The sequence below is a fragment of the Streptomyces musisoli genome (assembly GCF_016741855.1).
Lineage (GTDB): Bacteria > Actinomycetota > Actinomycetes > Streptomycetales > Streptomycetaceae > Streptomyces > Streptomyces musisoli.
The window spans coordinates 57,067-101,041 of the sequence record NZ_JAERRH010000021.1 but is presented as its reverse complement, the minus strand read 5'-3'; the positions used below and the strand labels follow the sequence as shown (position 1 = coordinate 101,041).

The window sequence follows — 43,975 nt, the reverse complement described above, 5'->3', positions numbered from 1 at the left end:
CGGCTGGACGGCTGATCGCGCTCGGCACCGAAGGCGCCACCCACCTGCCCCCATCCGGAACACTCCCGGGAGTTCAACCGGGCGCCGGGGGATTTCCTGGCGCGGCTGGACGGCTGATCGTAGGCTCGGTCCCGTGAACCGGCACCGCGGACGCAGGCTCGGCGCCTGGTGCGCCGGACTGCTGCTCGCCGGGGTGAGCGTGGTCGTCGGCTGCCGGGCCGCCGACACCGACGGCATCACCCCCGTGCCCCAGTTCCTCGCCTTCCTGCCCTGGCTGCTCGCACCCGCCGGCTTCGCCCTGCTGTGCGCGCTGCTCGCCCGCTGGTGGCCGGGGGTGGTGTGGGCCGTCGCCGTCCTCGGCCTGCTCGCCTGGTACCTGGAGCCGTACGGCGGCACCGGCGAGCCCGACGGCCCGCCCCTCGCCGCGCTCCGCGTGCTGACCTCGAACGTCGAGTTCGGCCGCGGCACCCCCGCCCTGCTCCGGGTGGTGCGGGACCGGCATCCGGACGTGGTCTTCGTCCAGGAGTGCGAGCCGGGGTGCCGGGCCCTGCTGGAACGCGAGGCCGCGGACGCCTACCCGTACCGCCGGGCCGTCACGGCGGACGGCTCCAAGGGCTCCCTCATCCTCAGCCGCTTCCCGCTGACCCCGGCCGCGGGTGTCGCCGGCACCATGGGCATGCCCGGTGCGGTGGCCGACGTCCGCGGCCACCCCGTGCGCCTCCAGCTGGCCCACCCCATGCCGCCGCTGCCGGACCAGGTCGGCCTGTGGCGCCGCGAACTCGGCCGGCTCCGTGCCTTCGCCGCCGCCGGACCCGACACCCCGACCGTCCTGGCCGGCGACTTCAACGCCTCCCAGGACCACGCGGCCTTCCGGCACATCCTCGACACCGGCCTGTCCGACGCCGCCCGCCTCGCCGGCCACGACCGCACGCCGAGCTGGCCCGCCCGCACCGCCTCCGTCACCGGCGCCCAGATCGACCACGTCCTGGTCTCCCCGGACTTCACCGTCACCGGCGCCCGCTTCCTGCGCCTGTCCGGCACCGACCACCGCGCCCTCCTGACCGACCTCATGCTGCACGGGCGGAAGTGACGGCGGGCACCGGCACCGCGGGAAAGTACCCCGCCGACACACACCACGGAAAAGGGCCCCGGCAACGGACACCACGGGAAAGGGCCCCGGCGGCGGACCGGCCCCCACCTCGGGCCGACCATCTCAAACCGGCCATAATGGGCGCATGCTCCGAGAGTTCCCCATCGGCCTCACCCCGCCCGACTGGCTGGTCCGGAACCTCAAGCCCCAACAGGCACCCGTCAACCGGTCCGCCATGGCCCGCGCCTCCGTCGCCATGGCCCTGCCCCTGGCGATCGGCCTCGCCGCCGGCCGCCCGTCCTACGGCGCCCTCGCCTCCATGGGCGCCCTGTCCGGTGTCATCGGCGACACCGCCGACGCCTACCGCATGCGCATCCTCAACATCGCCGTCCCCCAGCTGTTCGGCGCGATCGGCGTGACCCTGGGCACGCTGGTGTACGGCCACGGCTGGTACGCGGTGGCCGCGGTCACCGGCGTCGCCCTGATCTCCGGCATGATCTCGACGATCGGCGCGGTGGCCTCGGTCTCGGGCCTGCTCCTGCTCCTCAACTGCGTGGTGGGCGCGGGCCTCCCGCTGCCGTCCCCCTGGTGGCTGGCCCCCGTTCTGATGACCGGCGGCGGCCTGCTGGTCCTCCTGCTGGCCCTGCTGTCCTGGCCGCTGCGCGCGGGCGTCCCCGAGCGGACGGCGGTCGCGGCCGCCTACCGCACGGTCGCCGACCTGCTCGCCACCGCCGGCACGGACCGCACCGGGGAGTACGAGGAGGCCCGGCGCACCGTCACCCAGTCCCTGAACCAGGCGTACGACCTGATCCTGGCCCGGCGCGCCCGCCACCACGGCCGCAGCCCCGAACTCACCAGGATGCTGGCCCGGTTGAACGCCATCACCCCGGTGATCGAGGCGGCGCCCGCGGCCCACCTGGCGGCCCGGCCGCTCCCGCCCGAGGTCCCCGAGGCGCTCCGCCGGCTGGCTCGCGCCGTGGAGACGGACGACGCGTCCCCGCCGCCCCTCCGCCTCCCCGTGCCCACCACGGAGACGGCCCGGGCGGTGGACCACGCCCTGCGCCACACGGCCGAGGTCGTCACCGCGCCCGACGTGGACCCCCGGGGCATCGACGACCGCCTGGGCCGGCCGGCCGCGCTCGGCATCCGCACGGCCCGCGCCGCACGCAACGTAGTCCTGTCCGCCAACTCCTGGCGCTACGGCGTACGGCTCGCGGTCTGCATCGGCATCGCCCAGTCCCTGGTCTCCCTCGTCCCCGTGGCCCGCTCCTACTGGGTCGCGCTGACCGTCACCTTCATCCTCAAGCCGGACTTCGGGTCGGTCTTCTCCCGCGCCCTCCTGCGCGCCCTGGGCACGGTGGCCGGTCTGGTGGTGGCGGCCGTGGTCCTGGCCGAGGTCCCGCTGGGCTGGTGGGACGTCCCGGTGCTCTTCCTCCTGGCCCCGCTCGTCCCGGCCCTCACCCCGCGGGGCTACGGCTTCCAGACGGCGGCCATCACCCCGGTGATCCTCCTCCTCTCCGACATCCTCAACCACCAGGGCACGGCGCTGCTGCTGCCGCGGCTGAACGACTCACTCCTGGGCTGCGCGATCGTGCTGACCGCCGGGTACCTCCTGTGGCCGGAGAGCTGGCACACCCGCGTCGGCGACCGGCTGGCCGACGCGGTGGCCGACACGGCGGCCTACGTCGAGGCGGCGTTCGGCGCCGGCACCGACCCGTCCGCCCGGGCCCGCATGCGCCGCCGCCTCTACCGCGACCTGTCCGTCATCCGGACGGAATTCCAGCGGGCCCTGACCGAGCCGCCGCCGACCGGCCGGCGCGCCGCCGCGTGGTGGCCGCTGGTCGTCGCGGTGGAACGCATCGTGGACGCCACGACGGCGGCCCGCGTCCGCGTCCGCCACGGGGCGCCGGCCCCCTCCGCCGGCGAGATCGGCCAGGTCACCCTCCAGCTCCGCGAGCTGTCCGAGGGCGTCCGCACTTCACAGACCCTGATCGCCGTCCGCACCGACCTCACCGGCCCGGCGGGCAGCGTCCTGGAACCACTGCGCCAGGAGGTCGCGGCGGCCCGCGCCATCACGTCCCCGCACTGACGGACACCAGCGGCCCGCGCCACACCGTGCACCCACACCGGCCGGTCCCGGCGGCCCACGCGATCACGTCCCCGCACCGACAGGCGACGGCGGCCGCACCACGTCGTTCTCCCCCACCGGCCGGTCGCGGCGGCCCTTGCGATCACGTACCCGTACTGACGCGGTGCCGTGACCCGGGGCCGCTAACCTTACGTGTCCGTCCTGGCCAGCGATTGACGGGTTACAACCTCACGCGAAGGGTTGCGCACATGGGCATTCTCACTCTCCTGCGAAACGCATTCGGCCGCTCACGCAAGTCACGAGCCACCGAGGCGGAGGGTGCGGATCTGACCCCCGCGCAGACCCCGCCGACGGCCGCCGCACAGACCCCGCCCACGACTGAGCCGACGGCCCCGTCCGTCCCCGAGCCCCGCCAGTCCTCCGCGGAGGAAAGCGAACTGGACGAGCACGAACTGGTGGCAGCGGCCTTCGACAACGTCAAGGTCCCCCACCAGCCGGAGCAGCCGGAGAACAAGGCCGAGAAGGCCGAAGAGCCGACCCCTGCGACACCGGAGCCCGCGGCCCAGGCCGAGCCCGAGGCCGAGGAGCGGGGCGAGCCTGAGGCCAAGACCGAGGAAGCGCCTGCGACGGAGCCCACGGCCGAGGAAACCACTCCCGCCAAGCCGAAGGCGGAGCAGACCGACCCGGAACCGGAACCGGAGACGAGCGCAACCGAGGACAGCCGTCAGCCGGCGCCGGCCGAGGACGAGCCGGAGCCCGAGCAGAAACAGACCACGCCCGCAACGACGCCGGAGCCGGAGCGGATCACGCCTGCCGGGCCCGGTACGGCCACGGAACCGGAGCCGGTCACCGCTGAGGCGGAAGACAAGGCGACCGAAACGCAGACGGATGCTGCGGCGGCCCCGGAAGCCGAAGCAACGACCGAACCGGAGCCGAAGGCCGAGGCCAAGGCGACGACTGAGCCGGAAGCCGAAACCGAGACGGTGACCGAACCGGAGCCGGAGCCGGAGGCCGAGCCGAAGGCCGAGGCCAAGACGACGACCGAGCCGGAAGCCGAGACGGTGACTGAGCCGGAGCCGGAGACGCCCACCGAGCCGAAGCCCCAGGCCGAAGCGACGGCTGAGCCGGAGCCGACGGCTGAGCCGGCGGCAGGGCCGGTCGGTGCGAAGGCGACCGCGGAAGCGGAAGCTGTCGCGGAGGCGGAGGCTGTCGTTGCAGCGGAGGCCGTCGTTGTGGAGACGGCCGAGCCGGGAGCGGTGACCGATCCCGGTCCGGACACGGAGCGCGAAGCGGAAGCCGAAGCGGCTGACGAAGCAGAAGCGGAAGCCGAAGCGGCTGACGAAGCAGAAGCAGCAGCCGAAGCGGCTGGCGAAGCAGAAGCCGAAGCCCATGCGGCTGGCGAAGCAGAAGCCGAAACGGCTGGCGAAGTGGAAGCCGAGGTTGCGGGCGAAGCGGCAGCGGAGTCGACGGTCGACGAGACGTCCGCCGACCCGCAGGCCGCCTACGGCGAGGACGCCCCACAGGGGCCACCCGCACTCGACGACGAGACCCGCACGGGTGGTGCGGGTGGGAACACGGACGCCGAAGGCGAAGCCGAGGCGGAGGCACCCGAAGGCGAAGCCGAGGCACCCGGCGAGGCTCCGCAGGACAACGCACCGCAGCCCACCCCCCTCAAGCCCGCCACCTCACTCGCCAAGCTCAAGTCCCGCACCCCCGCCCTCACCACCGCCTACAAGGCCGCCACGACCGCCCTCGGCAAAACCGACCTCACCGGCACCCGAGCGAAGCTCTACCTCGTGCTGGACCGCTCCGCGAGCATGCGCCCGTACTACAAGGACGGCTCCGCCCAGGCCCTCGCCGACCAGACCCTCGCTCTCGCCGCCCACCTCGACCCCGAGGCCACGGTCCACGTCGTCTTCTTCTCCACGGAGATCGACGGCACCACCGACCTCACCCTCACTCCCGACCACGAAACCAAGATCGACGACGTGCACGCCGGTCTCGGCCGCATGGGCCGTACCAGCTACCACGCCGCCGTGGAAGCCGTACTCGGCCACTACGACAAGCACCACGCGGCCACCACGGACCCCCGCACCCCCGCCCTCGTGGTCTTCCAGACGGACGGCGCCCCGGACGCCAAGACCCCCGCGACCCAGGCCCTCACCGCGGCGGCGGAATCCCACCCCGGCGTCTTCTTCTCCTTCGTCGCCTTCGGTGACCACGACAACAAGGCCTTCGACTACCTCCGCAAGCTGAAGACCGCCAACACGTCCTTCTTCCACGCGGGCCCCACCCCCCGCGAGCTGACGGACACCGAGCTGTACGAGGGCGTCCTCACCGACTGGCGCCCGTGAGCCCCCGGCGCACCCGCGCCCGGCCCCCGCACAGTCACCCTCGGTGACCCCCTGGCCGCCCCTTCCCACCCTGCAAAACGGGAAGCGGGCGGCCCACCCGTGTCGGCTACGATTTCAAGGTTCGAAACCGCAGAAAACGCAGCGACCTGGGAGCAGCCACGATGGCTCGACACCTCATCACCAGCGCCCTTCCGTACATCAACGGGATCAAGCACCTGGGCAACATGGTGGGGTCCATGCTCCCGGCGGACGTGTACTCCCGGTACCTCCGCCAGCGCGGTCACGACGTCCTCTACATCTGCGCGACGGACGAGCACGGCACCCCCGCCGAGCTGGCCGCCAAGGAGCAGGGGCTGCCCGTGGCGGAGTTCTGCGCGCAGGCGCACGACGCCCAGAAGGCGGTCTACGACGGCTTCGCACTCGCGTTCGACTACTTCGGCCGCAGCTCCAGCCCGGAGAACGTCGAGATCACCCAGCACTTCGCCCGCCGGCTGAACGAGAACGGCTTCATCGAGGAGCGGGCGATCCGCCAGGTGTACTCGCCCGCCGACGGCCGCTTCCTGCCGGACCGCTATGTCGAGGGCACCTGCCCGCACTGCGGCTACGACAAGGCCCGCGGCGACCAGTGCGAGAACTGCACGCGCGTGCTGGACCCGACCGACCTGATCAACCCGCGCTCGGCGATCTCCGGCTCCACGGACCTGGAGGTCCGCGAGACCAAGCACCTCTTCCTGCTCCAGTCCAAGCTCCAGCACGAGGTCGAGGCGTGGGTCGCCCGGCACGAGGACGACTGGCCGCAGCTCGCCTCCTCCATCGCCCGCAAGTGGCTGAACGAGGGCCTGCACGACCGGGCGATCACCCGCGACCTGGACTGGGGCGTCCCGGTCCCGGCGGACACCTGGCCGGAGCTGGCCGCCGAGGGCAAGGTCTTCTACGTCTGGTTCGACGCCCCGATCGAGTACATCGGCGCGACGAAGGAGTGGGCCGACCAGGACCCGGCCAACCGCGACTGGAAGTCCTGGTGGTACGAGGCGGACGACACCGTCCGCTACACCGAGTTCATGGCCAAGGACAACGTCCCCTTCCACACCGTGATGTTCCCGGCCACCGAGCTGGGCGTGCGCGAGCCGTGGAAGAAGGTCGACTACGTCAAGGCGTTCAACTGGCTGACGTACTACGGCGGCAAGTTCTCCACCTCGCAGAAGCGGGGCGTCTTCACCGACCAGGCCCTGGCCATCCTGCCCGCCGACTACTGGCGCTACTTCCTGATCGCCAACGCCCCCGAGTCGGACGACTCGTCCTTCACCTGGGAGCACTTCACCGCCACGGTGAACAAGGACCTGGCCGACACCCTCGGCAACTTCGTCAACCGCGTGCTGTCCTTCAGCAAGAAGCGCTTCGGCGAGGAGGTCCCGGCCGGCGGTGAGCCCGGCGAGGCGGAGGCGAAGCTCGGCGAGGAGATCGCGGCGCTCCTCGCGGAGTACGAGTCGCACATGGAGGCCCTCCAGTTCCGCAAGGCCGCCGCGGCCCTGCGCGCCCTGTGGTCGGCCGGCAACTCCTACCTGGAGGAGAAGGCCCCCTGGCTGGAGATCAAGACGAACAAGGAGGGCGCGGCCCTCACCCTGCGTACGGCGATGAACCTCATCCACCTGTACGCGGTGGTCTCCGAGCCGTTCATCCCGGCGACGGCCAAGGTCATGCGCGAGGCGTTCGCCCTGCCGCAGGACACCGCCACCTGGGTCACCGCCGAGGAGGCGAAGGCCCTGGCCTCCGTCCCGTCCGGCACTCCGTTCACGGTCCCGCCGGTCCTGTTCGCCAAGCTGACGGACGAGGACCTGGAGACGTACAAGGAGCGCTTCGGCGGCGAAGAGGGCTGACCCGTCTTCTGAGCCCTACGCCAGTGCCCCGCGCCCGGTGAAACCAGGTGCGGGGTACGTCAGTCGAGGGGCCGGTTGCCGGACGCGTACGCAACGAAGCCCGCCCACGCCTCCGGCGTGAGGGCCAGGAGGGGGCTGGTGTCCCGGTACTTGGAGTCGCGGACGTGGATGGTGCCGGGGGTGGTGGCGACCTCGACGCAGGAGTCGCCTTCGTTGCCGTCGCTGTAGCTGCTCTTGAACCACACCGGTTCGGAGGCGTCCCCGGCGGAGGCCTTACGGATCATGTTTCTCCCAGCAGTTGTTCGATGAAGGCCAGCGACTCCCCCGGCGGGAGGGCCTGCGCCCGGATGGTGCCATAGCGCAGCTCAAGGATGCGGAGGTGCCTCGGGTCCGAGATCGGCCGCCCGTTGAACGCACCATCTGACCGTCCCACGGCCGTTCCGTCCTCGAACTTCAGCATCTCGATCTTGCCGTCCAGGCCCGGGTGGATCTCCCGGTGTGTCGGCATCACCTGGAGAGCGACGTTACGCAACCGCCCCACCTCCAACAGACGTTCGAGCTGCTGCCGCCACGCCATTGTGCCCCCGAGCGGTCGCCGGAGCGGCGCCTCTTCCAGGACGAAGCTGATTGCAGGGGCGGGGTCCCGATCGAAGATCGACTGCCGAGCCATGCGAGCGGCCACCATCCGCTCGACCTCCTCCTCCGAGTACGGAGGTTGCCTTGACTCGAAAGCTGCCCTGGCGTGCTCAGGTGTCTGCAACAGCCCGCTGATGCTGTGGCACACGTACACCCCGATCTCGACCGCCCGCGCCTCCATCTGGGCCAGGTCCCGCACCTTCTTCGGGTACCGGACCTTCGCCACATCGTCCTTCATAGCGGCGAGCAACCCACCCGCCCCCAACACCTCATCCGCCCTGTCCAGATACTCCGGCCGGGGAATCCGCTTCCCGCTCTCGATCTTGTAGACGAGATCCTCGCCGTACCCCACGGCCTTACCGAAGTCACCGGCCCGCATGCCCACGGCCTCACGCCGCAGCTTCAACTGCCGCCCCACGGTGGTGACCACCGCCACGCCCCACTCGTCGTCCGGGTCCACCTCCCACCCCGGCTCGTCAGCCTCGGTCCTGAGCCGCCGCACCTCGCCGTCCACCGTCATGCGCGCCCCTCCGTCGTACCGCCTCGCACCAGCCACGCCTCACCCGCGCACGGCTCCGGCAGTCCGGCCAACAACCGGAAAGTCACCGCACGCAAGCGCAGCGTCACTCTTCACGGTAGGCGCACCGGCCACGCTGAGTGACAAGAACCGGAAACTCGACGGTATGGGCCGTCACCGGAGCCTGAACCCCCACTCCCCGGTCCGGCCTGCGCTCCCTATGCACCACCCACTGGGGAGAAAGCACCCGACCAAGCCCCACCCCCTCCCTCCCACCGGGCAAACTCACTCCCGCGAGTGAATATGCCCGACTGGGCTGGATCTGGGCCCGGTTGGCTGCCCTACGCTCAGCGCCAGCAGCACACGACAACCCCAGACATGCGACGGCCCTCGCCGGGACTGGCATCCCAGTGCGAGGGCCTGACCACCGAGGAAGAGAGCACTTCCCGATGGATACCAAAAACACTAGCGCGCCCCCGCGCGCCCAGTCCCGGGTCCCGGGCAAAAACCACCCCTCCGGGCAGCCGACCGCCGGCGTCACCCACGACCACGTCCGCCACACCGAGAACTTCACGGTGATCGGCAACGACCTGACCCAGCACCCGGAGTTGTCCCTGCTCGCCATCGGACTGGCCTGCTACATCCAGTCCGTGCGGCCCGGCACCGCCGTCGACATCAAGACGCTCGCCGCCCGCTTTCCCGAGGGCCCGACCCGTATCGCCGCCGCCCTGCGCGAACTCGAAGCGCACGGCTACCTGCGCCGCACCCGCGAGCGCACCCCGACCGGCCGGATCGTCACCCACACGGTCTCCTGCAACAGGCCCGGCCACCGCGCCGCCGCCCGCGAGACGACCACCCGCAGGGCCGCCCGACGCACCGCCCCCGACGAGCCCGCGACACGCAAACGCCTCCCCACCGTCCCCCAGCCGTCGTACCCCGCGCCCGCCCTCCTCCGGACAGCCGTCGACGTCCTCGCCGGCCTGCGCCGCCACGACCCCCGCCTGATCCTCTCCGCGACCGACGCCGAACATCTCGCCCCCGGCGTCGCCGCCTGGCTGGAGCGGGACCTCACCCCTTCCGCCGTACGCCACGCGCTGACCGCGAACCTGCCGAACGAACCCCTGATCCGTCCGGCAGCCCTCCTCGCCCACCGCCTGACCGCGCAACTCCCGCCTGCGCCCCCGTTCCGCACGCCTGCCCAGCCACCGGCCGTCCGCCACCCGCTGCAGAACTGCGACGGCTGCGACCACGCCTTCCGCTCACCGGCCCCAGGGCTCTGCCCTGCCTGCTCCACCCGCTACGCCCAGGCGGAGAGCGATCCGGAGCATGAAGATCCGGAGGGGTTCTGAGCCCGGCAGATTGCGGGGCCGGCCGGAGGAAATTCTCCGGCCGGCCCGGTCAGGCGAGGTACCCGAGGACGAGGGCCCCGGCCACCGGTGCCGCGTAGACGAGCGGGAAGGGGATGTGCGAGTACCACCGCGCCCGCGCCACGGTGATCGCGGCGCCGAGGAAGTAGAGCACCAGCCCGCACCCGGCCAGCACCCCGATCACCGGCACGAACAGGCCGGCCACCAGTCCCAGGGCACCGGCGGCCTTGGCCAGCCCCAGCGGGGTCCACCACGACTTCGGCACCCGGTAGTCCTCGAGTGCCTGCACGATCCACTGCGCCCGCATCAGCAGCACGGTTCCGGAGAAACCGGCCATGAGCGCGGCGAGCAGGGTGACGATGATCTGGGCGGTACGCATGAGAGGCTCCCGTCGGGGTGTGCTCCGTGCTTCGGACACCTCCTTGAACCCCGACGTCGCGCATGTGTGACAGGAAGCCGGAAAAATCTTCCCGTGGACATCCCCGAACCCCATCGCCGGCTCCTCGCGGACGCCCTCCCGGCGGGCGGCCCGTACGGTCTGGTCCTGGCCGGCGGCTATGCCCTCCAGGCCCACGGCCTGCTCCTGCGTCCGCACGCCGACCTCGATCTCGCCACCGAGAGCGCCGAGAGCATGGAACACATCGCCGGCGCCCTCGCCGCGACGCTGGAGGCACGAGGGCGGCGCGTCCGGGCCGGGGACGTCGGCACGCTCACCGCGCGGCTGACGGTCACCGACCCGGCGAGCGGCGAGGCCAGTGCCCTCACGCTGCACAAGGAGGTCTTCTGGCAGTCGCCGGAGCTGACCGCGTACGGCCCGGCCCTCTCCCTGGAGGACGCCGTCGGTACGAAGATCCGGGCCCTGTACGACCGGGGCGCGGCCGTCGATCTCATCGACGCCCGGGCCGCCGCGGCCCGGTTCTCCCTGCCGGACCTGGAGGAACTGGGCCGCCGCCACGCCCACGACCCGTTCGACCTGCCCACCCTTCAGTCCCGGCTGACGGGCACGGACTTCTACTCCGACCGGGACTTCGTCCGGTACGGGCTGAGCGAGCAGGAGGTCACCGCCCTGCGCGCCTGGGCCCAGCACTGGTCCGACGACATCGCCGAGCGGCTTCTGGAGGACGGCGCGTCCCCGGACACCGACGTCGACGAGCAGGAACAGGACGACTGACCTGCGCCGTCAGGGGCGACGACGGTGGCGCCGCCGGCCACGATCACGGCACGACGGGTCGGCTCACGGTCTTCGCCGCCGGATGCACGAGTGGTGTCGGTCATGGGCCGGGACCGTAGGGACGCAAGCTGTCACCCGGCCCGGAGACGGCTGTGCGCGCCGATCGTCCAGAGCGAATCAGGACAGATCGGCGCGCACAGGCGGAGCTGCCGCCTACTTCGGCTGCGGCTTGCGGATGCTCAGGTGCAGCTCGCGCAGCCGCGCCTCCTCCAGCTCGGTCGGCGCGCCCATCATCAGGTCCTGGGCGTTGCCGTTGAGCGGGAAGGCGATCGTCTCGCGGATGTTGGGCTCGTCCGCGAGGAGCATGACGATGCGGTCCACACCCGGGGCGATGCCGCCGTGCGGCGGGGCGCCGAAGCGGAAGGCGCGCAGCATGCCGGCGAACTTCTCCTCGACGGTCTCCCGGTCGTAGCCCGCGATCTCGAACGCCTTGAGCATGATGTCCGGCTCGTGGTTCCGGATCGCGCCGGAGGACAGCTCGACGCCGTTGCAGACGATGTCGTACTGCCAGCCCAGGATGTCCAGCGGGTCCTGGGTCTCCAGGGCCTCAAGACCGCCCTGCGGCATGGAGAAGGGGTTGTGCGAGAAGTCGATCGCGCCGGTCTCCTCGTCCTTCTCGTACATCGGGAAGTCGACGATCCAGCAGAAGCGGAAGACGTTCTCCTCGAAGTGGCCGGCCCGCTTGGCGGCCTCGACGCGCACCGCGCCCATGATCTTGGAGACCTCGTCGAACTCGCCCGCGCCGAAGAAGACGGCGTGGCCGGCGGCCAGCGAGAGGCGCTTGGTCAGCTCGGCGACGTTCTCCTCGGTGAGGAACTTCGCGATCGGGCCGGACAGCGTGCCGTCCTCGCCGACGCGGACCCAGGCCAGGCCCTTGGCGCCCAGCGACACGGCGAAGTCACCGAGCTGGTCGAAGAACTTGCGCGGCTGGTCCTGGACCGCCGGGACCGGCAGCGCGCGCACGTGCTTGCCGGCGAACGCCTTGAACTCCGAGCCCTCGAAGACGTCGGTGATGTCCACCAGTTCCAGCTGGGCGCGCAGGTCCGGCTTGTCGGAGCCGTACTTGAGCATCGCCTCGCGGAACGGGATCCGCGGGAACGGGGACGTCACATGGCGGCCGTTGCCGAACTCCTCGAACAGCTCGGTCATCAGCTGCTCGATCGGCTGGAAGACGTCCTCCTGCTCGACGAAGCTCATCTCGACGTCGAGCTGGTAGAACTCGCCGGGCGAGCGGTCGGCGCGGGCGTCCTCGTCGCGGAAGCAGGGCGCGATCTGGAAGTAGCGGTCGAAGCCGGAGATCATCAGCAGCTGCTTGAACTGCTGCGGGGCCTGCGGCAGGGCGTAGAACTTGCCCGGGTTCAGCCGGGAGGGCACCACGAAGTCGCGGGCGCCCTCGGGCGAGGTGGCGGACAGGATCGGCGTCGCCATCTCGTTGAAGCCCAGCGCCGTCATCTTGTGCCGGATCGCCGAGATGACCGCAGTGCGCAGCATGATGTTGCGGTGCATGCGCTCGCGGCGCAGGTCCAGGAAGCGGTACTCCAGACGCCGCTCCTCGTTCACCCCGTCCTCGGCGTTGATCGTGAAGGGCAGGGGCTGCGCCGAACCGAGCAGCTCGACCTCGGCGACCTCGACCTCGATCTCGCCGGTGGGCAGGTCGGGGTTCACGTTCTCGGTTCCACGTGAAACAACGCGGCCGTCGATACGGACCGTGGACTCCTTGGAGATCTTGTCCAGGGCCTCGTACGCGGGCGTGCCGGGGCGGGCGACCAGCTGCGTGATGCCGTAGTGGTCGCGCAGATCGATGAAGAGGATGCCGCCCAGGTCGCGCCGATTGTGCAGCCAGCCACTCAGCCGGACGTCGGTGCCGACGTCAGAGGCGCGGAGCTGGCCGCAGGTGTGGGACCTGTACCGATGCATCGTCGTTCATCGTCCTTCGTGGTGGGGTTTCACCCTGCCGGCTCTGCGGACCGGCGGGAACGGGCACGGGGCCCGGACCCATCAAGGGTACCGGCCGGGCCAAGCTCGGCTCCCCACCATTTCCGTGGCCGGGCCCGGGCGTCGGAGATACCTACAACAGTGGCACCGACCCCATCAGATCTACTTACAGTGGCACTCACCTATCTGATCTTCATAAAGTGGGGCAATGCGCACAGGCGAGCCGCTGCCGTCCGTAGAGGACGTCCTCGGCGCCCTCGCGACCGGGCTGTGGCACTGGGACACCGCCACCGGGCTGGTCAGCGTGGACGCGGAGGCGGCGCGGCTGCTCGGTCTGCCCGCGGAACCGGCCACCCTCACGGAGTCCCGGACACGGGCCCGGCTGCATCCGGTCGACTGGAACGAGATCACCGGCGTGGTGCGGCTCGCGGTCGCCGAGAACACCCTCGCCGAGGTGCGCATCCGGGTCATGGACGGCGACGGCAGCATCCTGCGCGTCGTCCGCAGCCGGTCGAAGCCGTCCTACGACCCCGAGCGGCAGACCTACGAGCTGATCGGCACCCTCCAGGAGGTCACCGAGCCCACCCCGGGCACGGCGGCCGCGCGCAGCGCCGTCACCGGGGACTGGCGGCGCTCCCGGGAGGCGTTCCTGCTGGACGCGGGCCGCGCGCTCGCGGAGGCACGGTCCACGGCCGAGGTGCTGCGGGTGGTGGGCGGCCTGTCGATGCCGGGCTTCTCCCCCGACGGGCTCGTGGTGTTCGGGGTGGAGGGCGACCGGCTGACGATCACCGGCCAGCACGGACACCAGCCCGGCGACATGAACCCCTTCTCCCACATGCCGCTGGCCACCGACTATCCGGCCGCCGAGGTCGTCCGCACCGGCCGGGCCGTCTACCTGTCCTCCCCGCAGGAGTACAAGGACCGCTACCCGGTCACCTGGCCGCTCGCCCGGGTCTTCGGCCGCAGCTCCTGGGCGTTCCTGCCGCTGACCGTCGCCGGGCGCACGATGGGCACCTGGATGGCCGCCTTCACCTACCCGGTGGCCTTCACCCCCGACGAGCGCGCGGTCCTGACCACGGTCGCCCGGATGCTCGCCCAGGCACTGTCCCGGGCCGGTGCCGCCGAGTCCGAGCGAGAGCTGACGGAGGGCCTCCAGCGCTCCATGCTGCCGTCGCTGGGCCCCGAGATCCCCGGCATGCGGGTGGCCGCCCGGTACATCCCGACCGGCGGCGGACTCCAGGTCGGTGGCGACTGGTACGACATGATCCCGCTGCCCTCCGGTCGCTTCGCGCTGGTCATCGGGGACGTCCAGGGCCATGACGTCCGCGCGGCCGGGCTCATGGGCCAGCTGCGGATCGCGCTGCGCGCCTACGCCGCCGAGGGGCACCGCCCGGACGCCGTCCTGACCCGCGCCTCCCGGTTCCTGCACGGGGTCACGCACGCCACCGGCGACGACCCCCTGACCGACCTGCGCTTCGCGACCTGCCTGTACGCGGAGGCCGACCCGGCGACCGGCATGCTGGAGATCGCCCGCGCCGGGCACCCGGATCCGGTGATCCGGATGGCCGACGGCACGGTGATGATGCGGCCGACGACGGGCGGGCTGCCGCTGGGCATCGACCCGGACCCCGACTACCCGACGACCCGGTTCACCCTCGAACCCGGCGAGACGCTGATGCTGTGCACCGACGGCCTGATCGAGACCGGCGGGCACGACATGGAGAGCGGCTGGCGCAGGCTGCGCGCGATCCTGGAGGACCACCAGGGTGACCCGGAGACGCTGGCCGACGCGCTGGTGCAGGCGGTGCACGGGCCGTCCTCGCACCACACCACCGGCCCGCTGGCCGACCGCCGCGAGGACGACATCGCGCTGCTGCTGCTGTGCCGGCCGGGTGACGGCCGCGACTGCGGCTGCGGCGGCGCCGCCGCGGCGGTACGGCGCCCCGTGCGGCGCACCCTGCTGTCGGTGGCGCAGGACGAGCCGGACCGGATCGCCGAGGCCCGCCGGCACCTGCGCGAGCTGCTGCACGACTGGAACTCGGCCGAGCAGGTGGACTCGGCGGTGCTGCTGGTCTCCGAGATGGTCACCAACGTGCTGGTGCACACCGACGCCGACGCGCTGCTGCTCGCCGAGGTCACCGGCGAGGAGGCCGGGCGCCGGCTGCGGGTGGAGGTCTTCGACACCGGCGACGACCTGCCGCACAAGCGCCGCCCCGGCGAGCTGGCCTCCTCCGGCCGCGGCCTGATGCTGATCGGACTCCTCGCCGACACGTGGGGGGTGGACCCGCGGGGCGAGGGCAAGAGCATCTGGTTCGACCTCTGCGAACCGACGGACGCGCCGGAGGATGCGCAGCCGGTGCGGGACGGCGGATAGCCGGGCCGGGCGCGCGTTTCACAGGCGGCCAGGCGGTGCCGGGAGGGCGTCTCAGGCGGCACCGGGCGCGGCGGGCGACTCAGGCGGGCGGGCCGGGCCGGCAGGTGGTGGCAGACGGCGGGCAGGCAGTGCCGGGCGGGCGTTTCAAGGGGCGCGTGGGGTGTCGGGGGGCGCGTCGGCGGGCGGCTCGGCCGTTCCTCCGTACCGGCCCCGCAGCTCCGCTCCGACGCCGAAGGCCGCCGCGGTCAGCGGGACCGCGAGGAGCATGCCGAGGATGCCCGCGACGGAGGCGCCCGCGGTGATCGTCACCATCACCACGGCCGGGTGCATCTGCACGGTCCGGCTCTGGATCACCGGTTGCAGCACATGCCCCTCCAGCACCTGCACCGCGAGCACCACGCCGAGCGCCCACAGCGCGATCACGAAGCCCCGGTCGGCGAGCGCGACCAGCACGGCCACCGCCCCGGAGATGAAGGCGCCGAGGTAGGGGATGTAGGCGCCGACCAGGACGAGCGCGCCGAGCCCCACCGCGCCGGGCACCCGCAGGATCAGCAGGCCGACGGTGATGCACAGGGCGTCGATGAAGGCGATGAAGGTCGTCCCGCGCATGAACCCCTCCATCGCGGCGAAGGCCCGCCGGGCGATGGCCTCCAGCATGTCGGCGGTGCCGCCGGGCGCGAGGGAGCGCAGGGCCGCCAGGGCCCGATGGGAGTCGCGCAGGAAGAAGAAGACGAGCAGCAGCGCGAGCACGGCCATGGCGATGCCCTCGGCGACGACACTGACGCCGCTGATCACGTTGGACGCGGCCGTCGCGCCGAACTTGCCCAGCAGCTCGCGCGCTTTGCCGGCGAGGTCGTCCAGCCCGGTCCCGGCGGCCCCGAAGTGCCGCGCGATGCTCTGGGCGGCGCTCCGCAGCGAGGAGACGATCTGTCCTCCGGAGCCGACGAGCGCGGAGACGACGATGTAGAGGGCACCGCCGACGACGGCCACGACGGCGACACAGGTGAGCCCGGCCGCCAGCGACGGCCGCACCCCCACCCGCACCAGCCACCGGTACAGCGGGCCGAGCAGCGCGGTGCCGAGCAGGGCGAGCAGCACCGGCGTGACGGCCGTACGGAACTCCCCGCACAGCAGCACCCCGACCCAGCCCACCCCCGCGACGAGCAGCAGCACGACGCACCAGGCGGCGAGCCGGCGGACGGGTTCGGGCAACAGACGCACGAGCCCAGCCGATCACGACCGCCACCGGCTGTCCTGCGGCGCGAGGCCGGGCGGGTGAGGACCGGCCGCCGGCCGTCCGCGCGAGGCGACGCTGGTGGGGCGACGCTGGTAGGGCCCGGCTGCCGGTCGGCGGCAAGATGCGGTACGGGTGGGGCGCCGGCGGACGTACGGTCGGGTCATGGAGACAACCGCACAGGACCCGACGGTTCCGCCCGAGCCGGGGACCGTCGCCTACCGGCCGGCGCGCCCCGAGGACGGCGCGGCCATCGCGGCGCTCGACGGGTCGTTCACGACGGACTCGGTGTTCGAGGTGACCGCGACGCAGGAGGGTTTCCGCATCCGCGAGACCCCGGTACGACCGCCCCTCCACAAGGTCTTCCCCGCCGGGGACGACGAGGCGGACGGCGACGGCGACTTCGGCGGCTCCGGGCCGAGCCGCACGGTGGTCGCCGTCGACGGGGACGAGCTGTGCGGGTTCGTGACGGCCTCCTTCGAACCGTGGAACGCGCGTCTGACCGTCCGTGACATCGAGGTCGCGCCGGCGTGGCGGAACAAGGGAGTGGGGCGCGCCCTGATGAGTCACGCCGTCAACTTCGCGAAGGAGCACCGGGCGGAACACGTCTGGCTTGAGGTCAGCAACGTCAACGCGCCCGCCGTCCACGCCTACCTCCGGATGGGCTTCGCCTTCTGCGGGCTGGACACCTCGCTCTACGACGGCACGGAGTCCGCCGGCGAGCGGGCGCTCTTCATGGCCCGGCCGGTTCCCTGACCGGCCGGGCGCCGAAGGTCAGAGCCCGCCTTCCGTCATCCCGTGCACCGCCGGGATGCTGCCGAGGCGGCCCTTCTGGAAGTCCTCGAAGGCCTGCATCAGCTCTTCCTTGGTGTTCATGACGAACGGGCCGTAGTGGGCCATCGGCTCACGGATGGGCTGTCCGCCGAGGAGCACGACCTCCAGGTCCGGGGTGTGCGAGTCCTGCTTCTCGTCCGCGCGGACGGTCAGCGAGGACCCGGCACCGAAGACGGCGGTCTGGCCCGTGTGGACCGGGCGGCGGTCCGTACCGACGCTGCCGCGGCCCGCGAGGACGTACGCCAGGCCGTTGAAGTCCTGCCGCCACGGCAGGGTGATCTCCGCGCCCGGGGCGAGGGTCGCGTGGATCATCGTGATCGGCGTGTGCGTGATGCCGGGACCCTCGTGGCCGTCCAGCTCGCCCGCGATGACGCGCAGGAGCGCGCCGCCGTCGGGGGTGGTGAGCAGCTGGACCTGGCCACCCCGGATGTCCTGGTAGCGCGGGGCCATCATCTTGTCCTTGGCGGGGAGGTTCACCCACAGCTGGAGGCCGTGGAAGAGGCCGCCGGACACGACGAGGGACTCCGGCGGCGCCTCGATGTGCAGCAGGCCCGAGCCCGCGGTCATCCACTGGGTGTCACCGTTGGTGATGGTGCCGCCGCCGCCCTGGGAGTCCTGGTGGTCGAAGACGCCGTCGATGATGTAGGTGACGGTCTCGAAGCCGCGGTGCGGGTGCCACGGGGTGCCCTTGGGCTCGCCCGGCGCGTACTCCACCTCGCCCATCTGGTCCATCATGATGAACGGGTCGAGATGGCGGTAGTTGATCCCCGCGAACGCCCGGCGTACCGGGAAGCCCTCGCCCTCGAAACCGCTCGGGGCGGTCGTGACGGCGAGCACGGGGCGTGCCACGGCGTCGGCGGGAGCGGTCACGCGGGGCAGCGTCAACGGGTTCTCGACGGTCACTGCAGGCATGGTGGGTACCTCCTTGGTACGCCCACTTTAGTTGAGCGTTGAACTTCTTGCCACCTGTAACGGAAGAAGCCCGGAGGGAATTCCCTCCGGGCCCGATGTCCGGTGAAGCGATCAGAGGCGCCCGGCCTCACGCACGGCGCGGCGCCCGGCGCCGGCGGCGAGGTGTCGGTCGGGGTCACGCCGGAACAGTAGGGGTCGGGGTCACGCCGGAACAGTAGGCGTCGGGGGCACGCCGGAACAGCAGGGCACCCCGGCGGCGGGTGGGACGGTTCAGCCGCCGTACATCCGGCGCATCGCGAAGTCGACCATCTGCTCGACCGCCTTCGCGTCGAACACCATCCGGTGCTCGCCCTCCATGTCCAGGACGAAGCCGTACCCGGTCGGCAGCAGGTCGATCACCTCGGCGCCGGTGATGACGAAGTACTTGGACTCCTTGCCCGCGTACCGGCGCAGCTCCTTGAGCGAGGTGAACATCGGGATCACCGGCTGCTGGGTGTTGTGCAGGGCGAGGAAGCCGGGGGTGTCGCCGCGCGGGCAGTAGACCTTCGAGGTGGCGAAGATCTGCTGGAAGTCCTCGGCGGCCATCTGGCCCGTGGTGAAGGCACGCACCGCGTCGGCGAGGGAGGGCGGGGACGGCTCCGGGTAGAGCGGCGGCTGCTGGCCGTACCCGCCGACGCCGCCCGCCATCTGCTGCTGCGGCGTGGCGTACTGCTGCTGCGCACCCACGTTCTGGTCGTAGCCGTACATGGGCGCAAGCGTACCGAGAGCGGTGCGCCGCGCGGGGGCCGGGGAAATTTATGCGGCGGGCGAACCGGAAGGGGGGCGGTGCCCGCATCGGCCACGGCGGCCGGCGGCCGCTCGGCACGCCGGAGCACTGGAACCGGTGGAGCGCACCTGGCCTGACCGCCGACCTGCGGATCAGCACGCCCGGCCGGCGGGGATACCGGGCGGTCACCTTCCCCTTGCCGAACGGCCGGACGGGTGAGCGAACCTGGTCACGGGTACGCAGGAGTAGACCCTTCTCACACTTGGTCCGGCGGGGGTTGCTTCTTATTACCGACGGGTAGCATCATCGTAGCTACTTGTTGGTACGTGAACTAGGTGCGAGGAGCCAGTGCCTCGCCGATCCCTCTACGGAGCCGTCGCCATGGGGCACTACAAGTCGAATCTGCGCGACATCGAGTTCAACCTCTTCGAAGTACTGGGGCGCGACAAGGTGTACGGCACCGGCCCGTTCGAGGAGATGGACGTCGACACCGCCAAGAGCGTCCTGGAGGAGCTGACCCGCCTCTCCGAGAACGAGCTGGCCGAGTCGTTCGCCGACGCCGACCGCAACCCGCCCGTCTTCGACCCGGAGACCAACACCGCGCCGGTGCCCGAGTCCTTCAAGAAGAGCTACCAGGCCTTCATGGACTCCGAGTACTGGCGTCTGGGGCTGCCCGAGGAGATCGGCGGCACCACCTCCCCCCGCTCCCTGATCTGGGCCTACGCCGAGCTGATCCTGGGCGCCAACCCGGCCGTGTGGATGTACTCCTCCGGCCCGGCGTTCGCCGGCATCCTCTTCGAGGAGGGCAACGAGGTCCAGAAGCACATCGCCAAGGTCGCCACCGAGAAGCAGTGGGGCTCCACCATGGTGCTCACCGAGCCCGACGCGGGCTCGGACGTCGGCGCCGGCCGCACCAAGGCGGTCCAGCAGGAGGACGGCTCCTGGCACATCGAGGGCGTGAAGCGCTTCATCACCTCGGGTGAGCACGACATGTCGGAGAACATCCTCCACTACGTGCTCGCGCGCCCCGAGGGCGCCGGCCCCGGCACCAAGGGCCTGTCCCTCTTCCTCGTCCCGAAGTACCTCTTCGACTTCGAGACCGGCGAGCTGGGCGAGCGCAACGGCGTCTACGCCACCAACGTCGAGCACAAGATGGGCCTCAAGGCCTCCAACACCTGCGAGATGACCTTCGGCGACCAGCACCCCGCCAAGGGCTGGCTGATCGGCGACAAGCACGACGGCATCCGCCAGATGTTCCGCATCATCGAGTTCGCCCGCATGATGGTCGGCACGAAGGCGATCTCCACGCTCTCCACCGGCTACCTGAACGCGCTGGAGTACGCCAAGGAGCGCGTGCAGGGCCCGGACCTGGCCAACTTCATGGACAAGACCGCGCCCAAGGTCACCATCACGCACCACCCCGACGTGCGCCGCTCGCTGATGACGCAGAAGGCGTACGCGGAGGGCATGCGCGCCCTCGTGCTGCACACCGCCTCCATCCAGGACGCCATCCAGATCAAGGAGGCGAACGGCGAGGACGCCTCCGCCGAGGAGGCGCTGAACGACCTGCTCCTGCCCATCGTCAAGGGCTACGGCTCCGAGAAGGGCTACGAGCAGCTCGCCCAGTCGCTCCAGACCTTCGGCGGCTCCGGCTTCCTCCAGGAGTACCCGATCGAGCAGTACATCCGGGACTCCAAGATCGACACCCTGTACGAGGGCACCACGGCGATCCAGGGCCAGGACTTCTTCTTCCGGAAGATCGTCCGTAACCAGGGCGCCGCGCTGAACTCCCTCGCCGAGGACATCAAGAAGTTCCTTGCCCTCGGCACCGGCGGCGAGGAGCTGGCCGGCGCCCGTGAGCACCTGGCCAAGGCGGCCGTGGAGCTGGAGGCGATCGTCGGCCTCATGCTGACCGACCTCGCCGCCACCGAGCAGGACACCAAGAACATCTACAAGGTGGGCCTGAACACCACCCGCCTGCTCATGGCCTCCGGTGACGTCGTCGTCGGCTACCTGCTCCTGCGGGGTGCCGCGATCGCCGCCGAGAAGCTGGCCACCGCCTCGGCGAAGGACAAGGCGTTCTACACCGGCAAGATCGCCGCGGCGAAGTTCTTCGCGGCGAACGTCCTGCCGGGCGTCACCCTGGCCCGCAAGATCGCCTCCGGCGTCGAGCTGGACCTCATGGAACTGGACGAGGCCGCGTTCTAGACGTTCCGGACGTCCGCGTCGATTCCTCGCACGGGCCCGCTCCTTTCCGGGAGCGGGCCCGTGCACGTCGTTAAGGTGAATCCCATGAGCGCACCCTCCCGCCCGTCACCCGCCGCCACCCCTCCAGCGAGCGCTTCGCGCCCCCCTTTCGCTTTCGACCGCGGCCACACCGACGATCTGATGTCCTTCCTCGCGGCGAGCCCGTCGCCGTACCACGCCGTGGCGAACACCGCCGAGCGGCTGGAGAAGGCCGGGTTCCGGCAGGTGGCGGAGACGGACGCCTGGGACGGGTCGCACGGCGGCCGGTACGTGCTGCGCGGCGGCGCGATCGTGGCCTGGTACGTGCCCGAGGGTGCCGAGCGGCACACGCCGTTCCACATCATCGGCGCACACACCGACTCGCCGAACCTGCGGGTCAAGCCGCGCCCGGACAGCGGGGCGCACGGCTGGCGCCAGGTCGCCGTGGAGATCTACGGCGGCCCGCTGCTCAACTCGTGGCTGGACCGGGACCTCGGCCTGGCCGGCCGGCTGACCCTGCGCGACGGCACCTCGGTCCTGGTCGACGTCGACCGGCCACTGCTGCGGGTTCCGCAGCTCGCCATCCACCTGGACCGTTCGGTCGGCGCCGAGGGGCTCAAGCTCGACAAGCAGCGGCATCTCCAGCCGGTGTGGGGCCTCGGCAACGATGTGCTGGAGGGCGATCTCATCGCCTTCCTGGAGCAGGAGGCCGACCTGGCCGCGGGCTCGGTGGCCGGCTGGGACCTGATGGTGCACCCGGTGGAGCCGCCGGCCTACCTCGGCCGGGACCGGGAGCTGGTCGCCGGTCCGCGCATGGACAACCTGCTGTCCGTACACGCGGGTGCCGCCGCCCTCGCCGCCGTGGCGACCTCCGGCACCCCGCTCACCCGCATCCCCGTGCTGGCCGCCTTCGACCACGAGGAGAACGGCTCCCAGTCCGACACCGGCGCGGACGGCCCGCTGCTCGGCACGGTGCTGGAGCGCTCGGTGTTCGCGCGCGGCGGTTCGCCCGAGGACCGGGCCCGCGCCTTCGCCGGCACGGTCTGTCTGTCCTCCGACACGGGCCACGCCGTGCACCCCAACTACGCCGAACGGCACGACCCGACGCACCACCCCCGGGTCAACGGCGGTCCGATCCTCAAGGTCAACGTCAACAACCGCTACGCCACGGACGGTTCGGGCCGCGCACTGTTCGCCGCGGCCTGCGAGAAGGCGAACGTGCCCTTCCAGAGCTTCGTCTCGAACAACTCCATGCCGTGCGGCACCACCATCGGACCGATCACCGCGGCCCGGCACGGCATCCGCACGGTCGACATCGGCGTGGCGATCCTCTCCATGCACAGTGCCCGCGAACTGTGCGGCGCCGACGACCCGTTCCTGCTCGCGAACGCCCTGGCGGCCTTCCTGGAGGGCTAGTCGGGGCTTCGGCGGGTACCCGGACGGCACCGGAGATTCCGGAACCGTAAGGGGAGGCGAAGTCTCATGGGTCTCGGCGGATGCATCATCCTCATCGCCGTGGGGGCCATCCTGACGTTCGCGACCGACTGGCACATGCACGGTGTGAACCTCACCGTCGTCGGCCTGATCCTGATGGCCGTGGGCCTGATCGGCGTGGCGACGTTCAGCGGAATCGCCCGACGCCGCCGTGTGGTGGTGCCCCCGGCGACCCCGGTCGTCGAGGAGGAACCGCACCACCACCACCGCGTCGACGGCTACTCCGACGGCTACGGCGTCTGAGGCGCCGCCTCCTGCTCGTCCATGCCCGCCAGGACGAGCGGCAGGCGGTCCCTGCCGGCCTCGGTGAGACGGACCGGGACGCCCCGGTCCTGCTGGTGGACGTGGCAGACGGGCTGCTCTCCCCCGCTCCCTAGCCCTCGAGCGGCACCCCTGGCACATCGGGAAGTTCGCCGGGCGCCCACCCGGGGTACCGCCGGATCCCGGCGGCCCGTCAGGAGAGCGCGTGGCCCGTGGTCGCGTCCACGTGGTCGGGTACCTCCTCGTGCCGGTCGCCGACGCTCAGGGTGCCGGTCGGCTCGAAGACCAGGATCTCGGTGGGCACGGGCGCGTACGGCTTGTGTTCGGTGCCGCGCGGGACCGTGAAGACCGAGCCCCTGGGCAGCACCACCGTGCGCTCGCCGGCCGGCTCGCGCAGGCCGATGTGCAGTTCACCGGTGAGGACCAGGAAGAACTCGTCGGTGTGCTCGTGGGTGTGCCAGAGGTGCTCGCCCTCCACCTTCGCCACGCGGACGTCGTAGTCGTTGACCGTGGTGACGATGCGGGGGCTCCACCGCTCGGAGAAGGAGGCGAGGGCCTGGTCGAGGGAGACGGGTGCCGTGCGTTCCATGCGTTCCATGCGTTCCATGCCCTCATCGTGCGGGTGGCCGCGCCCTCCGCACGAGTGCTAGAAATCGCATATGCCGCAACGATCCTCTCACCGTGTCGTGCTGATGGTCGACGACAACTCCAACCCCTTCGAGATGGGCTGTGCCATCGAGGTCTTCGGGCTCGAACGGCCCGAGCTGGAGCGGGAGCTGTACGACTTCCGGCTGTGCGCGGCCGGCCCCGAGACCCGGATGCGGGACGGCTTCTTCACGCTCACCGGGGTCGCCGGGCTGGAGGCCGCCGAGTCGGCCGACACGCTGATCGTGCCGAACCGGCCCGACACCGAGGCACCCCGCTCCGAACGCGTGCTGGACGTCATCCGGCGGGCACACGCGCGTGGCGCCCGGCTCGTCGGCTTCTGCTCGGGCGCCTTCACCCTCGCGGAGGCCGGGCTGCTGGACGGGCGCCGCGCGGCCTGCCACTGGATGTGGGCGGACGCCTTCCGGGCCCGTTTCCCCCAGGTGGGCCTCGAACCGGACGTGCTCTTCGTGGACGACGGCGACATCCTCACCGCCTCCGGCAGCGCCTCCGCGCTCGACCTCGGCCTGCACCTCGTGCGCCGGGACCACGGCGCGGAGATCGCCAACCATGTCTCCCGGCGCCTCGTCTTCGCCGCGCACCGCGACGGCGGACAGCGGCAGTTCGTGGAGCGGCCGGTGCCCGAGGTGCCGGACGAGTCCCTCGGACCGCTGCTGGTCTGGGCGCAGGAACGGCTGGGCGAGCCGCTGGCGGTGGCCGACCTGGCGGCCCGCGCGGCGGTCAGCGCCGCCACGCTCCACCGCCGCTTCCGCAGCCAGCTGGGTACGACCCCGCTGGCCTGGCTCACCGGGGAGCGCGTGGCGCTGGCGTGCCGGCTGATCGAGCGGGGCGAGGAGCGACTGGACGTCGTGGCCGCCCGCAGCGGCCTGGGCACGGCGGCCAACCTGAGGGCCCGGCTGCGGCGGGAGACGGGGCTGAGCCCGTCGGCGTACCGCAAGCGGTTCGGAGCGACGCCCTGACCTGCCGGGCCGGACATGCCCCGCAGGTCGTGCCGTGATGCCCGATTGCGGTCGTTCCGTGAGGATCGGCGGGTGCCGGGGAAGCATGATCCGTATGAGATTCCTCGTACGCGACCGGATCCTCGGCATCGGTGACGACTGGTGGATCGAGGACGAGCACGGCCGGAAGGTGTTCCTCGTCGACGGCAAGGCGATGCGCCTGCGGGACACCTTCGAGCTGAAGGACGCCCAGGGGCGGGTGCTGATCGACATCCACCAGAAGATGTTCGCCCTGCGCGACACCATGGTGATCGAGCGGGACGGCGAGGCCCTGGCCCGGATCAAGCGCAAGCGGCTGTCCCTGCTGCGCAACCACTACCGGGTCTCCCTGGTGGACGGCACCGACCTGGACGTCAGCGGCAAGATCATGGACCGCGAGTTCGCCGTCGAGTACGACGGCGAACTCCTCGCGGTGATCTCCCGCCGCTGGCTGACCGTCCGCGACACGTACGGCGTCGACGTCGTACGTGAGGACGCCGACCCGGCACTGCTGATCGCGGTGGCCGTGTGCGTGATCCACCTCGCCGAGAAGGAGGGGGAGGAGGACTGAGCAGGGGGCCGGCGGGGAGGCCGAGGGGTGCGGTGCCGGGGAGCCCTGGCAGGACCGGGGTCTTTCGTCCGGATCGGCCCGGCATGACCCGGACGGCAGGACTTAACCCCGGTGCCGGGGTGGCTCCAGGCCCAGGACCCGGTCCTTCAGCGCCGGGAACTGCTCGCGGGTCGCGGCCACCCTCGCCGGGTCGATGTCGACCGTGAGGACCTCTTCGCCGGGGCCGGCCTGCGCGAGCACCTCGCCCCACGGATCCACCACGATCGAGTGACCCGCCTGCGGAACTCCGGCGTGGGTCCCGGCCGTTCCACACGCGAGCACGAACGCCTGGTTCTCCACCGCCCGCGCCTGGGCCAGCAGCGTCCAGTGCGCGCGTCGCCGCTCGGGCCAGCCCGCCGGGATCACCAGCGTCTCGGCGCCGGCGTCGACCAGTCCACGGAAGAGTTCGGGGAAACGGAGGTCGTAGCAGGTGGCCACGCCGAGCGTGGTCCCGGGCAGCCGGACCGTCACCAGGTCCCGGCCCGCTCCCATCAGCACGGCCTCGCCCTTGTCGAAGCCGAAGCGGTGGATCTTGCGATAGACCGCGGCCAGTTCGCCGGAGGGGGAGAAGACGAGAGACGTGTTGTAGAGGGTGCCGTCGCCCGCGGCGGAGCCGCTGCCGGACGCCGCCCGCTCGGGGATGGAGCCGGCGTGCAGCCACACGCCCGCGTCGCTCGCCGCCTTGGCCATCGTCTCGTACGTGGGTCCTTCGAGCGGCTCGGCCTCGCTGCCGAACTCCTCGTAGGCGAAGGCGCCCGTGGTCCACAGTTCGGGCAGCACGACGAGGTCGGCCCCGCTCTGCTCCCGTACCAGCGCGGCCACGCGCCGCCGCCGGGAGTCGACCGGTTCACCCTGGTCCACGTCGATCTGGATCAGCGAGGCGCGCACACTACCACCGTCCTGGCATTCGAGCCGTCCATCACGGGCCTACGATCGTCACACGAAAGCACTGCCGGGGTGCCTTTCAGCAGCGTAACTTAGCCTCTCAAGACACCCGCCGAAGTGCAGCCGCCGCCCGCTGGCCATGCCGCCACAACCTGCCCGTGTACCGACCGAGGGGTCCCGTTCCGTGAGTCTGCATCCCACCCTCCAGCCCTACGCCGACGCCTGGACGCTCTCCATCGAAGCGATATCCGAGATGGTGCAGCCGCTTGTCGAGGGCGAGTGGAACCGGCGGACCCCCTGCCCCGGCTGGTCGGTCCGGGACATCGTGTCCCATGTCATCGGTATGGACTGCGAGATGCTCGGCGACCCGCGTCCCATCCACGCCCTGCCGCGCGACCTGTTCCACGTCGCCACCGAGCACCAGCGCTACATGGAGATGCAGGTGGACGTCCGCCGCCACCACACGGCGCCGGAGATGACGGCCGAGCTGGAGTACACGGTCATCCGGCGCAACCGCCAGCTGCGCAACGAGTCCCGGGACCCCGGCACCCTGGTGCGCGGGCCGCTGAGCACCGAGATCACCCTGGAACAGGCCTACCGGGCGCGCGCGTTCGACGTCTGGGTGCACGAGCAGGACCTGCGCGCGGCCCTCGGCCGGCCCGGCAACCTGGACTCGCCGGGCGCGCACATCACCCGGGACGTCCTGCTGGAGGCCCTGCCCAAGGTCGTCGCGCACGACGCGGGGGCGCCGCGCAGCTCGGCCGTCGTGTTCGACGTGCACGGCCCGATCGAGTTCCTGCGCACCGTCCGCGTCGACATCCAGGGCCGCGGCAGCGTGGAGACCGCCCCCGCCCTCGGCCCCGCCGCCACCCTCGTGCTGGACTGGGAGACCTACGTCCGCCTGGCCTGCGGCCGGGTCGGCCCCGAGGCGGTGGCGGACCGGATCAAGACGGAGGGCGACCAGGACCTGGCCGCGGCGATCCTGCGCAACTTCGCAGTGACCCCGTAACGACCCCGGTAGCCCCCCCGCCGGAGAGCCACCGCCGGCGGCCGCGGAAGGGCAGTCGCCGGCGGCGGGGAGCCACGGTGGTCGTCCGCCCTCCCGGCCCACCGGGCACGGGTGGCGCGCGGGTGGGCCAGGGACCCGCTCAGGCCGCGGGCACGTGCACCGTCTCCACCCGGCTGGCGACCAGCCGCTCGCGCTCCCGCCGAGCCGCCCGCCCCCGCAGCCGCAGGATCTGGCTGACACCGAGCGCCTGGAGGACGAACACCGACGAGAAGGCCACGGTGTAGTCGTCCCCGGTCGCGTCCAGCAGCACACCGATCGCGAACAGCGTGGTCATGGAGGCGATGAACCCGCCCATGTTGGTGATGCCGGACGCCGTGCCCTGACGCTCGGGCGGGTTGGCCGGCCGGGCGAAGTCGAAGCCGAGCATCGACGCTGGCCCGCACGCGCCGAGCACGGCACACAGCACGACCAGGAGCCACATCGGCGCACGCTCCCCGGGGTAGGCCAGCGTCGCCGCCCACAGCAGCGCGGTGGCACCCACCGTGCCCAGCGCCAGCGGCAGCCGCGCCGCATGGTGCCGGGCCACGATCTGGCCGTAGACCAGGCCGATCACCATGTTGGACAGGACGACCAGGGTGAGCAGTTCACCGGCCGTGGCACGGCTGAGCCCCTGCGCCTCGACCAGGAACGGCAGACCCCACAGCAGCAGGAACACCATCGCCGGGAACTGGGTGGTGAAGTGCACCCACAGCCCCAGCCGGGTGCCCGGCTCCCGCCAGGCCGTGGCGATCTGCCGGCGGACGTAGGCCGCGCCCCGGTGCGGGGACGGCTCCGGCTCCTGCCCCTCGGGGTGGTCCTTCAGGAACAGCAGGGTCAGGACCAGGACGACGGCACCCGCCACCGCGCTGCCCGCGAACGCCGGGGTCCACCCGATGCCGTGCAGCAGCCGGGCCAGGACCAGGGTGGAGACCAGGTTGCCGGCCATGCCGACCAGACCCGCGAGCTGCGCGACCAGCGGGCCGCGCCGGGCCGGGAACCAGCGCGTGCCGAGCCGTAGCACGCTGATGAAGGTCATCGCGTCGCCGCAGCCCAGCAGCGCCCGGGAGGCGAGCGCGGTGCCGTACGTGGGGGAGAAGGCGAACCCCACCTGTCCGGCGGTGAACAGCACCGCACCGATGCTCAGCACCTTCTTGGTGCCGAGGCGGTCGACCAGCAGGCCGACGGGTATCTGCATCCCCGCGTAGACCAGCAGCTGGAGGATGGAGAACGTCGACAGGGCCGAGGCGTTGACGTGGAAGCGGTCGGCCGCGTCGAGGCCGGCCACCCCCAGCGACGTACGGAAGATGACGGCGACGAAGTAGACGGCCACGCCTATGGACCACACGGCGACGGCCCGGCGTCCGCCCGGAGGGTCACCCGGAAGGGTGGCGTTGCGCGTGGGAGCGCTCATCGGACCTCACCCCGGGCGAGGTGCGAGAACCAGCCCACGTGCCGGTGCACGACCCCGACGGCCGCCTCCGCGTCCCCGGCGCGCAGCGCTTCCAGGATCTCCTCGTGCTCGGCGAGCGTCTTGGCGATCCGGTCGGGGTGGGAGTGCATGACGGCGACGCCCATCCGCAGCTGACGGTCACGGAGCTGGTCGTAGAGCCGGGAGAGGATCTCGTTGCCGCCGCTGCGGACGATCTCGGCGTGGAAGCAGCGGTCGGTGACCGCGGCGGCGGCCAGGTCACCCGCCGCGGCCTGCGCCTTCTGCTGCTCCAGCAGCTCGGCCAGCCGCTCCAGCAGGCCCGTCGGGGCGGGTACGGCCTTGCGGGCCGCGTGTTCCTCCACCAGCAGCCGGGTCTCCACCACATCGGCGATCTCCTGCGCGGAGACCGGCAGGACGAGGGCGCCCTTCTTCGGGTAGAGCCGGATGAGGCCCTCGGCCTCCAGCCGCAGCAGCGCCTCCCGCACGGGCGTGCGCGAGACCCCGACGGCCTCGGCCAGCTCGCCCTCGGTGAGCAGGGAGCCGCCCTCGTAGCGGCGGTCGAGCACCCCCTGCTTGACGTGGGCGTACACGCGGTCGGCGGCGGGGGGCGGCTTGAGGGACTGTGGGGCGGACTGCTCGACGGCCGTTTTCATGTCCACAGGATAGATACAACACGTACGCAAGTCGCCGGACCGTCCGCCATCCGGACCCGCACGGACGTGCCGGACCCTCTCGCCGCGACCGCACAACCTTCTGTGCTAGTTACGTGTCACACATGTGCGGCCCCCACCGCTCCTGTCTCAACTCGGCCGCACTTCAGGGTCATTCAAGACATTCGAGGTACATCACATTGATTACCGGCATCAAGGGCACCCGTCTCCGTCGAGCGGTCGCCGTGGCCGCCACCTCCGGCGCGCTGGTCGCGACCGGTGCCCTTACTGCAGCGCCCGCCCAGGCCGTCACCGCGCCCTCGATCGTGGCCAAGGGCGGGTACCTCATGAACAACGCCAACAGCTCGACGCTGTTCGGCAAGAACGCCGACACGCAGCTCTCCACCGGCTCCACCACCAAGATCATGACCGCCAAGGTCGTGCTCGCGCAGCCCAACCTCAACCTGGACTCCACGGTGGTGATCCAGAAGGCGTACAGCGACTACGTCGTCCGCAACAACGCCTCCCTGGCGCACCTGATCGTGGGCGACAAGGTGACCGTGCGTCAGCTGCTGTACGGCCTGATGCTGCCGTCGGGCTGCGACGCCGCCTACGCGCTCGCCGACAAGTTCGGCTCCGGCTCCACGCGTGACGCACGGGTGAAGAACTTCATCGGCAAGATGAACACCGCCGCCAAGAACCTGGGCCTGACGCACACCCACTTCGATTCCTTCGACGGCATCGGCAACGGCAACAACTACTCGACGCCGCGCGACCTGACGAAGATCGCCAGCAGCGCGATGAAGAACTCCACGTTCCGCACGGTCGTCAAGACGAAGTCGTACACCGCCAAGACGAAGACCAAGTCGGGCGGCACCCGCACGATGGCCCCGTGGAAGAACACCAACGGGCTCCTCGGCAGCTACAGCGGCACCATCGGCGTGAAGACCGGCTCCGGCCCGGAGGCCAAGTACTGCCTGGTCTTCGCCGCGACCCGGAACGGCAAGACCGTCATCGGCACCGTCCTCGCCTCCTCCTCCATCGCACAGCGCGAGGCGGACGCGAAGAAGATCATGAGCTACGGCTTCACCAAGCTCGGCTGACACCCCAGTACGGCCGAAGGGCCCGTCGCGCACAGCGGCGGGCCCTTTCTGCTGCGCCCGCACCCCGGATGACACGCATGGTGCTAGTGTCATTAGCACCATGCTGCTGCGTCTGGACACGACCGACACCCGCCCGCTGCACGAGCAGGTCGCCGCGGCGATCCGGCGGGCCATCGCCGAGGGCGAATGCCGCGCGGGCGACCGGCTGCCGGCGGCCCGCGATCTCTCCTCGGCTCTGGACATCAACGTCAACACCGTCCTGCGCGGTCTGCGCGAACTGCGGGACGAGGGTCTGCTGGAGTTCCGCCGGGGCCGGGGAATCACCGTCGCCGAGGGAGCGGCCCGGCGTTCCGGGCTGCAGATCAGGGTGCGGGAGCTGGTGGCGGAGGCCTCCCGGCTGGGCTACAGCCGGACCGATCTCATCGACATGATCCGGGGGTTGGCATGACGGGGAAGGACCTGGGGTCCACGCCCCACGGCCGTGCGGCACGCCGGTGGGCCATCGGCTCGACGGCGACCGTCACCGCCGTCATCGCCGGTCTGCCCTGGGCCGCGCACGACCGGCTCCCCGGCCGGCTGGCGACCCACTGGGGCGGCGGGGACACCCCCGACGGCTCGATGCCCCTGTGGGCGGCCTCCCTGTTCCCCGCCGGCGTCTGGCTGCTGGTCGCCCTCGCGGTGAGCGTCCGATGGCGCCGCTCCTGGCCCGCCGTACGCCCCTGGCGGGCGGTGGCCCTGGCGCCCACGGGGGCGGTGCTCGTCGGCGCGCAGGTGTCCGTCGTCCGGGCGAACCTCGACCACGCGGACTGGCACGAGGCCCGGCAGCCGGCCCTCGGGGCAGTGCTGCTCGTGGCCCTGGCGGCGGTCGCCGGCGTGACGGCCTGGCGGCTGACCACCCGGCCCACCGCCGCCCCGGCCGGCACCGCCCCCACGCTGGAGCTGCCCGAGGGCGAACGGCTGGTGTGGTTCTCCCGCACGGCCAACCCCTGGCTGCGCCTGCTGGCCGCGGTGACGGGCCTGATCGCCGCCGCCGCACTGGTGGCCCTGGCCGCCGGCCTGGCGGGCGGCGCCGGGCTGTGGCCGGTGTGCGCGGTCTGCGCGGTCACCTCGCTCGCGGGCGCCGCCTTCTCCTCGGTCCAGGCGAAGGTGTCGGAAGCCGGCCTGGAGGTGTCGTTCGGCCCGCTCGGCTGGCCCGCCCGCCGCTGGGCCCCGGCCGCGATCGAGTCCGCGCACGCCGAGCGACGCCTGCCGTCCCAGGTCGGCGGCTGGGGCTACCGCCTCAGCGGACTCGGCACGACGGTCATGCTCCGCGCCGGCGACTGCCTGGTCATACGCCCCCGGGGCCGGCGTGCCGACTTCGCGGTCAGCGTGGACGACGCCGAACGGGGCGCGGCCCTGCTGAACGCGCTCCGGACCCGGCGAACCGGCTGAACGGCGCCCGGCTAGGCTGACGCCGTGTGCGGCCAGGGGGAGGACGCGAGCCGCGCGGAGCCGTGGGAGACGGCCGCCGCGCTGGTCCGGGCCGCACAGGGCGGGGACGCCCTGGCCATGGACGAGCTGCTGGTACTGGTGAGCCCGTACGTGACCCGGCTGTGCCGCCCGATCGCCCCGCACGACGCCGCCGACGCCGTCCAGGAATCCCTGCTGGCCGTGTTCAAGGGCCTGCGCGGCCTGCGTGACCCGGTCGCCTTCTACGCCTGGGTGCGCACCGTCACCGTGCGCGAAGCGGTACGCGTCGCCCGCCGCACCGGTGCCGAGGAGCCGGCCGACCCCGCCGGCCTCGCCCGGCTCGGCGGACTGCGGGCGGACGCCGACGGCGACCTGCCGGCCGACGTCCGGGACGTCCTGGCCCGGCTGCCCGTCCGGCACCGCGCGGTCCTGGTGCTGCGCGAACTTGAGGGCCTGGACGAGGCAGCCGTCGCCGACCTCCTCGGGGTGTCTCAGGGCACGGTCAAGTCCCGGTTGCACCGGGCACGTTCCTCCTTCCGGAAAGCGTGGTCACGATGACTTCCGATCCCGTACGGCGGCTTCGGGTACTGGCCGCGGGCCTGCACGCCGGGATGTACGCCGAGGAGCACCTCCCCCTGCCGTACGAGCGGGTGTGGCCGGTCGCCGCCGACCTCCGAGACGAGCTGCCCCATCTCGTCCCCTTCCTCCGCGAGTTCCGGGTGCCGCCCGGAGACGCCGACCGCAAGGAGGCGCTCGCGGTGGGCCGTTCGGGCCTGACGGAGGCCTTCGAGGTAAGGCTCTCCCCTGGCTGGTGCCTGATGCAGTCCCGGCTGGTGGTGGGCGGCATGGCGGCCGTGCCGGAGGCCGGCGGCACCCGCTTCGCCGTCCTGGGCGCCACCCGCCCGGCCGCCCTCCGCCCCGCCCAGTGGCTCTACGGCCGCCTGCTCGGCGAACGGCGCGGTCGGGCGTTCGTACGCCGGGTCGCCGAGCGGGCCGCGCTGCGTTAGACCTCCTCGGCGAAGTGCTCTCGGATCGCCTCGGCCACCGCCTCGGGCCGTTCCTGCGGCAGGTGGTGCCCGGCTCCCGGCACCAGTCGCACGCTCAGCTCGTCGGCGTACCGCTCCGCCCCCGCCAGCAGGGACGGTGCGATCACGCTGTCCCGCTCCCCGCCGAGCAGCAGCGTCGGCACGGTGAGCCGGTGCCGCCGCCAGGTGCCGCGGAACAGGCCGGGTATGTCACGCAGCACGTACTGCCAGAACATCGCCTGCCCCGCGGCGGCGCTCGCCGAGGTCGCTGACGCGTACTCGTCGATCTCGGCCTTCGTCCACACGGCCGGGTCCGCGACCTGGTGCCGCAGCAGGAAGCGGGTGAACCCGGGCCAGTGGCGCAGCACGGCCCGCCCCAGTACCGGGTACTCGACGAACGCCGTGTACCACAGGCGCCACAGGTTGGGCAGGACCGCCCGGTGCCGGGGCCAGTGGTGGGACATGTTGAGCGCGACGTATCCGGTGAACCGCTCCGGCGCCCGCAGGCACAGCCGGAAGCCCAGGAAGGCCCCCCAGTCGTGCCCGACCAGTCCGACCGGGCCGCCGATGCCCAGCGCGTCCAGCAGGGCGAGGACGTCGTCCGCCAGGCCGTCCATGTCGTACCCGCGCCGGGTGGCCCCGGACCAGCCGAAGCCCCGCAGGTCCGGGCAGAGCAGCCGGTACTCGCCGGACAGCTGCCGGGCGACCTTGTGCCAGGCGTACCAGTGCTGCGGGAAGCCGTGCAGCATCAGCAGCGGGGTGCCGGTGCCGCCGTACTCGGCGAGGTGCAGCTCGGTGCCGCGGATCCCGACTCTGCGGTGCGCGGCGCCCGCGTCCTCGGGCATGGGCCGGTCGGACACGACCACGGTGTGCGGTGCCATGCATGACCCCTCTCGGGCCGGTGCGGTCCCCCGTCGGGTCCGCTTCGCCGGGCCAGGAGTCGCGGCGGGCGCGAAAGGTTCCCTCCTTTCGCCCACGAGCCTCGGGGCGCGCATGTCTGAATCCGCTCGCGGGGCGGGGCTCCGGTGTGCGTGCTCCGCCAGTTCTGAGCGAAACGAGAGAGAGGGGGCGGTCGCAATCCGGAGTTGCGACCGGCACCCTCGTCTCGGACGTCACTCGACCACGGCTGTCACGCCCAGGTGATCAGCCTCTTCGGCTGCTCCAGGACCGCCGCGACGTCGGCCAGCACCTTCGAGCCCAGCTCGCCGTCGACCAGGCGGTGGTCGAAGCTCAGGGCCAGGGTGGTCACCTGGCGCGGCTTCACCTTCCCCTTGTGGACCCACGGCTGGAGCTTGATCGCGCCGACCGCGAGGATCGCCGACTCCCCCGGGTTGAGGATCGGGGTGCCCGTGTCGACGCCGAAGACGCCGACGTTGGTGATGGTCACCGTGCCGCCCTGCATCGCGGCGGGCGAGGTCTTGCCCTCGCGGGCCGTCGCCACCAGTTCGCCCAGCGCCTCCGCCAGCTGCGGGAGCGTCTTGTCGTGCGCGTCCTTGATGTTCGGGACGATCAGGCCGCGGGGAGTGGCCGCCGCGATGCCCAGGTTGACGTAGTGCTTGAGCACGATCTCCTGGTTGGCCTCGTCCCAGGCGGCGTTGATGTCCGGGTTGCGCTTGATGGCGACCAGCAGGGCCTTGGCGATCAGCAGGAGCGGGTTGACCCGCAGGCCCTGCATGTCCTTGTCCTGCTTCAGCTCCTCGACCAGCTTCATCGTGCGGGTCACGTCCACCGTCACGAACTCGGTGACGTGCGGCGCCGTGAAGGCCGAACCGATCATCGCCTGCGCGGTGGCCTTGCGGACGCCCTTGACCGGGACGCGGGTCTCGCGCGCGCCGTCGTACGCCGCCGCGGGCGCGGCGGCCACGGGGGCGGCGGCCGGGGCGGCCGCGGGGACCGGCTCGGCGGCCTGCGGTGCGGCCGCCGCGTGGACGTCCTCACGGGTGATGATGCCGTCCGGGCCGGACGGGATGATCACGGCCAGGTCGACGCCGAGGTCCTTGGCCAGCTTGCGCACGGGGGGCTTGGCCAGCGGGCGGGACTTCTCGGTGACCGCGCCGCCGTGGCCGTTCAGCTCCGCCTGGATCGCCTGTGCCGGCGCCGGGACGGTCACCTCGGGGCCCTTGCGGGGGCGGCGCTTGGTGGAGGAGGTCGCCACGCCGTAACCGACGAGGACCGGCTGGCGGCCCTCCGGCTTGGCCTCGTCCTGCGGCTGGGCGGACGCGGCCTGCGGCTGGGCGGGCTCCGCCTGGGGCTGCTCGGCGGGCGCCTCCGGCGCGGCACCGCCGGCCACGGCCACCGCGATGATGGACGTGCCCACGTCCACCGTGGTGCCCTCGGGGAAGTGCAGTGCGTGCACCACGCCGTCGTAGGGGATGGGGAGTTCCACCGCCGCCTTGGCGGTCTCCACCTCGCAGACCACCTGGCCGTCGGTGACCGTGTCACCCGGCTGGACGTACCACTTGAGGATCTCGGCCTCGGTGAGTCCCTCGCCCACGTCGGGCATCTTGAACTCGCGTACGGACGCTTCCGTCATCGTCGTCACGAACCTCTCCTCAGTACGCCAGCGAGCGGTCGACGGCGTCGAGCACGCGGTCCAGGTCAGGCAGGTACTCCTCCTCCAGGCGGGCCGGCGGGTACGGGGCGTGGTAGCCGCCGACCCGCAGGACCGGTGCCTCCAGGTGGTAGAAGCAGCGCTCGGTGATCCGCGCGGCGATCTCCGCACCGGAGCCGAAGAACACCGGTGCCTCGTGCACCACGACGAGGCGGCGGGTCTTCTCCACCGAGGCCTGGACGGCGTCGAAGTCGAGGGGGCTGACCGAGCGCAGGTCCAGGACCTCCAGGGACTTGCCCTCCTCGGCCGCCGCGGCGGCCGCCTCCTGACAGAGCTTCACCATCGGGCCGTAGGCCGCCAGGGTGAGGTCGGTGCCCTCGCGGACCACGCGCGCCTTGTGCAGCGGGGCCGGGATCGCCTCGAAGTCGACCTCGGCCTTGTCCCAGTAGCGCCGCTTGGGCTCGAAGTAGATCACCGGGTCGTCGCTCTGGATGGCCTGCTGCATCATCCAGTAGGCGTCGGAGGCGTTGGACGGGCTGACGATCTTCAGGCCGGCCACGTGCGCGAACAGCGCCTCGGGGGACTCGGAGTGGTGCTCGACCGCACCGATGCCGCCGCCGTAGGGGATGCGGACGACGACCGGAAGCTTGACCTTGCCCAGGGAGCGGGCGTGCATCTTGGCGAGCTGGGTGACGATCTGGTCGTAGGCCGGGAAGACGAAGCCGTCGAACTGGATCTCCACCACCGGGCGGTAGCCGCGCAGGGCCAGTCCGATGGCGGTGCCGACGATGCCGGACTCCGCGAGCGGGGTGTCGATGACCCGGCTCTCGCCGAAGTCCTTCTGCAGGCCGTCCGTCACACGGAAGACACCACCGAGCTTGCCGACGTCCTCACCCATGACGAGGACCTTGGGGTCGGCGTCCAGGGCACGGCGCAGCGACTCGTTGATGGCCTTGGCCATCGCCATCTTCTCGGCCATCTCAGTGACCCCCTTCATCGGCGAACGACGCCTGGTAGGCGGCGAACTGGGCGCGCTCCTCGTCGACGAGCGCGTGCCCGTCCGCGTACGCGTTCTCGAAGATGGCGAAGTGGTCCGGGTCGGGCATGGCGCGGACCGCTTCGCGCACTCGCTTGCCCAACGCTTCGGACTCCGTCTCGAGTTCCGCGAAGAACGCGTCGTCCGCGTGGTTCGAGGCCTCCAGGTACCGGCGGAGTCGCAGGATCGGGTCCTTCGCCTCCCATGCCTGCCGCTCCTCGTCGCCCCGGTAGCGGGTCGGGTCGTCGGAGGTGGTGTGGGCGCCCATGCGGTAGGTGTACGCCTCGACCAGGGTGGGGCCCTCGCCGGCCCGGGCGCGCTCCAGCGCCCACTTGGTGACCGCCAGGCAGGCCAGCACGTCGTTGCCGTCGACCCGGACGCCGGGGAAGCCGAAGCCCTGCGCGCGCTGGTAGAGCGGGACGCGGGTCTGGCGCTCGGTCGGCTCGGAGATCGCCCACTGGTTGTTCTGGCAGAAGAACACCACGGGGGCGTTGTAGACCGCGGAGAAGGTGAACGATTCGGCGACGTCGCCCTGGCTGGAGGCGCCGTCACCGAAGTAGGCGATGACCGCGGAGTCGGCGCCGTCCTTGGTGATGCCCATCGCGTAGCCGGTGGCGTGCAGCGTCTGGGAGCCGATGACGATCGTGTACAGCTGGAAGTTGTTGCTGTTGGGGTCCCAGCCGCCGTTGTTCACGCCGCGGAACATGCCGAGCAGGTTGGTCGGGTCGACGCCGCGGCACCAGGCGACGCCGTGCTCGCGGTAGGTCGGGAAGACGTAGTCGTCCTCGCGGGTGGCCCGGCCGGAACCGATCTGGGCGGCCTCCTGGCCCAGCAGGGACGCCCACAGGCCCAGTTCGCCCTGGCGCTGCAGGGCGGTGGCCTCGGCGTCGAAGCGGCGGGTGAGCACCATGTCGCGGTACAGGCCGCGCAGCTCTTCGGGGGTGATGCCGGCGACGTAGGCGTCGTACTCGGCGTTCTTGACCCGCTTGCCCTCCGGGGTCAGGAGCTGCACGAGTTCGGGTTCGGTGCTCTTGCTGGCGGTACTGCGGGTGGTGCGCTTGGTGCCGGTGGTGCCGGCCTTGCCTGCGGCGCTGCGTCGCGGCTTGCGCGCGGCACTGCTCTCCACGGTCACGTGTGCTCCTCCGTCGTTCCGGCCCCCGGGGTTGCCGGTAGGCCAGTGCGGCTCACCTGTTTCGACCACCGGGCACGGGGTGGGTGCCACTCGGCCGGGAACAGGCGTGACAGGTGCCCCGGCGAGCGCCCTGCAACGATTACGTTACCCAGTGCCTCACATTTCTGTGAAACCCCGTTTGACCTGCGATTTTGCTTGGATTTCCAAGTAAATCGCGGTGAAGTCGAAGAGCGCTGGTCACAGCCTTGCGGCTGTCCGGAGCAACCGCACGTTATCCCGCGCACCCAGGTCACGGGAAGAGTTCCATGTGAGACCTACCTCGTGCTCGAAAACGGAAAAATACGGGTATTTCTGCTCGATGGCCACGAGGTCGCCCGTCGTGGCGCCCACGAGATGCTCTCCGTGGAGCCCGACATCGAGGTGGTCGGCGAGGCCGGCACGGCGGCGGACGCCCTGGCGCGCATTCCGGCCACCCGCCCCGATGTGGCGGTGCTCGACGTACGCCGGAACGCCGAATTCTCGAACTGATAGACGAAGGACTGACCAATCGCCAGATCGGCGGGCGGCTGCATCTCACAGAAAAGACGATCAAGAATTACGTCTCCGGACTGCTCGCCAGACCCAGAATGCGGCGGCGTTCTCAGGCGGCCGCCCATGTCGCCCGTATCCAGGCGGAAAAGCCCGCGCCATGACCGAAAGCGACCGTCGGCGACTGCCTGTGACAAGCCCCAGCTCACAGGGGCCGCGCGTGCCCTAACATCTGGCGCGTGCCGCGCTCATGTGTACCCCCCCTTGTGCCCCACGCGCCCCCTCTGGGCGCCCTGCTGCGCCTGTACGCCGCGGGTACCGCCCTCACCTGTGAGCCGGTCGACCAGGGGCTGCTCAACCGCGGCTACCGGCTGTGCACCACCCGCGGCCGCTATTTCCTCAAACACCATTTCGACCCCGACACCGCCGACCCGGCCGCCATCGAGCGCCGCCACCGAGCCACCCAGCGCCTGGCCGACCTCGGCGTCCCCGTCCCCCTGCCGCTCGCGCACCGCGAGGGCCGCACGGTCGCCGTCGTCGGAGGCCACGCCTACGCCCTGCACCCCTGGATCGACGGCAGGCACCGCCACGGCGGCCAGCTCACCCGCGGGGAGAGCGCACGCCTGGGGGCGCTCCTGGGCGCCGTACACGCCTGTCTGGAGCGCGTCATGCCGCCCAAGGGGCGCACGCGCCCGGCGACCGGTCCGCACCCCGTGGAGAGCGCCGACCCGGCCGACACCTTCGCCCTCATCGACGACCTGCTCGCTCACGTGCGCCGGCACCGCCCCGCCGACGCCTTCGACGAACTCGCCCGGCACCGGCTGCTGGAACGCCGCGCGCTCCTGGAACAGCACGCGGAGCGGCGCCCGCCACGCGGCGGCTCGGTGGGCTGGGTGCACGGCGACTTCCACCCGTTCAACCTGCTCTACAAGGACGACGCCCCGGCCGCCATCGTGGACTGGGACCGGCTCGGCGTGCAGCCGCGCGCGGAGGAGGCCGTACGGGCCGCCGTGATCTTCTTCGTACGGCCCGGCGGGACGCTGGACCTGCCGAAGGTGCGTGCCTACGCGCGCGCGTACCGGCGCGCGGCCGGCGCCACGCCCTCGGAGCTGGCGGCGGCCGTGCACCGGGTGTGGTGGGAGCGGCTGAACGACTTCTGGATGCTGCGCTGGCACTACGAGCGCGGTGACACGCGCGCGGACTGTCAGTTCCCGGCCGCGTCGGCGCTCGCGGTGTGGTGGACGCGCGAGTACGACGCGGTGTGCGACGCGTTCGTGCAGTGAGCCGGGACGGACCGGGACGAGGTCAGGTCAGGCCGGGTCGGGCCATGCCGTCCCGGCCGCCGTGGGGGTGCTTCAACCGGTGGTTTCGCCCGTGACGCCGTCCGTCGTGGTCCCGTCGGTGGTGGTGCCGCCCTCCGTGGTGGTGCCGTCGGTGGTGCCGCCGCCGTCGGTGGTCCCGTCGGTGGTGCCGTCGGTGGTGCCGCCACCCTCCGTGGTCCCGCCGTCCGTCGGGTCCGTCGGCTGCGACTGCGAGGGCTGCGGGTTCGACGGCTCGCCGCTCGGGGTGGACGGGGCCGACTGCGACTGGCTGTACGACGGCGGGGTCGCCGGCGGCCAGCCGGAGCCGGTGCCGGTGCCGGTGTCCGAGCTGCCGGTGTCCGTCTGGGTATCGGTGGGCTGACCGGTGTCGTCGTCGGACGGGCTCGGGGAGGGCGATTCGTGCTTCGTGCTCTTGGAGTGCGTCGTCGTCGGCTTGGTGTCGGTGCCGCTGCCGCCGGTGCCGCCCGTGTTCTTCAGCGCCAGCGCCACGCCCGCCGCGATCGCGATGACCGCGAGGACGGCGAGGATCCACAGCTTGCCGCGTCCGCTGCCCTTGTTTCCGTGCCCCTCGAAGCCGCCGTCGTCGCCGCTGCCGTAGCCCGCGGGCAGGATCGGCTGCGGGATCTGCGCGGTGCCGCCCCCGTTCATGGGGTGCGGCATGGCGGTCGTTCCGGCGAAGCCGCCCGCCGGGGTGTGCCGGCCGTCGTGCGCCTCGACCGGACCGGTGTTCCAGGTGCCGGTGTGGGCGCCCTGGTCGTACAGCATCTGCAGGCCGTACTGGACCAGGCCGCGCATCTCCTCGGCCGTCTGGAACCGGTCGTCGGGCTCCTTGGCGAGGGAGCGCATGACCAGGCCGTCCAGCTCGGGCGGGCACGTCCCCTCGACGACCTGCGACGGCGGCACCGGCATGTCCTGGACGTGCTGGTACACCACCGACAGCGGGGTCTCACCGGTGAACGGGGGCCGCAGCGCGAGGAGTTCGTACAGCAGGCAGCCGGTCGCGTACAGGTCGGAGCGGTGGTCGACGGCCTTGCCGAGCGCCTGCTCCGGGGAGAGGTACTGCGGGGTGCCCATGACCATGCCGGTCTGCGTCATCGTCGTGGACGCGCCGTGCAGGGCGCGGGCGATGCCGAAGTCCATCACCTTGACGGCACCGCTGTGGGTGATGATGACATTCGCCGGCTTGATGTCACGGTGGACGATGCCATGCTGGTGCGAGTAGGCGAGCGCCTCCAGCACGCCGGAGACGATGATGAGCGCCTGCTCGGGGCCCGGCGCCTCGGCGTTCAGCAGCAGGTCGCGGATGGTGCGGCCCTCGACCAGTTCCATGACGATGTACGGCACGGACTGGCCGCCCACCACGTCCTCGCCGGAGTCGTACACGGCGACGATCGCGTGGTGGTTGAGTCCTGCGACGGACTGTGCCTCGCGGGTGAAACGCGCCTTGGAGACCGGATCCTCGGCCAGGTCCGCGCGGAGCAGCTTGACGGCTACCGTGCGGCCCAGACGGACGTCCTCGGCCGCGAACACCTCGGCCATGCCGCCGCGGCCCAGCCGGTGCGTGAGCCGGTACCGACCGTCGCCGACGAGCCCGCCGTTGCCCCACAGCTCCGGCGAGTCTGACATGCCGCCGCCAGTCGCCTCGGGGTCGGACGGGCCCTGAGAGCGCTGCGTCTGTGCCATCAGTCCTCGCCGTCGTTTCTGCCCGCGGTGCGCGCGGTGTTGTCACGGTCTCCGTCGGCCACGCTACAGCCTCCGTGGGGGCCACCGGTTCGGAACGGCAACCGGGACCGACCCGAGACGGACCGGTCATGAAACCTGTAGCACGCGCTGTCGTGCAAATTCTGTGCGCCGGTCGTACGTCCCCTGTAACGCTTGCGCGACGCTTCTTGCGCGTACGGTCACGGAACGGGCACCGAGCTTGACGTGTCGGTGCCCTGGGGCAGACTTGGCCGGGAATGACACATTCGATCAAGGCCTGTTCGCTGGAGGACGGCGCCGGACGGCCAGTGGGGGACGCGGAGAGATGAGCCAGGACGGCGCACACGGCCGGTACGCGGGGCAGGCGCTGGCCGGTGGCCGCTATCAGCTGCGCGACTTGCTGGGCGAGGGCGGTATGGCCTCGGTGCACCTGGCGTACGACACGGTGCTGGACCGCCAGGTGGCGATCAAGACGCTCCACACCGAACTCGGCCGGGAGCAGGCGTTCCGGGAGCGCTTCCGCCGCGAGGCGCAGGCCGTGGCCAAGCTCACGCACACCAATATCGTCTCCGTCTTCGACACGGGCGAGGACGAGCTGAACGGCATGGCGACGCCGTACATCGTCATGGAGTACGTCGAGGGCCGGCCGCTGGGCTCGGTCCTGGAGCAGGACATACGGCAGTACGGCGCGATGCCCGCCGACAAGGCGCTGAAGGTCACCGCCGACGTGCTCGCAGCCCTGGAGATCAGCCACGAGATGGGGCTGGTCCACCGCGACATCAAGCCGGGCAACGTGATGACCACCAAGCGTGGCGTGGTCAAGGTCATGGACTTCGGCATCGCCCGCGCCATGCAGTCCGGCGTCACCTCGATGACCCAGACCGGCATGGTCGTCGGCACCCCGCAGTACCTCTCGCCCGAGCAGGCCCTGGGCCGGGGCGTGGACGCCCGTTCCGACCTGTACTCGGTCGGCATCATGCTGTTCCAGCTCGTCACCGGGCGGCTGCCGTTCGACGCGGACTCGCCGCTGGCGATCGCCTACGCGCATGTGCAGGAGGAGCCGGTGGCGCCCTCCTCCGTCAACCGCGCCCTGCCGCCCGCCGTGGACGCGCTGGTCGCCCGCGCGCTGAAGAAGAACCCGAACGAGCGCTTCCCGACCGCCGAGTCCATGCGTGCCGAGTGCCTGCGGGTCGCGGCGTCCTTCCAGGCGGCCGCGCCGAGCATCGTGCCGGGCGCCGGGCCGCAGCAGAGCGGCTCGGGCGTCGGCTCCGCGGTGTTCCCGCCGGTCGGCCAGGCGCCCCCGGCGCAGCAGGGTCAGGTGCAGACGCCGTACCAGCCGGCTCCGCATCCGACCCCGGTCCCGAACCCCTACGGCCACCCGACGCCCGCCCCGTCCTACGGCTACCCGCAGCAGGGCGGGTACCAGACGCCTGCCGTGGGCTACGGCCCGCAGACCGCACCGCAGACCCCGCCGCCGTACACGATCTCGCCGCAGCCGGCCGGGCAGCCCGCCGGCGGCGGCCGGAGCAAGCGGCCGGTGGTGATCGGCTCCGTGGCGGTGGCGGCCGTCGTGGTGGCCGGGCTGATCGTCGCGCTGACGCTGAAGGACAACGGCGACGACAGCAAGGGCGGCAGCGGCGGCTCCAGCGCCTCGGCGTCCTCGTCCCACCGCGCGGGCTACCGCGGCCCGGACCACACCCGGCGGATCGACAAGGAGAAGTGCACCGATCCGCAGGAGTCGTGGAAGGACCCGGAGAAGGCCGAGATGCCCGACCTGCGCTACAAGGACATCGACTCCGTGAAGGAGTGCCTCCAGGCCGCGGGCTGGAAGTGGGACATCAAGGACCAGGACGACAACACCTGGGGCGACGGAACCGTCCTGAACCAGTTCCCCGCCGCGGGCACGGACATCGACCCGGACGATCCGGGCAGCATCCAGCTGAGCGTGTCGACCGGCAATCCCCAGTGATCCGGGCGGGGGCGGTGCGGACACAGCCCCCGCCGGCCCCGCGGGTCGGGGCATAGGTCGGGCCCGGCGGTCGTCCGCCGGGCCCTTCGTGTGTCATGGATGAGTCGGGTGCGTGGGCCGCGTACCGGGCGGCCGGGTGGGCCGCCTCAGGTGCCGCGACGGGCGAGCCGCCCGCGCCCCGGCGGCCGCCTTCGGCCACGGCCCGCCCGCGTTACAGGTACGGCCCGCCCGAGCGGCCGCCCGCGTGGTGCTCGTCGCCCCCCTCGTGACCGGAGACGCCCGGCGGGAGCGCGCGGCGCATCTGCTCCAGTTGGGCCCGCGCGGCCATCTGCTGGGCGAACAGTGTCGTCTGGATCCCGTGGAAGAGGCCTTCCAGCCAGCCCACCAACTGTGCCTGCGCGATGCGCAGTTCGGCGTCGCTGGGGGTGGCCTCGTCGGTGAACGGCAGGGAGAGCCGCTCCAGTTCCTCGACCAGCTCCGGGGCCAGGCCGTCCTCCAGCTCCTTCACCGAGCTGGCGTGGATCTCCTTCAGCCGTACCCGGCTGGCCTCGTCGAGGGGAGCCGCGCGCACCTCCTCCAGAAGCTGCTTGATCATGCTGCCGATCCGCATGACCTTGGCCGGCTGTTCCACCTGCTCCGTCAGCGGGGTCTCACGGGAGTCCTGGTCCCCGCCGCCGCCGAGCGCCATTCCGTCCTG

Annotated in this window: 38 protein-coding genes and 1 pseudogene (1 of these 39 cut by a window edge); 22 read left to right on the top strand and 17 right to left on the bottom strand. The window is 71.8% G+C overall.

The window, feature by feature from the left end; translation table 11 throughout:
• Positions 1–133 precede the first annotated feature (133 nt).
• The 4 genes from JK361_RS34440 to metG all read left to right on the top strand — a co-directional run bounded on the left by JK361_RS34440 (position 134) and on the right by metG (position 7,410).
• Positions 134–1,090 (top strand): endonuclease/exonuclease/phosphatase family protein, encoded by a 957-nt coding sequence (locus JK361_RS34440; RefSeq protein WP_201825911.1) that lies wholly within the window; start codon positions 134–136, stop codon positions 1,088–1,090.
• A gap of 145 nt (positions 1,091–1,235) precedes the next feature.
• Positions 1,236–3,179 (top strand): FUSC family protein, encoded by a 1,944-nt coding sequence (locus JK361_RS34435; protein ID WP_201825909.1) that lies wholly within the window; start codon positions 1,236–1,238, stop codon positions 3,177–3,179.
• 803 nt (positions 3,180–3,982) lie between these two features.
• Entirely contained in the window at positions 3,983–5,533 is a 1,551-nt protein-coding gene (locus tag JK361_RS34430; protein ID WP_307787386.1) for a VWA domain-containing protein, read from the top strand.
• Between the two features lie 161 nt (positions 5,534–5,694).
• Positions 5,695–7,410, top strand: a complete 1,716-nt coding sequence (gene metG, locus JK361_RS34425; RefSeq protein ID WP_201825905.1) for a methionine--tRNA ligase — start codon at positions 5,695–5,697, stop codon at positions 7,408–7,410.
• A gap of 59 nt (positions 7,411–7,469) precedes the next feature.
• Here metG and JK361_RS34420 read toward each other — a convergent pair whose 3' ends face one another.
• A complete protein-coding gene (locus JK361_RS34420) occupies positions 7,470–7,694 on the bottom strand; it encodes a DUF397 domain-containing protein (RefSeq protein WP_201825903.1) in 225 nt (74 codons plus the stop codon).
• Positions 7,691–8,566, bottom strand: coding sequence for a helix-turn-helix domain-containing protein (locus JK361_RS34415; RefSeq protein ID WP_201825901.1), 876 nt, complete (start codon positions 8,564–8,566; stop codon positions 7,691–7,693). Before JK361_RS34415 ends, JK361_RS34420 begins: the two co-directional genes overlap by 4 nt.
• A gap of 446 nt (positions 8,567–9,012) precedes the next feature.
• Here JK361_RS34415 and JK361_RS34410 point away from each other — a divergent pair, with 446 nt between their 5' ends.
• The gene (locus tag JK361_RS34410; RefSeq protein ID WP_201825899.1) at positions 9,013–9,912 is read left to right on the top strand and encodes a helix-turn-helix domain-containing protein; all 900 of its coding nucleotides are present in this window, start codon (positions 9,013–9,015) and stop codon (positions 9,910–9,912) included.
• A 49-nt stretch (positions 9,913–9,961) separates the two neighbouring features.
• Here the strand turns inward: JK361_RS34410 and JK361_RS34405 are convergent, their stop codons facing one another.
• Positions 9,962–10,309 (bottom strand): DoxX family protein, encoded by a 348-nt coding sequence (locus JK361_RS34405; protein ID WP_201825897.1) that lies wholly within the window; start codon positions 10,307–10,309, stop codon positions 9,962–9,964.
• Between the two features lie 93 nt (positions 10,310–10,402).
• Here JK361_RS34405 and JK361_RS34400 point away from each other — a divergent pair, with 93 nt between their 5' ends.
• Positions 10,403–11,101: a nucleotidyl transferase AbiEii/AbiGii toxin family protein gene (locus JK361_RS34400; RefSeq protein ID WP_201825895.1), complete on the top strand. Its 699-nt coding sequence runs from the start codon at positions 10,403–10,405 to the stop codon at positions 11,099–11,101.
• Positions 11,102–11,314: 213 nt separating this feature from the next.
• Here the strand turns inward: JK361_RS34400 and aspS are convergent, their stop codons facing one another.
• Positions 11,315–13,078: an aspartate--tRNA ligase gene (gene aspS, locus JK361_RS34395; protein WP_201825893.1), complete on the bottom strand. Its 1,764-nt coding sequence runs from the start codon at positions 13,076–13,078 to the stop codon at positions 11,315–11,317.
• 226 nt (positions 13,079–13,304) lie between these two features.
• On the opposite strand from aspS, the gene JK361_RS34390 reads away from it, so the two are divergent.
• Positions 13,305–15,470, top strand: a complete 2,166-nt coding sequence (locus JK361_RS34390; RefSeq protein ID WP_201825891.1) for a SpoIIE family protein phosphatase — start codon at positions 13,305–13,307, stop codon at positions 15,468–15,470.
• Between the two features lie 144 nt (positions 15,471–15,614).
• Here the strand turns inward: JK361_RS34390 and JK361_RS34385 are convergent, their stop codons facing one another.
• Entirely contained in the window at positions 15,615–16,691 is a 1,077-nt protein-coding gene (locus JK361_RS34385) for an AI-2E family transporter (RefSeq protein ID WP_201825889.1), read from the bottom strand.
• 178 nt (positions 16,692–16,869) lie between these two features.
• On the opposite strand from JK361_RS34385, the gene JK361_RS34380 reads away from it, so the two are divergent.
• Positions 16,870–17,460, top strand: a complete 591-nt coding sequence (locus JK361_RS34380) for a GNAT family N-acetyltransferase (protein WP_201825887.1) — start codon at positions 16,870–16,872, stop codon at positions 17,458–17,460.
• Between the two features lie 18 nt (positions 17,461–17,478).
• Here JK361_RS34380 and JK361_RS34375 read toward each other — a convergent pair whose 3' ends face one another.
• Together JK361_RS34375 and JK361_RS34370 are read right to left on the bottom strand one after the other, a co-directional pair.
• Positions 17,479–18,450, bottom strand: coding sequence for a pirin family protein (locus JK361_RS34375; RefSeq protein WP_201825885.1), 972 nt, complete (start codon positions 18,448–18,450; stop codon positions 17,479–17,481).
• Between the two features lie 270 nt (positions 18,451–18,720).
• Positions 18,721–19,197 (bottom strand): SseB family protein, encoded by a 477-nt coding sequence (locus JK361_RS34370; RefSeq protein ID WP_201825884.1) that lies wholly within the window; start codon positions 19,195–19,197, stop codon positions 18,721–18,723.
• A 400-nt stretch (positions 19,198–19,597) separates the two neighbouring features.
• Between JK361_RS34370 and JK361_RS34365 the strand changes: the two genes are divergently transcribed.
• The 3 genes from JK361_RS34365 to JK361_RS34355 all read left to right on the top strand — a co-directional run bounded on the left by JK361_RS34365 (position 19,598) and on the right by JK361_RS34355 (position 23,179).
• Complete coding sequence (locus tag JK361_RS34365) at positions 19,598–21,424, top strand: acyl-CoA dehydrogenase (protein WP_201825927.1); 1,827 nt, start codon at positions 19,598–19,600, stop codon at positions 21,422–21,424.
• A gap of 84 nt (positions 21,425–21,508) precedes the next feature.
• Entirely contained in the window at positions 21,509–22,858 is a 1,350-nt protein-coding gene (locus JK361_RS34360; protein ID WP_201825882.1) for a M18 family aminopeptidase, read from the top strand.
• 66 nt (positions 22,859–22,924) lie between these two features.
• The gene (locus JK361_RS34355) at positions 22,925–23,179 is read left to right on the top strand and encodes a DUF6458 family protein (protein ID WP_201825880.1); all 255 of its coding nucleotides are present in this window, start codon (positions 22,925–22,927) and stop codon (positions 23,177–23,179) included.
• A gap of 211 nt (positions 23,180–23,390) precedes the next feature.
• Here JK361_RS34355 and JK361_RS34350 read toward each other — a convergent pair whose 3' ends face one another.
• Positions 23,391–23,804, bottom strand: a complete 414-nt coding sequence (locus JK361_RS34350; protein ID WP_372448769.1) for a cupin domain-containing protein — start codon at positions 23,802–23,804, stop codon at positions 23,391–23,393.
• A gap of 52 nt (positions 23,805–23,856) precedes the next feature.
• Between JK361_RS34350 and JK361_RS34345 the strand changes: the two genes are divergently transcribed.
• Complete coding sequence (locus JK361_RS34345; RefSeq protein ID WP_201825879.1) at positions 23,857–24,822, top strand: helix-turn-helix domain-containing protein; 966 nt, start codon at positions 23,857–23,859, stop codon at positions 24,820–24,822.
• A gap of 94 nt (positions 24,823–24,916) precedes the next feature.
• On the top strand, positions 24,917–25,411 hold the full coding sequence (locus tag JK361_RS34340) for an LURP-one-related/scramblase family protein (RefSeq protein ID WP_201825877.1): 495 nt from the start codon (positions 24,917–24,919) through the stop codon (positions 25,409–25,411).
• Positions 25,412–25,513: 102 nt separating this feature from the next.
• On the opposite strand, the gene JK361_RS34335 is transcribed toward JK361_RS34340, so the two are convergent.
• Positions 25,514–26,338 carry a carbon-nitrogen family hydrolase gene (locus JK361_RS34335; protein ID WP_201825876.1) on the bottom strand — a complete coding sequence of 275 codons (825 nt, stop codon included), beginning with the start codon at positions 26,336–26,338 and terminating at the stop codon, positions 25,514–25,516.
• A 181-nt stretch (positions 26,339–26,519) separates the two neighbouring features.
• On the opposite strand from JK361_RS34335, the gene JK361_RS34330 reads away from it, so the two are divergent.
• Positions 26,520–27,344 (top strand): maleylpyruvate isomerase family mycothiol-dependent enzyme, encoded by an 825-nt coding sequence (locus JK361_RS34330; RefSeq protein ID WP_201825874.1) that lies wholly within the window; start codon positions 26,520–26,522, stop codon positions 27,342–27,344.
• Between the two features lie 139 nt (positions 27,345–27,483).
• On the opposite strand, the gene JK361_RS34325 is transcribed toward JK361_RS34330, so the two are convergent.
• Both JK361_RS34325 and JK361_RS34320 read right to left on the bottom strand, forming a co-directional pair.
• The gene (locus JK361_RS34325; protein ID WP_201825873.1) at positions 27,484–28,794 is read right to left on the bottom strand and encodes an MFS transporter; all 1,311 of its coding nucleotides are present in this window, start codon (positions 28,792–28,794) and stop codon (positions 27,484–27,486) included.
• On the bottom strand, positions 28,791–29,465 hold the full coding sequence (locus tag JK361_RS34320) for a GntR family transcriptional regulator (protein WP_201825871.1): 675 nt from the start codon (positions 29,463–29,465) through the stop codon (positions 28,791–28,793). Before JK361_RS34320 ends, JK361_RS34325 begins: the two co-directional genes overlap by 4 nt.
• A gap of 197 nt (positions 29,466–29,662) precedes the next feature.
• On the opposite strand from JK361_RS34320, the gene JK361_RS34315 reads away from it, so the two are divergent.
• The 5 genes from JK361_RS34315 to JK361_RS34295 all read left to right on the top strand — a co-directional run bounded on the left by JK361_RS34315 (position 29,663) and on the right by JK361_RS34295 (position 33,021).
• Entirely contained in the window at positions 29,663–30,565 is a 903-nt protein-coding gene (locus JK361_RS34315) for a D-alanyl-D-alanine carboxypeptidase family protein (protein WP_201825870.1), read from the top strand.
• Between the two features lie 100 nt (positions 30,566–30,665).
• Positions 30,666–31,013, top strand: a complete 348-nt coding sequence (locus JK361_RS34310) for a GntR family transcriptional regulator (RefSeq protein ID WP_201825868.1) — start codon at positions 30,666–30,668, stop codon at positions 31,011–31,013.
• Entirely contained in the window at positions 31,010–31,996 is a 987-nt protein-coding gene (locus JK361_RS34305) for a DUF1648 domain-containing protein (RefSeq protein WP_201825866.1), read from the top strand. Before JK361_RS34310 ends, JK361_RS34305 begins: the two co-directional genes overlap by 4 nt.
• 24 nt (positions 31,997–32,020) lie before the next feature.
• The gene (locus tag JK361_RS34300; RefSeq protein ID WP_307787385.1) at positions 32,021–32,572 is read left to right on the top strand and encodes an RNA polymerase sigma factor; all 552 of its coding nucleotides are present in this window, start codon (positions 32,021–32,023) and stop codon (positions 32,570–32,572) included.
• Positions 32,569–33,021, top strand: a complete 453-nt coding sequence (locus tag JK361_RS34295; RefSeq protein ID WP_201825864.1) for a hypothetical protein — start codon at positions 32,569–32,571, stop codon at positions 33,019–33,021. Before JK361_RS34300 ends, JK361_RS34295 begins: the two co-directional genes overlap by 4 nt.
• Here JK361_RS34295 and JK361_RS34290 read toward each other — a convergent pair.
• The 4 genes from JK361_RS34290 to pdhA form a co-directional block, all read right to left on the bottom strand.
• Entirely contained in the window at positions 33,018–33,920 is a 903-nt protein-coding gene (locus JK361_RS34290) for an alpha/beta fold hydrolase (protein WP_201825863.1), read from the bottom strand. The two genes, JK361_RS34295 and JK361_RS34290, sit on opposite strands and share 4 nt — an antisense overlap.
• Positions 33,921–34,168: 248 nt before the next feature.
• A complete protein-coding gene (locus JK361_RS34285) occupies positions 34,169–35,581 on the bottom strand; it encodes a dihydrolipoamide acetyltransferase family protein (RefSeq protein ID WP_201825861.1) in 1,413 nt (470 codons plus the stop codon).
• Between the two features lie 10 nt (positions 35,582–35,591).
• Positions 35,592–36,569: an alpha-ketoacid dehydrogenase subunit beta gene (locus JK361_RS34280; RefSeq protein ID WP_201825859.1), complete on the bottom strand. Its 978-nt coding sequence runs from the start codon at positions 36,567–36,569 to the stop codon at positions 35,592–35,594.
• A 1-nt stretch (position 36,570) separates the two neighbouring features.
• Entirely contained in the window at positions 36,571–37,758 is a 1,188-nt protein-coding gene (gene pdhA, locus JK361_RS34275) for a pyruvate dehydrogenase (acetyl-transferring) E1 component subunit alpha (RefSeq protein ID WP_201825857.1), read from the bottom strand.
• Positions 37,759–38,079: 321 nt separating this feature from the next.
• On the opposite strand from pdhA, the pseudogene JK361_RS34270 reads away from it, so the two are divergent.
• Together JK361_RS34270 and JK361_RS34265 are read left to right on the top strand one after the other, a co-directional pair.
• Positions 38,080–38,450, top strand: a pseudogene (locus tag JK361_RS34270) (response regulator transcription factor).
• Between the two features lie 102 nt (positions 38,451–38,552).
• A complete protein-coding gene (locus tag JK361_RS34265; RefSeq protein ID WP_201825855.1) occupies positions 38,553–39,569 on the top strand; it encodes a phosphotransferase in 1,017 nt (338 codons plus the stop codon).
• A 72-nt stretch (positions 39,570–39,641) separates the two neighbouring features.
• On the opposite strand, the gene JK361_RS34260 is transcribed toward JK361_RS34265, so the two are convergent.
• Entirely contained in the window at positions 39,642–41,291 is a 1,650-nt protein-coding gene (locus tag JK361_RS34260; protein WP_201825853.1) for a protein kinase domain-containing protein, read from the bottom strand.
• Between the two features lie 343 nt (positions 41,292–41,634).
• Between JK361_RS34260 and JK361_RS34255 the strand changes: the two genes are divergently transcribed.
• On the top strand, positions 41,635–43,278 hold the full coding sequence (locus tag JK361_RS34255) for a protein kinase domain-containing protein (RefSeq protein WP_201825851.1): 1,644 nt from the start codon (positions 41,635–41,637) through the stop codon (positions 43,276–43,278).
• 211 nt (positions 43,279–43,489) lie between these two features.
• On the opposite strand, the gene JK361_RS34250 is transcribed toward JK361_RS34255, so the two are convergent.
• Positions 43,490–43,975, bottom strand: partial view of a bacterial proteasome activator family protein gene (locus JK361_RS34250; RefSeq protein WP_201825849.1) — the 3' portion only. The gene runs 57 nt beyond the window's last position; 486 of the gene's 543 nt are visible here — the last part of the coding sequence; the start codon falls outside the window, past its right edge; the stop codon is at positions 43,490–43,492.

What these genes read in the sequence shown, in the direction of transcription:
- JK361_RS34435 (WP_201825909.1), top strand. Translation starts at nt 1,236, where the DNA reads ATGCTCCGAGAGTTCCCCATCGGCCTCACCCCGCCCGACTGGCTGGTC.
- JK361_RS34310 (WP_201825868.1), top strand. Translation starts at nt 30,666, where the DNA reads ATGCTGCTGCGTCTGGACACGACCGACACCCGCCCGCTGCACGAGCAG.
- JK361_RS34320 (WP_201825871.1), bottom strand. Translation starts at nt 29,465, where the DNA reads ATGAAAACGGCCGTCGAGCAGTCCGCCCCACAGTCCCTCAAGCCGCCC.
- JK361_RS34390 (WP_201825891.1), top strand. Translation starts at nt 13,305, where the DNA reads ATGCGCACAGGCGAGCCGCTGCCGTCCGTAGAGGACGTCCTCGGCGCC.
- JK361_RS34340 (WP_201825877.1), top strand. Translation starts at nt 24,917, where the DNA reads ATGAGATTCCTCGTACGCGACCGGATCCTCGGCATCGGTGACGACTGG.
- JK361_RS34280 (WP_201825859.1), bottom strand. Translation starts at nt 36,569, where the DNA reads ATGGCCGAGAAGATGGCGATGGCCAAGGCCATCAACGAGTCGCTGCGC.
- JK361_RS34405 (WP_201825897.1), bottom strand. Translation starts at nt 10,309, where the DNA reads ATGCGTACCGCCCAGATCATCGTCACCCTGCTCGCCGCGCTCATGGCC.
- JK361_RS34420 (WP_201825903.1), bottom strand. Translation starts at nt 7,694, where the DNA reads ATGATCCGTAAGGCCTCCGCCGGGGACGCCTCCGAACCGGTGTGGTTC.
- JK361_RS34255 (WP_201825851.1), top strand. Translation starts at nt 41,635, where the DNA reads ATGAGCCAGGACGGCGCACACGGCCGGTACGCGGGGCAGGCGCTGGCC.
- JK361_RS34375 (WP_201825885.1), bottom strand. Translation starts at nt 18,450, where the DNA reads ATGCCTGCAGTGACCGTCGAGAACCCGTTGACGCTGCCCCGCGTGACC.
- JK361_RS34355 (WP_201825880.1), top strand. Translation starts at nt 22,925, where the DNA reads ATGGGTCTCGGCGGATGCATCATCCTCATCGCCGTGGGGGCCATCCTG.
- JK361_RS34360 (WP_201825882.1), top strand. Translation starts at nt 21,509, where the DNA reads ATGAGCGCACCCTCCCGCCCGTCACCCGCCGCCACCCCTCCAGCGAGC.
- JK361_RS34325 (WP_201825873.1), bottom strand. Translation starts at nt 28,794, where the DNA reads ATGAGCGCTCCCACGCGCAACGCCACCCTTCCGGGTGACCCTCCGGGC.
- JK361_RS34305 (WP_201825866.1), top strand. Translation starts at nt 31,010, where the DNA reads ATGACGGGGAAGGACCTGGGGTCCACGCCCCACGGCCGTGCGGCACGC.
- JK361_RS34350 (WP_372448769.1), bottom strand. Translation starts at nt 23,804, where the DNA reads ATGGAACGCATGGAACGCATGGAACGCACGGCACCCGTCTCCCTCGAC.
- aspS (WP_201825893.1), bottom strand. Translation starts at nt 13,078, where the DNA reads ATGCATCGGTACAGGTCCCACACCTGCGGCCAGCTCCGCGCCTCTGAC.
- JK361_RS34295 (WP_201825864.1), top strand. Translation starts at nt 32,569, where the DNA reads ATGACTTCCGATCCCGTACGGCGGCTTCGGGTACTGGCCGCGGGCCTG.
- JK361_RS34370 (WP_201825884.1), bottom strand. Translation starts at nt 19,197, where the DNA reads ATGTACGGCTACGACCAGAACGTGGGTGCGCAGCAGCAGTACGCCACG.
- JK361_RS34410 (WP_201825899.1), top strand. Translation starts at nt 9,013, where the DNA reads ATGGATACCAAAAACACTAGCGCGCCCCCGCGCGCCCAGTCCCGGGTC.
- JK361_RS34380 (WP_201825887.1), top strand. Translation starts at nt 16,870, where the DNA reads ATGGAGACAACCGCACAGGACCCGACGGTTCCGCCCGAGCCGGGGACC.
- JK361_RS34365 (WP_201825927.1), top strand. Translation starts at nt 19,598, where the DNA reads ATGGGGCACTACAAGTCGAATCTGCGCGACATCGAGTTCAACCTCTTC.
- metG (WP_201825905.1), top strand. Translation starts at nt 5,695, where the DNA reads ATGGCTCGACACCTCATCACCAGCGCCCTTCCGTACATCAACGGGATC.
- JK361_RS34290 (WP_201825863.1), bottom strand. Translation starts at nt 33,920, where the DNA reads ATGGCACCGCACACCGTGGTCGTGTCCGACCGGCCCATGCCCGAGGAC.
- JK361_RS34260 (WP_201825853.1), bottom strand. Translation starts at nt 41,291, where the DNA reads ATGGCACAGACGCAGCGCTCTCAGGGCCCGTCCGACCCCGAGGCGACT.
- JK361_RS34415 (WP_201825901.1), bottom strand. Translation starts at nt 8,566, where the DNA reads ATGACGGTGGACGGCGAGGTGCGGCGGCTCAGGACCGAGGCTGACGAG.
- JK361_RS34345 (WP_201825879.1), top strand. Translation starts at nt 23,857, where the DNA reads ATGCCGCAACGATCCTCTCACCGTGTCGTGCTGATGGTCGACGACAAC.